This window comes from Streptomyces sp. GMY02, assembly GCF_019056675.1.
GTDB classification, from domain to species: Bacteria; Actinomycetota; Actinomycetes; order Streptomycetales; family Streptomycetaceae; genus Streptomyces; species Streptomyces odonnellii.
Map to the genome: position 1 here is coordinate 459767 of NZ_CP077658.1, position 57671 is coordinate 517437.

At 70.9% G+C, this 57671-nt stretch carries 47 protein-coding genes and 3 pseudogenes (2 of these 50 running past the window's edge); 31 read left to right on the forward strand and 19 right to left on the reverse strand.

The annotated features are described in order from the left end of the window. From KQY30_RS01950 to KQY30_RS01975, 6 genes are all read left to right on the forward strand, one after another. Positions 1–1195, forward strand: the 3' portion of a protein-coding gene (locus KQY30_RS01950; protein WP_217305257.1) for a thioesterase domain-containing protein. 128 nt of this gene lie to the left of the window's left edge; only the last 1195 of its 1323 coding nucleotides appear in the window; its start codon lies off the left edge, out of view; it ends in the stop codon at positions 1193–1195. A gap of 397 nt (positions 1196–1592) precedes the next feature. Then, positions 1593–4523, forward strand: coding sequence for a LuxR family transcriptional regulator (locus KQY30_RS01955; RefSeq protein WP_217305258.1), 2931 nt, complete (start codon positions 1593–1595; stop codon positions 4521–4523). Next, the gene (locus KQY30_RS01960) at positions 4520–5698 is read left to right on the forward strand and encodes a 3-deoxy-7-phosphoheptulonate synthase (protein ID WP_217305259.1); all 1179 of its coding nucleotides are present in this window, start codon (positions 4520–4522) and stop codon (positions 5696–5698) included. Before KQY30_RS01955 ends, KQY30_RS01960 begins: the two co-directional genes overlap by 4 nt. A 21-nt stretch (positions 5699–5719) precedes the next feature. Next, positions 5720–6568, forward strand: coding sequence for an NAD(P)H-binding protein (locus KQY30_RS01965; RefSeq protein WP_217305260.1), 849 nt, complete (start codon positions 5720–5722; stop codon positions 6566–6568). After that, the gene (locus tag KQY30_RS01970; RefSeq protein ID WP_254406879.1) at positions 6565–8151 is read left to right on the forward strand and encodes a bifunctional 3-(3-hydroxy-phenyl)propionate/3-hydroxycinnamic acid hydroxylase; all 1587 of its coding nucleotides are present in this window, start codon (positions 6565–6567) and stop codon (positions 8149–8151) included. The genes KQY30_RS01965 and KQY30_RS01970 overlap by 4 nt, the downstream gene beginning before the upstream one ends. Further along, positions 8148–8549, forward strand: coding sequence for a hypothetical protein (locus KQY30_RS01975; protein WP_217305262.1), 402 nt, complete (start codon positions 8148–8150; stop codon positions 8547–8549). Before KQY30_RS01970 ends, KQY30_RS01975 begins: the two co-directional genes overlap by 4 nt. Positions 8550–8731: 182 nt before the next feature. Here KQY30_RS01975 and KQY30_RS01980 read toward each other — a convergent pair whose 3' ends face one another. The 3 genes and pseudogenes from KQY30_RS01980 to car all read right to left on the reverse strand — a co-directional run bounded on the left by KQY30_RS01980 (position 8732) and on the right by car (position 15154). After that, positions 8732–11329: a BTAD domain-containing putative transcriptional regulator gene (locus KQY30_RS01980; protein WP_217305263.1), complete on the reverse strand. Its 2598-nt coding sequence runs from the start codon at positions 11327–11329 to the stop codon at positions 8732–8734. Positions 11330–11418: 89 nt separating this feature from the next. After that, positions 11419–11523, reverse strand: a pseudogene (locus KQY30_RS36110) (MbtH family NRPS accessory protein); the annotation flags it as partial. Between the two features lie 232 nt (positions 11524–11755). Further along, positions 11756–15154 carry a carboxylic acid reductase gene (gene car, locus KQY30_RS01990; protein WP_302185293.1) on the reverse strand — a complete coding sequence of 1133 codons (3399 nt, stop codon included), beginning with the start codon at positions 15152–15154 and terminating at the stop codon, positions 11756–11758. A 304-nt stretch (positions 15155–15458) separates the two neighbouring features. Here car and KQY30_RS36115 point away from each other — a divergent pair. After that, positions 15459–15678: pseudogene (locus tag KQY30_RS36115) on the forward strand (ISAs1 family transposase); the annotation flags it as partial. Between the two features lie 532 nt (positions 15679–16210). Here the strand turns inward: KQY30_RS36115 and KQY30_RS01995 are convergent. Then, the gene (locus tag KQY30_RS01995) at positions 16211–16786 is read right to left on the reverse strand and encodes a YdeI family protein (protein ID WP_217305266.1); all 576 of its coding nucleotides are present in this window, start codon (positions 16784–16786) and stop codon (positions 16211–16213) included. Positions 16787–16880: 94 nt separating this feature from the next. After that, on the reverse strand, positions 16881–17720 hold the full coding sequence (locus tag KQY30_RS02000; RefSeq protein ID WP_217305267.1) for a helix-turn-helix domain-containing protein: 840 nt from the start codon (positions 17718–17720) through the stop codon (positions 16881–16883). Between the two features lie 121 nt (positions 17721–17841). Here KQY30_RS02000 and KQY30_RS02005 point away from each other — a divergent pair, with 121 nt between their 5' ends. The 3 genes from KQY30_RS02005 to KQY30_RS02015 all read left to right on the forward strand — a co-directional run bounded on the left by KQY30_RS02005 (position 17842) and on the right by KQY30_RS02015 (position 20080). Then, positions 17842–18324, forward strand: a complete 483-nt coding sequence (locus KQY30_RS02005; protein ID WP_254406881.1) for a hypothetical protein — start codon at positions 17842–17844, stop codon at positions 18322–18324. Between the two features lie 13 nt (positions 18325–18337). After that, positions 18338–19369 carry an NAD(P)-dependent alcohol dehydrogenase gene (locus KQY30_RS02010; RefSeq protein ID WP_254406882.1) on the forward strand — a complete coding sequence of 344 codons (1032 nt, stop codon included), beginning with the start codon at positions 18338–18340 and terminating at the stop codon, positions 19367–19369. 237 nt (positions 19370–19606) lie between these two features. Next, complete coding sequence (locus KQY30_RS02015) at positions 19607–20080, forward strand: hypothetical protein (protein ID WP_217305268.1); 474 nt, start codon at positions 19607–19609, stop codon at positions 20078–20080. 99 nt (positions 20081–20179) lie between these two features. On the opposite strand, the gene KQY30_RS02020 is transcribed toward KQY30_RS02015, so the two are convergent. From KQY30_RS02020 to KQY30_RS02040, 5 genes are all read right to left on the reverse strand, one after another. After that, entirely contained in the window at positions 20180–24490 is a 4311-nt protein-coding gene (locus tag KQY30_RS02020) for a trypsin-like peptidase domain-containing protein (RefSeq protein WP_367997378.1), read from the reverse strand. Then, positions 24487–24822 carry a CU044_2847 family protein gene (locus tag KQY30_RS02025; RefSeq protein WP_217305270.1) on the reverse strand — a complete coding sequence of 112 codons (336 nt, stop codon included), beginning with the start codon at positions 24820–24822 and terminating at the stop codon, positions 24487–24489. Before KQY30_RS02025 ends, KQY30_RS02020 begins: the two co-directional genes overlap by 4 nt. A gap of 534 nt (positions 24823–25356) precedes the next feature. Continuing rightward, positions 25357–26151, reverse strand: coding sequence for a hypothetical protein (locus tag KQY30_RS02030; RefSeq protein ID WP_254406884.1), 795 nt, complete (start codon positions 26149–26151; stop codon positions 25357–25359). Positions 26152–27128: 977 nt separating this feature from the next. Next, positions 27129–27563 carry a VOC family protein gene (locus KQY30_RS02035; protein ID WP_217305272.1) on the reverse strand — a complete coding sequence of 145 codons (435 nt, stop codon included), beginning with the start codon at positions 27561–27563 and terminating at the stop codon, positions 27129–27131. Between the two features lie 416 nt (positions 27564–27979). After that, complete coding sequence (locus KQY30_RS02040; protein ID WP_217305273.1) at positions 27980–28669, reverse strand: hypothetical protein; 690 nt, start codon at positions 28667–28669, stop codon at positions 27980–27982. A 477-nt stretch (positions 28670–29146) separates the two neighbouring features. On the opposite strand from KQY30_RS02040, the gene KQY30_RS02045 reads away from it, so the two are divergent. Together KQY30_RS02045 and KQY30_RS02050 are read left to right on the forward strand one after the other, a co-directional pair. Then, a complete protein-coding gene (locus tag KQY30_RS02045) occupies positions 29147–30352 on the forward strand; it encodes a glycosyltransferase (RefSeq protein WP_217310678.1) in 1206 nt (401 codons plus the stop codon). Between the two features lie 179 nt (positions 30353–30531). Next, on the forward strand, positions 30532–32163 hold the full coding sequence (locus KQY30_RS02050; protein ID WP_217305274.1) for a carboxylesterase/lipase family protein: 1632 nt from the start codon (positions 30532–30534) through the stop codon (positions 32161–32163). A gap of 68 nt (positions 32164–32231) precedes the next feature. Here KQY30_RS02050 and KQY30_RS02055 read toward each other — a convergent pair whose 3' ends face one another. Continuing rightward, a complete protein-coding gene (locus tag KQY30_RS02055; RefSeq protein ID WP_217305275.1) occupies positions 32232–33755 on the reverse strand; it encodes an FAD-dependent monooxygenase in 1524 nt (507 codons plus the stop codon). Between the two features lie 247 nt (positions 33756–34002). Here KQY30_RS02055 and KQY30_RS02060 point away from each other — a divergent pair, with 247 nt between their 5' ends. From KQY30_RS02060 to KQY30_RS02095, 8 genes are all read left to right on the forward strand, one after another. Beyond that, on the forward strand, positions 34003–35469 hold the full coding sequence (locus KQY30_RS02060) for a carboxylesterase/lipase family protein (protein WP_217305276.1): 1467 nt from the start codon (positions 34003–34005) through the stop codon (positions 35467–35469). 73 nt (positions 35470–35542) lie between these two features. After that, a complete protein-coding gene (locus KQY30_RS02065) occupies positions 35543–35983 on the forward strand; it encodes a VOC family protein (protein ID WP_217305277.1) in 441 nt (146 codons plus the stop codon). Further along, on the forward strand, positions 35980–36468 hold the full coding sequence (locus KQY30_RS02070) for a heme-binding protein (RefSeq protein ID WP_217305278.1): 489 nt from the start codon (positions 35980–35982) through the stop codon (positions 36466–36468). The genes KQY30_RS02065 and KQY30_RS02070 overlap by 4 nt, the downstream gene beginning before the upstream one ends. Next, positions 36465–37307, forward strand: a complete 843-nt coding sequence (locus KQY30_RS02075) for an HpcH/HpaI aldolase/citrate lyase family protein (protein ID WP_217305279.1) — start codon at positions 36465–36467, stop codon at positions 37305–37307. The genes KQY30_RS02070 and KQY30_RS02075 overlap by 4 nt, the downstream gene beginning before the upstream one ends. Positions 37308–37356: 49 nt before the next feature. Further along, on the forward strand, positions 37357–37884 hold the full coding sequence (locus tag KQY30_RS02080; RefSeq protein WP_217305280.1) for a cupin domain-containing protein: 528 nt from the start codon (positions 37357–37359) through the stop codon (positions 37882–37884). Between the two features lie 38 nt (positions 37885–37922). After that, entirely contained in the window at positions 37923–38228 is a 306-nt protein-coding gene (locus tag KQY30_RS37065; RefSeq protein WP_302185294.1) for an ADP-ribosylglycohydrolase family protein, read from the forward strand. Positions 38229–38559: 331 nt separating this feature from the next. Continuing rightward, positions 38560–39279, forward strand: coding sequence for a hypothetical protein (locus KQY30_RS02090; protein ID WP_217305281.1), 720 nt, complete (start codon positions 38560–38562; stop codon positions 39277–39279). 214 nt (positions 39280–39493) lie between these two features. Beyond that, positions 39494–40144 carry a TetR/AcrR family transcriptional regulator gene (locus tag KQY30_RS02095; RefSeq protein ID WP_217305282.1) on the forward strand — a complete coding sequence of 217 codons (651 nt, stop codon included), beginning with the start codon at positions 39494–39496 and terminating at the stop codon, positions 40142–40144. A 146-nt stretch (positions 40145–40290) separates the two neighbouring features. Here the strand turns inward: KQY30_RS02095 and KQY30_RS02100 are convergent. Further along, positions 40291–40803, reverse strand: a pseudogene (locus KQY30_RS02100) (pectate lyase); the annotation flags it as partial. A 490-nt stretch (positions 40804–41293) separates the two neighbouring features. On the opposite strand from KQY30_RS02100, the gene KQY30_RS02105 reads away from it, so the two are divergent. The 11 genes from KQY30_RS02105 to KQY30_RS02155 all read left to right on the forward strand — a co-directional run bounded on the left by KQY30_RS02105 (position 41294) and on the right by KQY30_RS02155 (position 49142). Next, on the forward strand, positions 41294–41659 hold the full coding sequence (locus KQY30_RS02105; RefSeq protein WP_217305284.1) for a 6-carboxytetrahydropterin synthase: 366 nt from the start codon (positions 41294–41296) through the stop codon (positions 41657–41659). 133 nt (positions 41660–41792) lie between these two features. Further along, entirely contained in the window at positions 41793–42422 is a 630-nt protein-coding gene (locus KQY30_RS02110; protein WP_254406885.1) for a 7-carboxy-7-deazaguanine synthase QueE, read from the forward strand. A 1-nt stretch (position 42423) separates the two neighbouring features. Beyond that, positions 42424–43017: a GTP cyclohydrolase I gene (folE, locus tag KQY30_RS02115; protein ID WP_254406886.1), complete on the forward strand. Its 594-nt coding sequence runs from the start codon at positions 42424–42426 to the stop codon at positions 43015–43017. A gap of 60 nt (positions 43018–43077) precedes the next feature. Then, complete coding sequence (locus KQY30_RS02120) at positions 43078–44229, forward strand: IMP dehydrogenase (protein WP_217305286.1); 1152 nt, start codon at positions 43078–43080, stop codon at positions 44227–44229. Next, positions 44226–45602, forward strand: coding sequence for an adenylosuccinate lyase (purB, locus tag KQY30_RS02125; RefSeq protein ID WP_217305287.1), 1377 nt, complete (start codon positions 44226–44228; stop codon positions 45600–45602). Before KQY30_RS02120 ends, purB begins: the two co-directional genes overlap by 4 nt. Further along, positions 45599–46645, forward strand: coding sequence for an adenylosuccinate synthetase (locus tag KQY30_RS02130; RefSeq protein ID WP_217305288.1), 1047 nt, complete (start codon positions 45599–45601; stop codon positions 46643–46645). Before purB ends, KQY30_RS02130 begins: the two co-directional genes overlap by 4 nt. Further along, complete coding sequence (locus KQY30_RS02135) at positions 46642–47169, forward strand: phosphoribosyltransferase (protein WP_217305289.1); 528 nt, start codon at positions 46642–46644, stop codon at positions 47167–47169. Before KQY30_RS02130 ends, KQY30_RS02135 begins: the two co-directional genes overlap by 4 nt. Beyond that, positions 47166–47846 carry an HAD family hydrolase gene (locus KQY30_RS02140; protein ID WP_217305290.1) on the forward strand — a complete coding sequence of 227 codons (681 nt, stop codon included), beginning with the start codon at positions 47166–47168 and terminating at the stop codon, positions 47844–47846. The genes KQY30_RS02135 and KQY30_RS02140 overlap by 4 nt, the downstream gene beginning before the upstream one ends. Then, positions 47843–48226, forward strand: coding sequence for an SH3-like domain-containing protein (locus KQY30_RS02145; RefSeq protein WP_217305291.1), 384 nt, complete (start codon positions 47843–47845; stop codon positions 48224–48226). Before KQY30_RS02140 ends, KQY30_RS02145 begins: the two co-directional genes overlap by 4 nt. Continuing rightward, positions 48223–48558 carry an SH3-like domain-containing protein gene (locus KQY30_RS02150; RefSeq protein WP_217305292.1) on the forward strand — a complete coding sequence of 112 codons (336 nt, stop codon included), beginning with the start codon at positions 48223–48225 and terminating at the stop codon, positions 48556–48558. The genes KQY30_RS02145 and KQY30_RS02150 overlap by 4 nt, the downstream gene beginning before the upstream one ends. Continuing rightward, the gene (locus KQY30_RS02155; RefSeq protein ID WP_217305293.1) at positions 48555–49142 is read left to right on the forward strand and encodes a nitrile hydratase subunit alpha; all 588 of its coding nucleotides are present in this window, start codon (positions 48555–48557) and stop codon (positions 49140–49142) included. Before KQY30_RS02150 ends, KQY30_RS02155 begins: the two co-directional genes overlap by 4 nt. A gap of 91 nt (positions 49143–49233) precedes the next feature. Here KQY30_RS02155 and queC read toward each other — a convergent pair whose 3' ends face one another. The 7 genes from queC to dgoD all read right to left on the reverse strand — a co-directional run. Next, positions 49234–49950, reverse strand: coding sequence for a 7-cyano-7-deazaguanine synthase QueC (gene queC / locus KQY30_RS02160; protein ID WP_046499218.1), 717 nt, complete (start codon positions 49948–49950; stop codon positions 49234–49236). Then, the gene (locus KQY30_RS02165; protein ID WP_217305294.1) at positions 49950–53057 is read right to left on the reverse strand and encodes a LuxR family transcriptional regulator; all 3108 of its coding nucleotides are present in this window, start codon (positions 53055–53057) and stop codon (positions 49950–49952) included. The genes queC and KQY30_RS02165 overlap by 1 nt, the downstream gene beginning before the upstream one ends. A 386-nt stretch (positions 53058–53443) precedes the next feature. Continuing rightward, entirely contained in the window at positions 53444–54466 is a 1023-nt protein-coding gene (locus KQY30_RS02170; protein WP_217305295.1) for a sugar kinase, read from the reverse strand. Further along, positions 54463–55332, reverse strand: a complete 870-nt coding sequence (locus KQY30_RS02175) for an SMP-30/gluconolactonase/LRE family protein (protein WP_217305296.1) — start codon at positions 55330–55332, stop codon at positions 54463–54465. The genes KQY30_RS02170 and KQY30_RS02175 overlap by 4 nt, the downstream gene beginning before the upstream one ends. Then, positions 55329–55982, reverse strand: a complete 654-nt coding sequence (locus tag KQY30_RS02180) for a bifunctional 4-hydroxy-2-oxoglutarate aldolase/2-dehydro-3-deoxy-phosphogluconate aldolase (RefSeq protein WP_217305297.1) — start codon at positions 55980–55982, stop codon at positions 55329–55331. Before KQY30_RS02180 ends, KQY30_RS02175 begins: the two co-directional genes overlap by 4 nt. Positions 55983–56031: 49 nt before the next feature. Further along, positions 56032–56862, reverse strand: a complete 831-nt coding sequence (locus tag KQY30_RS02185) for a hypothetical protein (RefSeq protein ID WP_217305298.1) — start codon at positions 56860–56862, stop codon at positions 56032–56034. Positions 56863–56867: 5 nt separating this feature from the next. Further along, on the reverse strand, positions 56868–57671 hold the 3' portion of the coding sequence (gene dgoD / locus KQY30_RS02190) for a galactonate dehydratase (protein ID WP_217305299.1). It continues 342 nt past the right edge of the window; the window shows 804 of its 1146 coding nt (coding positions 343–1146); the start codon falls outside the window, past its right edge — the gene reads right to left on this strand; its stop codon occupies positions 56868–56870.

Consider the following 57671-nt stretch of genomic DNA (forward strand, 5'->3'; position numbering starts at 1 on the left):
GGCGAAGCTGGATGTCCAGACGCTCGGGCGGCTGGACACGATGCCGGAGGTGCTACGGGGGCTGGTCCGACGGGCTCGGCCGACCGCTCTCGGCGCCACGAGCCCCGTACCGCCCGCAGTCAGCGGCGAGTCGGCGTTGGAGCTGGTGTGCACGTACGTCGCCGAAGTGCTCGGGCACGCCGACCGAAGCGCGGTGGACCGCGACCGGGACTTCCGGGAACTCGGCTTCGACTCGCTGACCGCGGTCGAGCTGCGGAACCGCCTGGCGTCCGCCACCGGGCTGCGGCTGTCCGCGACCGTGGTTTTCGACCATCCAACGGCCACGGCGCTCGCCGGCCATCTGCGGGAGCAGCTCTCCGCCGGACGTTCGCCGGAGTCATCGGCGTACACGGTGGCCGCGCTGTACGAGAGGCTGTACCAGGACGGTCGGATCGAGGCGGCGACACAGATGCTGGTCGGGGCGTCGTGGTCGGTACCCACGTTCTCGGCCGAGGACAGCGCTGAGCACGCCATGCCGCCGGTGGCGGTGGCGGCCGGTCCGCGGTTGCCCAAACTGGTGTGTGTTCCGGCGGTGACCCCGGTGGCCGTTCCGCACGAGTACGACGCCCTGGGCCGTCGGCTGGACGGCGTCCTGGACGGCGTGGTGCTGCCGTACCCCGGTTTCGGTGCCGGGCAGGCCGTCCCGTACGACCGGGAGGCGCTGATCGCGATGCACGCGCGGTCGGTGCTGGCACACGTCGGTGACGAGCCGTACATCCTGTTGGGCCGGTCCATGGGCGGCTCTGTCGCTCACGCCGTCACCAGCGAGCTGGAGCGGCTGGGCCGCGGGCCGCAGGGGCTGGTGCTGATCGACACCTACCCGTTGGACAGCGACGGGCGCCCCCAGGAGTGGCTGCTCGGGCTGCCGGCACAGGCGGCGGTGGAGGCGGGCGCGCCGGACGATGCCGCGCTGCTCGCGATGGGCGCCTACCTGCGGATGTTCGCCGGCTGGGCCCCGTGCGCGGTCACCGCGCCGACGCTGTTCCTGCGGGCCGGCCGGCCCACGCCGGAGATGGCCGGGCGGGACAGGTGGCAGGCGGAGTGGCCGATGCCGCACGATCTGGTCGAGGTGACGGGCGATCACTTCACGGTGCTGACCGATGAGGTGGCCGACACCGCGGACGCGTTGCTGGGCTGGCTGGAGAAACTGGGCTGACCGGGAGGCCGGCCGTCAGGCCGGTGTGGCCGCCACCGCGACGGACGTCCCGGCGACTGCCGTCCGTGGCGGCCGGGAGCGGGCGCCCCAGACCGGTCTCGACCGGGTGCAGCAGCTCGTGGAGGCGACGGTACGGGCCGGGTGCCGGCCGAAAGGTCGCTGCCGGCGGAGCTGGGGCCCGTACCGCGTGACGGCCGGGTCGTGCGGCGTGCCGGATTTCCCGCCTGACCTGCTGTGACAGGTGGTCGACCGGCCGGGCGACTGACGGGCGGTGACCGGTCCGTGGAACGGACGGTGGAATTCCGTCACTGGGCGCGGGTGCGGCGCACACCTAGCATCAGCGACGCCGGAACGACCCGGTCGGCACAGGGGGATCGGCCTCATCGCAGGAGGTACCTTGACAAGGTTGGTGGAGAGGGACGAGCAGCTATCCCGTCTTGCCGCGTTGCTGGGCCAGGCCCGGTCGGGGACGGGGGGCATCGCCCTCGTGGAGGGGAAGGCGGCGACCGGCAAGACCGACTTGCTGCACTCGTTCGCCCGGTCCGCCGACGACGCGTTTTCGGACGGGGCGTCCGAGGCCGTCGGATCCGCGGCGGGCAGGCCCGCCGACGGCGCGTCAGCGGGCCGCGGGCCGGCGGGCGACCGGTCGGTGGACGGTGTGGTCACGGTCCGCGTGACGGCGGACAGCCTGGTCGTGGGCGGTGAGTCCGCGGTCGGCGGCGCGCTGCTCCAGTTGCACGCGATCTGCTCACCGGCGGAGCAGGCGCTTCCGTTGGGCGTGGTGAGCCAGCTCTTCCTGGCGCCTGCTCTGCCGGCGGCATTCCGGGCCCGCGCCGCGGAGCTGATCGACCGTCTGGCGTCGGCCCCCGGCACCGGGGCGACGGAGCGGCTCACCGCCCAGGTGCTGCACGGGCTGTGCGTGGAACTGCTCGCCCTGGTGGACCGTTCGCCTGCGCTGATCACGGTGGACGACGTACAGCACGCCGACCCGGAGTCGGTGCTGTGGCTGCTGTACCTGGCGCGGCGCATCGCCCCGGCCCCGGTGCTGGTCGTGCTGGCCAGCGACGTCGGGCCGCACCCCGGCTTCCAGGCGGCCAGGACGGAGCTGTTGCGGTATCCGCACAGCGACGTGATCACGGTCGGCCGGCTGTCGCAAGAGGGCACCGCGGAGCTGATCGGCCACCATCTCGGGCCGTCGGCCGCGCAGCGGCTGACCCCGGCGTTCTTCGGCGCCAGCGGAGGCAACCCGCTGCTGCTGAACGCGCTGCTGGAGGACTGGCGGACCGGCCGCACCATGGCCGGCCACGCCTACCGGCGCGCGCTGCTGACCAGTGTGCGGCGGGGCGGGCCCACCGGGCTCGCCGTGGTCCGGGGGCTGGCGGTGCTGGGTGAGCACGCGTCGGAGGCGCTGTTGAGCCGGCTGGTCGGGATGAACGTGGACGTGGTCGCCGAAACGGTCCGGACCTTCGAGGCCGCGGGGCTGCTCAGCGACGGAGGGTTCGCACATCCCAACGGTCGGGCCGGGGTGCTCGACGACATGCCGCCGCAGCAGCGCGCCGGGCTGCACCGCACCGTGGCCCGGCTGTTGCAGGAGCGGGGCGAACCGGCCACGGCCGTCGCGGCGCACATCATCGCGGGCGAGGGCGCCGACGGGATCGCGACCACCCGGGTGTTACGGGACGCGGCCGAGAGCCACCTTCTGGAACAGCGGTTCTCGGTCGCCGTCGACTGCCTGGAACAGGCGCTGCGGAGCAGCCGGGACGGCCGGGAGCGCGCGGCGATCCGGGCGAGGCTCGCGCAGGTGGAGTGGCGTTCCGATCCCCGGGCGGCGGCCCGTCACCTGGAACCGCTGGTCGGGGACGCCCGCGCCGGTGTGCTCGCGCCCGGTGACGTCATCGAGGTGTGTCTGCAGTTGCTGTGGCAGGGCCGCGGCGAGGAGGCCGCCGCGCTCACCGAGAAACTGCGGGCGGCGCCCGACGACGCCCCGGCCGACACCGGGGCGCGCCTGCGGGCGTTCGAGCTGTGGCTGATGTGTACCCATCCGCGGCCGGTGCGGCGGCGCCGACCGGTGCTGCGGGGCCAGTCGGCAGCCGACGGCCCGGCGGAGCGGACCGCTCCGTGGCAGCAGTTCTCGGAGGTGCTGGCGGATGTGCTCATCCACAGGCGGTACGAGGAGGCCACCGAGCGGGCCGAGCAGTTGCTCCACAAGGCTGGCCTCCAGCGGGGTCCGGTGTGGACCGGCGAGTCGGCGCTGCTGTGCCTGATGCCGGAGGTGTACGCCGACCGGATGGCGCAGGCGACCCGGTGGTGCGAGGTGTGGCGCCACGATCCGTGGATAGCGCGGGTCCCGATGTCGCGGGCCGAACTGGCGGCGGTGTCGGCGGAGATCGCCGTCCGGCGCGGGGACCTGGCCGCGGCGGTCGAACGGGCGCGGGCCGCGCTGGAGGAGGTGTCCGTGCCGGCCTGGGGCACAGCCGTCGGCCTGCCGCTGAGTTCGCTGATCCTGGCCGCGACCCGGACCGGCCAGGTGCGGACGGCCGCCGAGTACCTGCGGGTGCCGGTGCCCGCGTCGATGTTCGAGAGCCGGTACGGGCTGCACTATCTGTACGCGCGCGGCCACTACCACCTGGCATGCGACAACCACACCGCCGCGCTGGCGGACTTCTTCGCCTGCGGCGAGCTGATGCGCTCCTGGTCGTTGGACACTCCCGGACTGGTGCCGTGGCGCACCGGAGCGGCGGAGGCCTGGCTGCGGCAGGGCAACCGGGAGCAGGCGAGACGGCTGCTGAACGAGCAACTGGCCGGGGTGGGCACGGACTTCGGCCGGGTTCGGGGGCAGGCCCTGCGGCTGCTGGCGGCGTGCGGGAGCGAGCGTCGGCGCACCGACCTGCTGGGGGACGCGGTGGAGGTCCTGGAGGGCACCGGGGACCGTTACGAGCTGGCGTGGGCGCTGGCCGACCTGAGCCGCGCGCACCACGCCTCCGGCGAGCATCGGCGGGCGCGGCAGACGGCCCGCAGGGCCTGGTACGTGGCGCGCGGCTGCCAGGCCGAGCCGCTGTGCGGGGAGCTTTTCCCAGGCATGACCGACAACGAGGTGGGCGGGCCCGGCTCGTTGGCAGACACCGCGCTGGGCTTCCTCAGCCGGGCCGAGCGGCGGGTCGCGACGCTGGCGTCGGCCGGCTACACCAACCACGCCATCGCGAGGAAACTGTTCATCACCGAGAGCACGGTCGAGCAGCACCTCACGAAGGTGTACCGCAAGCTCAACGTCAAGCATCGCGAGGAACTGCCCGCGCTGCTCCACCACGACACAGCGACGTCGGCATGAGGCGCGATCCGCTGCCGTCGGCGTGGGAGTCGCTGCCGGCCCAGCAGCAGCCGGAGTGGGACGCGCACCCCTTGCACGCCGCTGTACTCGGGCGGCTGCGGAACGCCGCGCCGCTGGTGACCCATGCCGAGGCGGCGACCCTGGGACAAGGGCTGGCGGAGGTCGCGCTGGGCAGGGCGCGGGTGGTGCAGGCGGGTGACTGCGCGGAGAGCTTCTACGAGTCCGGGGCCGCGCACACCGCGGCGAAGGTGGCGGCGATCGATGCGCTGGCCGACCGGATGGCGGCGCTGGCCGGGCAGTCGGTGCTGCGCATCGGACGGATCGCCGGGCAGTACGCCAAGCCGCGGTCGGCACCGGTCGAGGTGGTCGACGGGGTGAAGCTGCCGGTCTTCCGCGGCCACATGGTCAACCAGGAGACCGTTTCGGAGCTCGCCCGGCGGCCCGATCCGCGCCGGATGGTGTGGGCGTACCACGCGAGCGCGGAGATCCTGTCGGACCTGCGCGCCCGGCGCCGGGCGGCCGCGGACGGCGGGCGGCTGGGGCCGTGGTCGAGCCACGAGGCGCTGGTGCTGGACTACGAGGCGGGCCTGGTGCGGCACGATCCGGTGAGCGGCAGGTCTCTGCTGGGATCCACGCACTTCCCGTGGATCGGTGAGCGGACCCGCCAGCTCGACCACGCGCACGTGGCGCTGCTGGCCGCGGTGGGCAACCCGGTGGGCTGCAAGATCGGCCCGTCGACGGACCCGGACACACTGCTGGGGCTGTGCGCCGCGCTCGATCCGGACCGGGTGCCCGGGCGGCTGACATTGATTTTCCGGATGGGCCGCGACATGGTCGCGGGCGCTCTTCCACCGCTGGTGCGTGCGGTGGTGTCGGCAGGGCATCCGGTGGTGTGGATGAGCGATCCGATGCACGGCAACACGCGACGGGCGGCGGGCGGGGTCAAAACCCGGTACCTGGCCGACCTGGTCGCGGAGAGCCGGGAGTTCCGGCGGGTTGTCGAGGGGGCGGGCCGGCACGTCGGCGGGCTGCACCTGGAGGTGGCCGCGGAACACGTCACCGAGTGCGTCGGCCGCCACGGGGACGAAAGCGCGCTGACCGAGCGTTACCGGACGCTGTGCGACCCGAGGTTGACCGTAGAGCAGGCGTCCGAGCTGATCGACGCCACCTTCTGATCTGACTGGAGGCTGTATCCCGTGATCTTGGTAACCGGAGCTACCGGGTCCGTAGGCGGTGAGGTCGTCGACCGGCTGCTGGAGCAGGGCGAGAAGGTCCGTGTGCTCACCCGCAACCCCGAGGGGGCCCGGCGCTGGGCCGGGGCGGTGGACGTCGTGACCGGTGATCTGTCGGACCCCGGTGCGCTGGGGCCGGCGCTGGACCGGGTGGACCGGGCGTTCCTGCTGCTGGTGCTGCCCGGTGTCCGGCAGGCCGGGCCGATCATGGACGCGGTGCGCGACGCGGGCGTGGAGCACGCGGTGCTGCTGTCCTCGATCCGGGCGGGCAGCGCGCAGGACAGCGCTCTCAAGCAGGTCAACCTCGCGGCCGAGGCGGCGGTCCGGGAATCCGGCCTGGGCTGGACCGTGTTGCGCGGCGGCACGTTCATGTCCAACACGCTGCCGTGGGCGGCGTCGGTGCGCACCGAGCGGGTGGTGCGGGCCTTCGGCGGGGGCTTCCGCAGTTCGGCGGTGGACCCGCGGGACGTCGGCGCGGTGGCGGCGCGGGTGCTGGCGGATCCGATCCCGCACCGGTCCCGTACTCACACGCTGACGGGCGGGGAGGTGGTCACGATCACTGAGCAGGTGGCCGTGCTGGGTGACCTGCTCGGCGAGCCGGTCACGTTCGAGGAGCTGCCGGAAGCGGTGACGAGAGCGGCGATGGTGGAGCAGCTCCACTACCCGCCGGCCCTCGCCGACTCGATGGTGACCATGCTGCGGAACGGCGACGAGAGCCTGCCGCGGGTCGACGGGGCAGTGGCGGAGATCCTGGGCCGGCCACCGCGGTCGTTCCGGGAGTGGGCCGCGGACCACATCGAGGTGTTCCGGTGACGAACGACTGCGACGTGCTCGTGGTCGGCTGGGGCCCGGTCGGCCAGTTGACCGCGATGCTCCTGGCCCAGCAGGGCTGGCGGGTGACCGTGCTGGAGCGCCACGAGCGGCCGTACCCGTTCCCGCGGGCGGTGCACTTCGACGGGGAGACCGCGCGGTATCTGGCGGCTGCCGGGATCGGGGACCGGCTGCACGAGGTCGGGAACCCGGCGGTCGACTACGAGTTCCACACCGCGGACGCGGAAGTGCTGATGCGGCTGGAACTGGGCGACGACCCGCCGGGGTCGTCCGGCTGGCCGCGGTCGGTGGTCTTCCACCAGCCGGCGCTGGAGCGGGTGTTGCAGGAACGGGCCGAGAAGTTGCCGAACCTCCGGCTGCTGCGCGGCGTCGAGGTGACCGACTGTGTCGAACGGGACGACCACGTGGAGGTCCACGCGGGCCGACAACGGTTCACCGCGTCCTGGGTGGTCGGCTGCGATGGCGCGAACAGCGCGGTACGTCGCGCCATCGGGTCGACAGTGACCGACCTGGGGTTCTTCTACGACTGGCTGCTGTGCGACCTGGTGCTGCACGAGCAGCGCGAATTCCGGCCGAACAACCTGCAGATATGCGATCCGGCGCGCCCGACCACGGTGGTCTCGGGCGGCCTGGACCACCGGCGCTGGGAGTTCATGCGGCTCCCGGGCGAGAGCATCGAGGAGCTGAACCGGCCGGAGACCGCGTGGCGGCTGCTGGAACCGCACGGGATCACCCCGGACACCGCCACGATGCACCGGCACGCCGTCTACACCTTCAGGGCGCAGTGGGTGGACCAGTGGCGGCACGGCCGCGTACTGCTGGCCGGGGATGCCGCGCACCTGATGCCGCCGTTCGCCGGCCAGGGGATGTGCGCGGGCATCCGGGACGCGGCCAATCTGGTCTGGAAGCTGGACCTGGTGCTGCGCGGCCGCTGCGACGACGCTGTGCTGGACAGTTACGCGGCCGAACGCGCCGGGCACCTGCGGCACTTCATCGACTTCGCGATCGAGCTGGGCAAGATGGTGTGCGAGCTGGACCCGGCGGCGGCCGCGCTGCGGGACACCATGCTGCTGGCCCGCGCGGCCGACCCCGACGCGGGGGACCCGCCGCAGCTCAGCGGGGTTCCGCTGACCGAGGGGCTGCTGTCCGGGGCGAGCCCCGGTGCCGGCGCCTACATGCCGCAGGGCCGAGTGACCGGTACGGCCGGCACCGGACGGTTCGACGACGTGGCCGGGCGCGGATTCGTGTTCCTGAGCTCCGAGGACCCGGCGGCTCTGCTCGACGACGCCGACCGGGAGTTCCTGGCCGGCGTCGGGGCCCGCCTGGTACGGGTGGTGCCGGCCGGCTCGCCGGTGCGCGAGGACCACGTGGCCGACGACGACGGGGTGTATCTGCCGCTCCTTGCCGAGTTCTCGGCGGTCGCGCTGCTGGTGCGGCCGGACTTCTACGTCTTCGGTTCCGCCGCGGACCGTCCCTCGGTGGCGGACCTGGTGGGCGACCTGCGTCGGGGGCTGCGATCCGCGACGCCGCAACGATCACTCACACTCATGGAAGGACCAGCATGACGACCACGAACGAGTCGCTGTGGCAGAAGTGGAGGGACCTCTGGTACGACCAGTTGGACCTCGCCGACGAGATCATCGCGCCCGGATTCAAGGTGTGCCTGGAGTCCGACAACGACCTCAGCGCGATCAACGACGCGCAGGCGGTGCGCCGGTGGGTGGTGGCGGTGAACGCGATCTTCCAGGAGGCGAAGTTCACCGCTCTGGTCGGGCCGATCATCACGGACGAGTACATCACCACGCACTGGGGCGTCATCGGCAAGCTGGGTCCGGGCGTCCCTGAGATCGGGCCCGAGGGCGCGACGTTCACCCGGGTCCTGACCGAGATCCTGAAGGTGGAGAACGGCCTGCTCACCGAGTGCTGGGCGTCCTTCGACCCGGTCAAGGTGTCCACCGGCTGAAACCGTCGCCGGGCTCACCGGGCGGCTGCCCGGTGAGCCCGGCGGCCGGAACGGAACGTAAGCCCGGGACGGGGCCGGAGCGGACCGCCGGACAGGTCGGCGATCGCTCGGCGGCGGCCGGTCCCGGCGGGCCGGGCGGCCCACGGTGCCAGGACCGACACCGACACCGGCACTTGCACCGGTCAGCCGAGGCGGAGTACCCCGGCTCGGCGGTCGGCGCCGGAGCGGTTGGCCTTGGGCAACTGGGCGTGCGCGATGTCTCGGATCACCGGGTGGGCGAAGGCGTAGCCGGTTCCGTTGTGGTCGCGGACGAGCAGGTGCCGCCGGGCCAGGTCGTCCAGGCAGCCGCGCACGAACTCCACGTTTCGGTAGCCCAGGGCGGCCAACGTGTCGGGCACTATGGGGCCGGAGACCAGGGTGGCCCCCTTGAGTACCTCCTTCTCGTCGGGCGCGAGGCTGTCGAGCATCGCGGCGACCACCCGGTAGATCCGGGCCGGCAGCCGCGTCTCCGGCGGGCCGTCCGGTTCGTGCAGCCGCTGGCGGGCGAACTCGATGGCGAACATGGGGTTGCCGTCGATGCGGTCCAGCAGCTCCGGGGTGAGGCCGACGACATCGTCCGCGTCTCGCAGCACCGCACACCACAGTTCCCGGACCGCGTCGTCGGCCAGGCGGTCCAGCGTCATGGTGGTGAACGCTCTGGAACGCAGATGGCGGCGGCCGACGAGCTGCGGCCGAGTGGTGGCGATCACCAGCAGCGGCATCGTGGCGACGCGTCCGGCGAGCAGTTCGAGAAATCTCAACAGGTCGTCGCCGGCTGCGTGCAGATCCTCGACGATCAGCACGACCGGGCGGTCGGCGGCGAGGCCGGTGAGCAGTTCGGCCACAGCGGCGTGCACCGCGGCGGCGTCGGATCCGGTACGAGCACGGTCGCGCGGGGCGAACAACGGGAGCAGGCTTCGGGTCAGCGACCGGGCCGCGGTGCCGTCCCCGAGCAGACCGGTCACAGCGGCGGCCAGGCGGGCCTCGGCCTCGGTCGGCGGGCAGCCGTGGGCCAGTCCCGCCCAATGGGCGACCATTCCGGCGACCGGGTCGGCGGCGGTCCGCATACCGTGGACCGCGCCGGTCCGCATCACCCGGGCCTCGCCGGGGTTCCGCCGGATCTGCCGGGCGAACTCCATCACCAGGCGGCTCTTGCCCATGCCCGCCTCACCGACCAGGGTCAGGATCCGGCCGCGGCCGCGCCGCACCACCTGGTTGAGGTGCTCTCGCAGAATCGTCAGTTCGTGACCGCGGTCGACCAGTGGCGGACGTGGGAAGTCCAGAGCGTGCAGCCGGTCCCCGCGCAGGGCCGTCGCGTCCCACATCAGCAGGCCGGTCGGTCCGGAGTACGGGTGGTGGCCGTGGATGACGTCGGCGCCGCCGCTGCGCCGGGTCGCCTCACAGATCCACACCGTGTCCGGCGGCAGCGACCGGACCTGGCGCATGGAGGTGTCGATCGCCGGACTCACCACCTCGGGCACTGTGCCGTGCGTCTTGACCAGGATCTCGTCGGTGTTGACCGAGAGCCGCACGGTGACCGGTGACGGGCCGGCGTCCGCCAGTGCGGCGAACCGGTCGCGGACGACCAGCGCGGTGCGGACGGCAGCCAGCATGTCGTGTTCGCCGGTGCGCGGGACGCCGAAAACCGCCTGGACCGTGGAGCCGGTGCAGCACACGACGGTGCCTCCGACGCTCTCCACATCGGCGCGGACCGCGTCGGCCAGGTCCGCGAGCAGGTCGTCGACGTCTTCGGGGGCGACGCCTGCGCCGAGGTCGAACGACGTGGTGAGGATGGAAACGAGTTTGCGCTCCGCGGATAAGGTGGGCGCACGCGGTGCCGGCGCGACCGGACCGGCGGCGGGCTGAGGAGCGGTCGGCATCTGTTGCGGCACCGGCCTTCCGTCCGGCGCCGCCCCTGGGTCCGGTGCCGGACTGGCGGGCGCGGGGGCGGACGGGACAAGCCGCAGTCCGGGTTCCGGAGCCCACCGCAGCGGCACGTCGTGGGCGAGGATGCACGTCTCCAGCTCGCGCAGTCCCCGGCTGGGCTCCAGCCCGAGGCCGTCCATCAGCGCCTTGCAGGTCCGCTGATAGGCGCGCAGCGCGTCGCCCTGTCGGCCGCAGTGGTACAGCGCGATCATCAGCAGTCGGCAGGCGCGTTCCCTGTGCGGCTCGGCCGTGACCAATTGGTCGAGTTCCACGACGTGTTCGTGGTGCCGGCCGACGGCGATCTCGGCCTCCAGATAGTCCTCCAGCGCGGTCAGCCGCTCTTCCTCAAGGGCGGCCAGCCGGGGCCAGGTGATGCCGGCGTCGGTCAGGTCCGCCAGCACCGGGCCGCGCCACAGGTTGAGGGCCGTCCGCAGGGGCCGGGTCGCCTCGGCACATCGACCGTCGGCGAGCGCCTCTCGGCCGGCCCGGGCCAGCCGTTCGAAGCGGAGCAGATCGACCATGTCCTCGTCGACCCGAAGGAGGTACCCGGGCGAGTGGGTGAGCAGAGCGCAGTTGGGGGCGAGGTTGCGCTCGGCGAACAGGTTCCGGATCCACGAGACGGTGTTCTGGAGCATCTTGCGCGCGGTCGAGGGGGCGCCCTCGGGCCAGATCACCTTGATCATCTGGCTGGTGGCGACCACCTCGTTCGCATGCATCAGCAGATATCCCAGGACCGCGCGCTTCTTGGGACCACCCATCGGCAGTGAGACGCCATCGCTGACCACCTGAAGTGGGCCGAGAACGTTGAATCGCACATCAAGTCCTAAACCTTGGCATGGCTGGGGCGACGCGGGAGGCAGGGATTCGCCCCGCCACTTCCACTACAGGCGGCGAGTCCACTCGTACCGTCGGGAACATCGTCGAACGCGGGCCACAACGAGTGCTGCCCGCCGTCGACCGGTACCAGTAAGGCGGCCTCGGGATCGTCGACCGGATTCACCCCGCTCATCGCCTCTCAGCGCGCTCACGCAGTGGTCGTCCCACTGTGGTCCTTTCCAGGCTCTCACCATCGGCTCCACGGGACCTCGGTACACCCCGCGGTTCAGTACAAACCCTAGAAACTGGATTGCGCGCACTCGCTCCGGCTCCGCTGCTGAGGGCAGACGGCCGGGCGCCGGCAGCCCCGGAGGGCTTCAGCACCTTGCTGGACCGCGGGACGCGAGGGGTCAAGTCGATCCGGGTCAGCCGGTCATCAGGCGCCGCAGATCCGTCGCGTACTTGCGGATGAGGGAGGGGGACAGGTGCGGGATGTCCGGCGCCGGTCCGATGCCGGTCTGTTGGACAGCCGCCCGGAAGCGGGCCGAGGGGACAACCGAACCGGGCACCGCCTCCGCCGGTTCCCGGAGGGCATGCAGCAGGGGAAGGACCGAGTACTGCCGCTGTGCCTCGGGCAGGGCGCGCAGGGCGGCATCGACGCGGACGAGCCAGTCACCGTAGTCCGCGATCCGCTCGACGCCGTGGCCGTCCTCGATGAGCCACTCCACGAACGTGTCGAGCGAGATACCGTCGTCGTGCGGGTTCACCAGGCTGAAGGTCCGGTAACCGGAGGTGCCCCGCCCCAGTGTGACGACCGACGCCGCGGTGAAGTCGACGGGCAGACCGTCGTAGTGGGGCTCCCGCGGCAGCCCGCCGCCGTCGGTCCGGTAGAAGGAGCGCGGTGCCACGCCCGTCGCGAGAACGCTGAACAGCAGCCGGCTGAACATGTCGGCCACGTTCAACTGCCCGGCGTACCGGCTGTGCGCGAGGATCATGTTGGAGCGGAACACCGTCACCGGCAGGCCGCACAGGCCGTGCGCCTCTCGCAGCAGCACCTCTCCGGCCCACTTGCTGGCCGTGTACCCGCTGGCGTATCCGTCGTCGACCGGCTGGACCGGCAGCGCGGTGCGCACGTCGGAGTCCTCGTCGAGGGGCTGCCCCGCCCGGGGGGCGGACACGGCCACGCTGGAGATGTACGTGAACGGCTTGAGCCGACTGGTCAGGGCCAGCCGGATGAGTTCGGCGGTCCCGACAACGTTGGCCTCGAACAGGTGCTGGTAGGGCAGGACATGGTTCACCAGGGCGCCCGCATGGACGATCAGGTTCACCTCACCGGCCAGCCGATCCCATGTCGTCTCGTCCAGGCCCAGTCCGGGCTGGGCGATGTCGCCTGCCAGGACCTCCAGGTGCTCGGCGGCCAACTCCTCGAAGACGCGGGTCAGTTCGGGGTCGTCGCTGCCGAAGGCGTCGGCCAGGCGCTGCCGGGCCGCAGCCGGGTCCTTGCCTCGGACCACAACGATCAGCTTGCCGCCGGCCGGGGCCAGCCGCTGGAGCCACTCCAGGGTGAGGAAGCGCCCCAGATATCCGCTGGCGCCGGTCAGCAGGACGCGGCGCGGTTCTCCGGCGGAGCGCGGCAGGTCGCGGGCGCCGTCGAGGGTGTCCGCGTCGATGAACCGGTTCAGGGTGAGGTCCTTGGCGTACACCTCGGTGGCGTCCTCGCCGTGCACCGACGCGTATGTGGGCCGCGTCGCCGCGGCCGTGCGCTTGGCCTCGATGTAGGCGGTCACCTGCCGCAGGTCGTGCGCGGGGCTGATGATGACGTCGACCGGCACCCGGATGCCGAAGGTGTCGTACAGCAGGTTCGACAGGGACACCGCCGACAGCGAGTCACCGCCGAGGTCACGGAAGTGCGCGGAGGGGCTCACCTCGGCCATCGAGCCCGCCAGCAGCGCCCGAGCGGCCCGCTGGACCGTCTCCAGCACCGGCCGGTCGCCGCCTGTGCGGCGCAGGTCGTGCAGCTCCTGGGTCTCGCGGGCCGAGATATCGGCGTACAGCTCCTCCAGGCGCTCGCCGTAGCGCTCGACGAGCCTGGGCGACAGCAGCTTGCGATTGTCCGAGAGCAGGCCGTTGGCCTGGCTGAACGGCTCGGTCTCAAGCAGCAGACCCCGGGGAATCTCATGGGGGTTCAGGCCGTTGTCCTTCGCGATCCGCTGGAACGATTCACTCAGAAGCTGTTCGAGGCGCTCCCGGTCGTCCCCGTACCGGGCCAGGGCGTCCGGGGTGGGCACTACGACGGCGAGCAGGTAGGAGCGCTCGCTGTTGCCGTAGACGAAGATCTGCCGCGCCAGCGGGCTGGTGGCGAAGACGGCCTCCAACTGCGCGATCGCCACGAACTCGCCCTGGGACAGCTTCAGGGCGTTCTTGCGGCGGTCCACGATGGCGATGCGGTTCGGCCCGAGCTCCGTGACGATGTCCCCGGTCCGGTAGTAGCCGTCCTCGTCGAAAAGCTCCGCCGTGAGTTCGGGCCGCTGGTAGTAACCGGGGATGATGGCGTCGGTCTTGAGCAGGAGCTCGCCGCGCGGATGCGGGATGTCGGTACCGAAGTAGCCGAGTTCGGGCACGTCGGCCAGCTTGTAGTCGGTCACGGGCGGACGCAGCAGCTCGCCGTCGATGGAGATGCTCCCGGTCTCCGTGGAGGCGTAGATGTTGTGCAGGTGGATACCGAAGAGGGTCTCGGTGAACTCGGCCAGCTCGGCGGAGAGCGGCGCGGAGGTGGAGTTGGCCCAGGTGATACGGCCACCGAGGAGGTCCTCGCGCAGATGCTTGCGCACCTCGGCAGCGGCCACGTCCGGGTCGGCGCCTTCGGCGGTCCGCCGGCCCAGCTCGCTCTGGTAGCGCTGGTGGAGCATCTCGCACACGCGCGGTACCAACGTCAGCTCGGTGGGTCGTACGAGCGCGATGTCCTCGAATAACGTCGACAGGTCGCTGCTGGCGGTGAAGTAGCTGGTGCCGCCGCGCATCAGCGTGTTCTTCAACGCGTAGTGGCCGGCTATGTGGCTCATCGGCATGTAGTTGATGGTGTCCACGTTCGTGCCGGCGAACAGCTCCGACCAGGCGCCCCAGGGCGCCCGGGCCAGCCGCTCGGTGTACATGGCACCCTTCGGCGTTCCGGTACTGCCCGAGGTGTAGATGAGCATCGCGAGGGGGTCCTCGTCGTCGCCGGGGGTGTACAACGGCGCCTCGGGCAGGGCCGCGCCACGGTCGAGGATCTCCGACAGGGCGATGACGTCCACATCTCGTCCGGCCCGGGCCAGACCGTCGCGGGCCTTGGCGAAGCGTTCCGACTGATCTTCGTCGCGCGGGTGGTAGTCGAAGACCACCAGTCGCTGTACCGAGGGTGTACGCAGGGCCAGTTCGGTCGCCGTGTCCAAGCGCTCGATGCTGGCGGCGACGAGGAACAACTCGGTCTCCGCCGCGATGGACGCGAGCTGCCCGGTCGGTGCGCTTGTCTGCAACGGGACACTGACGGCGCCGAGGTGCGCGCAGGCCATGTCCAGGGTCGCGTAGTCCCGGCTGGCGAAGCCGAGGAGGGCCACCCGGTCGCCCGCGTTCAGTGGGCGCTGCGGGTGGTGGTGCCATTCGCTCGCCACGGCGCGGATACGGTTCCACAGTTCGCGGTAGGTGGTCGTTTCGTAGCGGGGCAGCAGACGAGCCGAAACGCGCCCGTTCCGGGCGTTCCGCACGAACTCCCTCGCACGTTCACCGACGGCGGGCCGGTCCCCGTGGCGCTCCAAGGCACCTGCCATTACTTGCGCGAGTCGCAATCTAGTCTCCGCGTCGCATTGGTGTCATTGGCGGGAAGGAGGTGATGCGCGTCAATATGCCGGGCGATCGATATGGCAGGCCAACGTCGCGGCGGCGGCCCGGAAACCACACCGACCGGCCGGATTCCTTGCTTGAGGCTATCAGAGCGGAACGAGCGCCACCGTAAGAATTGAGACTGTGAAGCCACCCTTTTCAGCGCGCCCAAGTGCTGTTCACCGCGACGCCGAGCGGTGATGGAAGTCCACGGATCGCTTTTCCCGTGCGGGGTCCGGTCAGGGGTCGACGATGGCACCACGCCCGGGCGGTCAGGCCCATCGGCGCCCCCGGCTGCCCTGGAAGAAGGTGCCCGTGATCCACCGTGACGACTCCTGCGGCCATGGCCGAAACGAGCAGCGCCTGATGCGGAACGTCACCGTCCACGCCCTCACTGACCTGCCGCCGAACAGTCCGACGCGGCAGAGATCGCCACTTGGGCCCGTGGGCACCGGCCGTGGAGAACACCGTCCACCGGGTGCGTGATGTCGCCCTCGACAACGGGAAGTGCGGAGGACGCCTCCACGACGCTCGGGTTCGCGGGGCTGAGACTGTGCCCTACATGGAGATGCCTCGCGCCTCGCCCGATCAAGTAATAAATCGCCATGGGAGGAGTTCGGCGTAAAACTCATTCAGGTCGCGGCTTACGTCGCGGATCTGGCCAACAACCAGACCATAATGAGAGCTCTTGGGTGCAGTTCTGGGAGTTTGCTCCCGAGAACTGGTATGCGCCGACCAATGCCTCTGGCGCCGATCCCAACTCCCTTGTTCAACTCAACGTAATTGCGCCGTAAAAAATGCCCTCTACGCCCGAAGACACCCGTGCCGCGCTGATTAAGTCCGCAGAAGCCGTGTGCTCGGCGTTCGGTTCTGATCCGGTGCCGGCGCACGGACCGTGGGTGCACGTCTAAACCATTCCGAACGATCGGTTGGGACAGGACGGCCGCATTCCCGACAGGGAGGGCCTCCGGGCCCTCCTACGTGTCGACGCCTCGGACTCGGACTCGGCCTCGGACTCGGCCTCAGGGATGGAGCTTCTTCTTCTCCGCCAGCATCGCCACGAACTTCTCGATCCGCCGGGCCCTGGTGTCCGCCTTTTTGGCGTCCTGGATCCGGTAGAGGATCGCGTACCGGTTCCGACGGTCGAGCGTCTCGAAGAACTCGGCAGCCGCCGGGGTCTCCGCCAGAGCCGCAGTCAGATCGTCGGGAACGCCGGCGGCCTTCATCCCGTCGTACGCCGCCTCCCAGCGGCCGTCCGCCTTGGCGCGCTCCACCTCGGCCAAGCCCGCCGGACGCATCCTGCCCCGCTCGGTCAAGGCCGCGACCTTGTCCCTGTTGACCTTGGACCACTTGCTCCCGGCCCGCCGCGGGGTGAACCGCTGCAGCCAGAACCTGTCATCGAACTTGGCCTTCTGCCCGTCGATCCAGCCATAGCAGAGGGCCACGTCCAGGGCCTGGGCGTAGTCGAACACCACCACCCCGGGGGCCTTCTTCCTCAGCTTCAACCAGATCCCAGGGCAGGAGTCGTGGTGTCGGGCGAGCCAGGTCTCGAAGGCATCAGCGGATTCGAATGACAGTGTTTCCCGTTCTTCAGGCACCACGACAGTGAAACACACGGTGTCCGTCGCAGACCGCCCCCATGCGAACAAACCTTCGATTCCTTGCACGCCGACATCGCCTGGATCACCCGCATCACTCACATCCCCCGGGACGTGCTCCCGGGCCGTTTTCCGCAACGAGTTCGGCCAGCATCGCGCTCGTCGCTTCGTCGGCCGGCAGGAACGCCTCAAGTCGAAGTTCTGCGACGGTGACGTCGATGGCAGTGCCGAAGTGGGTGAGCGTGGTGATGAGCGTCAACTCCCTGTCGTCGTCCGGATCCTCTGTCCGAAGGCGCAGCGGTACGGCGAAGCCAAGGTGGTGCGGTGACTCGCCGCGCGGCCGTGGTGGTGCCAGGCCGGTGAGTTCGCCGACCAGGTGCTGGAGCTGTTCGTCGGGGTTCCGTACGCTCTCGACCTGGACACGGTCGATGATGTGCCACGCCCACTCGTCGAGGTTGACGATGCGTGACGCAAGACCCTGCGGATGCAGCAACACCCGGGGAACGCTCACCGGCGGTGCGAGCAGATGCGGGGCCACGCCGGCGGTGAGCGCGTGGAAGGCGGCGTTGGCCGAGACGAGGTCACCGTAACGGTTGACGACCACCGCCGGGTACGGCAGATGACCGCGCAGGATCCGTTCGAGGGCGGTGCGAATCGGTTCGAGCTGGGGGTCGTCCAGGCGGGTCTGCGGGTAGGCCGGTGCGAATCCGGCCGCAAGCAGCAGTTCGTTGCGCTCGCGGATCGGCACCTCCAGGGATTCGGCCAGCCGGATGATCATTGACCGGCCGGGCGTCGACCGTCCGCTCTCGATGAAGCTGACATGCCGCTGTGTGGATCCCGCGCGCACGGCCAGTTCCAGTTGGCTCACGCGTCGCCGGGTGCGCCACTCGCGCAACGCGCTGCCGAGCCCGCCGCCTGTGGTCGATTCGCTCATCACCTCTCTTGTGTAACCCGCTCGCTTGCTGATCGGCGATTCCCCGCGGGGAATTGCCGCGTGGCGGCCGACCCAGCACGGTCGTTGCCGTACGCCGACCATCTCCAACCGAGGATCGATCATGGCCGACACCGACACCGACACCGTGACTGACACCGACACCGACACCGACACCGACACGAATACCGCCACTGACGCACGCAATCTCACCGACCGCTACGTTGCCTTGTGGAACGAGCCCGACGCAGGGCGCCGCCGCGCCGCGATTCAGGAGCTGTGGTGCGCCGACGCGGTCCATGTGCTCCAGCCTCCCGAGGAGATTCTGCGGACCGCTCAAGGGCTGGGCTTCGACCGACTTGTTCTGGAGGCGCGCGGGCACCGGGCGCTGGAGTTCCGGGTGACGCGTGCGTACGAGGAGTTCGTCGCGCCGGGCACCTTCGTCTTCCGGTCACGCGGCAACACCGACCGGCTCCACGACATCGTCAAGTTCAACTGGGAGATGGTGCCCCGGGACGGTGGTGAGGCCGTCGGCGTGGGACTGGAGATCCTCGTTCTCGACGCCGAGGGCCGCATCGTCAGCGACTACCAGTTCATCGAAGGATGAAAGGATGAGAGCGATGACGACCGGGCTCCCGTCCACGGTGCGCAGCTACCACGTCAGCACGGGCGGCGGCATCGATGGCCTGTCGCTGCGTACGCACGGACCACGTACACCCGGGGCGGGAGAGGTCGCGGTCGCGGTCCACGCCACTTCGCTCAGTTTCCGTGAACTTCTTGTGGTGCGCGGCCAGTACGTACTGCCCGTCAAACCGGACGTCGTACCGGTCTCCGACGGTGCCGGCGAGGTCGTCGCCGTCGGGCCGGATGTCCGGCGGGTACGACCGGGCGACCGCGTCGCCGCCACACTGTTCCCGCGGTGGCTGGACGGTCCTCTGGAACCGGCGTTCCTGCCGCAGCTCGGTGGCTCGCTCAACGGAATGCTGACGGAGCTGGCCATCCTGCCCGAGGACGCTCTGGTGTCCATCCCCGACCACCTCTCCTACGCCGAGGCGGCAACCCTTCCCTGCGCCGCGGTCACGGCGTGGAACGCCCTGACCGGCGACGGCCGCGGAGTCCAGCGCGGACAGACCGTACTGGCCACCGGCTCCGGCGGTGTGTCACTGTTCACGGCGCAGTTCGCCAAACTGCTGGGCGCGAGAGTAATCGCCACGACGAGGAGTACGGACAAGGAGCAGCGCCTCCGTAGTCTGGGTGCCGACGAGGTCATCAACTACCGCGACAGACCGGACTGGCACACCGCCGCCCGCGAACTCACCACTGGGCGAGGGGTCGACCGAATCGTCGACACCGCTGGAACGCTGGAGCAGTCGCTGAAGGCGCTCGCCGTCGACGGCCACATCTCCTTCGTCGGCTCCGTCTCCGGCAACTGGCCACCGGTCGATCCCCGTCTCCTGTTCGGCGCCGCCGCCACGGTCCGGGCCTTGGCGGTCGGCAGTCGCGCCCAGTTCATCTCAATGAACGACGTCATCACCGCGCATCGGCTGCGGCCAGTCATCGACCGGGTGTTCCCGTTCGAAGAAGCCGCAGCGGCGTACCGCTACTACGAGTCGGCCAACCCGTTCGGAAAGGTGATCATCAAGATCGGATAACCAGGCAGCCAGCCCGGACGGGGGCAGGCCCAGGTGCTTCGCTGGCTCAGGCGCAAACACCGCCGGATCGTCGACCAGCGGACTGAGATGTGTCATCTGGAGCTCCTCCAGCCAGTGCGACAGCACCAGTTCCTCGTCGCGCGTGAGCTTGATCGTCATCTGCTCTTGACCCAACACATAGGGGCACCTGTCTCATGGAGGGGTACACCGATCTCCCGCAACCACTGAGAGGCGCCCGTGACGACACTCGCGCTGTTCCTTGTTGTCCTGACCGGCGCCACGGCCGGTCTCGTCCTCGTCGTCCGCGGGCTCCTGACGGCCGTCCGGGGGTCCGAGCGCACCCCGGGGAGCCTGTTACGCGCCGCCGCGCTCCTCGCCGGAGGAGGTGCCCTCGCCCTCTACGCCTGGGGCACAGCCCACGCGCTTCTCGCGGTGCTGAGCGTTGAGGACGGGGGCACCGGGTCGTGGCCGCCCCGGCCCTGCCTCGCTGCGGGTCCCGACATGGCGTCGCATGTGGACGGATACCGGATTTCCTATCTGCCGCTTCGTTTCGAATGCCACCTCAGTACCGGCGGAACGTACGCCACCGCGTCCGTTCCCGCGTACGTCAATCCGGCGTTTCTAGGCCTGACCGGTGTCGCCTGCGTCATCCTGGGCACCGCCGCGGCGAGACGCGTAGAGGCCGTGCCGGCCCGCAAACAGGAAGCATGAGGCGTAGATCTGAAGAAGACTCGTGATCGTCGGCCCCGGCGAAACGCCGGATCTGGAGTGGCCGGCCGCCCGCCACGCCGCGCTCCGCCGGGTTCCCGATCAGGTGTCACCGATGCAGGGCGCCTCCGGCGGGGTGCCGGGTGGGAGGGCTTCGCGTTCCGCCTTGGTGAAGTCCCGGCCGATGTTCTCGCAGAGGTGGTCGAACCAGGCGTCGGGACGAACGTCGAAGGTGGTGCGTCGGCCTTCGCGGTCCACAACGATCAGTTCGGTGCCCCGGAGTAAGGCCGTGGAATCGAGGCTGCCCGGGATCGTGCCGATGGTACTGCCATCGTCGATGCTCGACAGTTTGTAGGCGCTGTCGGCCGCCACCGCTATGACCACCGGTCCGCTGTCTGCCATGCCTGTGACAACGTCGCCGTACCCCATGGTGATGGGCGCTCCGGTGATCGTGCCCTTGGCGATGTCCCAGCGGTGCAGCCTGCCGTCGTCGTGTTGCACCATCAGGTACCGGCCGTCCGCGGAGAAGGTCATCACACTGGGGTCGCCCTCGCCGAAGCGCGTGCTGATCTCGTCCCCTTTCAGCACCTCGACCCGCTCACGGGTACGGATGTCCCAGATCTGGATCCTGCCCTTGACCGTGTCGCCACGCGTCACCACGGCAACCTGATACGGGTTGCCCGGGCGCCCCCGGAGTTGGCCGAAGACCGGGGGAAAGGCCCGGACGGCCGGTGCGCGGTCAACGTACAGCGGCTTTCCCGTCTGTACACCTCGCTCGGGATCCACTCGGAGCAGCGCGCCGCCCGCGGTCAGGACGGTGACGTCGCCACTCGGCAGGGGTTCGACCATGTCGATCTCGCTCTCCGGCTCGCCGGTCTCCGCGCCCGTGTCCAGCGGCACTTCCACGGGGCTGGACGATGCGTCGGCCTCGTACGAGAACAGGTCAGGACCGCTCCCCCAGAGCACCAAGTGCTTCGCGTCCGACGTCCAGGCGAGGCCCGACGCACGGCCACCACCGACCGGCTGCGGCAGGTCGGCGGTGGTGCTGCCGCCGCGTACGAGGTCCACCACCTTGAGCTGGCTGTCTGTCAGCCGTGCGACGCGTCTGCCGTCCGGCGACAAGAGGGACCGATCGGTTTCCCGTGCGTCGACGGGGCGAGCAGCGGGCCCCGCGTAAGCCGTCACCAGGGCGTTTCCGCTGGCGGACAGCAATGTCAGTCCGCCATCCCGATGCCCCGCGACAGCGAACACCGTGCCCACGCTGTCCGATTCCCCGTCCATGGGCAGCCGCGTCACATACGTGTCGTCCGTACCATGCCTGCCGAGTACAACATCGACGTAGCTCCCGTCGTCATCGACATAGCTCCCGTCGGACTCCCATTCCTGGTAGCCGTACATACCCGTGGCATCAGAGTCCGGCCAGTCTTCGGCGACCGGCGGAATCTCACGCAGAACACGGCCGGAGCGCAGGTCGCGCAGCACGGACTCGGCGGGTGTCTCCGGGTTCCCGGATCCGGGGGTCGTGACCACCACGGTGTCGGGAGTCTCCCCGAAGCGCACGCTCTGGTCCCCCTCCGTCGACACCACCGAGTCCGCCACCGGCAGTGGCTCGCGGCTCGCCAGCTCCCACACGTCGAAGAAGATCTGAGGTTTCACACCTTTCGCGTGCGGAGTGTGCATGTCGAGCAGCCGCAGAAGACGGCTGCCGTCCGCACTGAAGTCCAGCCCGCCGCTGACAGTCGCTCCCGAGCCCGTCAGCCTCTGTCCCAGCCGGGCCGGAGTACTGCCTTTCCCGTCCAGCCGCCAGAGCCATACCGTACCGTCCGGCATCGCCACCGCGTAGTGCCGCCCGTCGGGACTGATCTCCCCGCGCTGGTCGGTCTCGGGTACGTCGGGAAGGACGTAGTGGCGCGGCTCGCCCTCCAGCGCGCCGGTCACGACCGACACCTCGTACGTGTCGGCCCCTTCGGGCTTGGACCGCACCACAAGTGTGCGGCCGTCCGGGGTCGCGTCCAGGTCCTGTACCCGACCGCGCCACAGGCCGGTGTGGGTGTCACGTACGTACTGGGCCCGGACGTACTGCCTGAGCAGCGCCTCCCGGGCCTGTGGCGTCCGATCGGCGTGCCAGGCGGCGAGCGCCAACTGCACCGCTGTCCCAGGCGCCTTGGCCTGTTGGTTGCCGGACTCTTCAGCGAGCGCGCCGGAGGCGAGGGTACGGAGCTGAGCCCTGACGTCCTGGCTGGTGTCAAAGGCGATCGCGCCCAGTGTTCCGGCGACGAGCAGCAGTGCGACGAGCACCGCGCCGAGCGCCAGCAGTCCGCGGACCGTGCGCTGCGCGTACCGTCGGCCGGCGTCGATGTAGGCGCGCTCGTCCGCCGTCACGTCCTCGGGGCGCCGCTCCAGCCACTCCACGCCCTCGGCGAGGGTCCTGCCGCGTTGCAGGGCCTCTGTTTCCCTGCCCTTCTCCTGCCAGCGCGTCATGTCCGTACGGAGCTGCTCCTGCCATGTGCGGAACTTCCTGCTGTCGTCCAGCCAGCCGCGCAGTCTGGGCCAGAGCCGGGTGAGGGCCTCGTGCGTGAGGTCGACGATCTCCGTACCGGTGGCAGTACGGTCGATGATGACCAGCTTCCCCCGAGCGAGGCGGCGGGCGAGTGCCAGTGCGGCGGGGTCGAGCTGGGAGACCGGAGTGGCGCGGCGGGTGTAGCCGCCCCGGTTGTCGGGCCGGGCCAGTTGGACGAACAGCCTGCGCGCGACTGGTTCTTCGGACTTCGGTACGTGCGCGCGGTACGTGTCGTCCGCGTAGCCGACCAGGGCTCCGGCCACTCCGCCGAGTTCGTCGTACACGGCGTGGCTGAGCATGGAACGGTCGCGCCCCTCCCAGAGCCGGGTGAGTGTGAATTCCACCAGGGGCATCCGCCCGGGTTGATCCGCCGCGTCCTCGACGAGGCGCCTGGCCAGACCGGGTTCCAGCCACAGCCCTGGTACGGCCGCGACAGGCCCGGTAATCGCTCGGTACAGGTCGTCGGCGTTGAGCGGGGCGAGGAAGAGGACGGCGTCGCTGAGGGCGCCGGATGTCCGGGACGTCAGCAGGACGTCCAGCGATTCCTGGCGCGCGGTGGCCACGATGCGCAGACCGCGTCCGTTCGCCGGACGCGGCGATTCCGCCAGCGCGACGAGCAGGCTGAGCAGCCTGCGCGCCGCGGCCGGTTCGGCGCCGGCGTACTCCTCCAGTTGATCGACGAAGAGCAGATGGCCGCCGGGGCCGGCCTGGTTTTCGAGGGATTCCCGCAGACCGACCAGGCCGACCAGGCCGACGGGATCTCGGTCGGGGTCCGATGGGACGTGCTCGTCCCGTGGGGCAGGCTCACGCAGGGCGTCGGGCAACTCCCGCTCGCCCGGCGGGTGTTCGTGGTCGGCCTCGCGCCGCGGGCCGCCCCCGAGCAGCCGTATCAGTTCCTCGGTCCTGCTCAGGCGGCCGATCACTCCGGCTTCCGGCTCCAGCACGGGGACGAGCGCGTGTGCCAGAACCGCCTCCGGCCTGTCCCCGGGCACGGGACGCATGACGGAAACGCCTGTACCCTCCGCCCGGAGCCGGGGCAGCAGACCGGCACGGATCAGCGAGGACTTGCCGCATCCGGAGGGGCCGACCACCACCGTGAGCGGTCGCCGGGCAACCGATTCGGCCAGCCGCCCGGTGTCTTCCTCGCGCCCGTGAAAGAACTCGGCGTCCTCTTCCTCGAATGCCTCAAGGCTGCGGAACGGGCAGGTCGGGCGCAGCACCTCCTCGTCCACGAGCGACTCGGACGGTACGAGGAACGCGGTACCCGCCAGATCGCCGTGCCCGGCCGCGACGGCCAGTCCGACGACGCCGCCCTGCACGTCGTCCCACACGGCAGCCCCGCTGTAGCCCCCGGTGATCTGTCGGCTGTCGGTGTCCGCGTCCATCTGTACCCAACCGGCGCCCTGGACGCTCCGAAGTGTGCCGGTCGCCCACACCCCGTGGTCGCTGCCGCCAGGGAAGCCGTACGCCCGGAAGGAGTGCCCCCACACGGACGTACCGTCCACGAGCGCCACCGGGCGCGCCTCCGGTACGAGCCGGTCCAGGCGCAAGAGGGCCACATCCCCACTGTCGTCCTCCAGGACAGGCTTCCAGGAGACGACCCGGGCGCGCACCGCGGGAACCGCTCCGTCCGCGTCACGCAGCAGCGGGAACTCGACCCCTACGGTCCCGGTGGGAGCTATGGCGGTGTCCCGCCGGAGCCCCAGCGCATCCGCGATCACATGAGCGCAGGTACACACAACGCCGGGGGCGACGAGAAAACCCGCCCCCGCTATCCCGTCGGCACCCCGAACGCGTATGAGCCCCGACTCCAGCGCCCTCTCACCCCGTAACGCCGTCACATACGGCATCATTGCTGATCACGGGCATCCCACTCCAGACGTACGACGAAATTGGCCTCACTGGCCGCCTTCGCCACGACCACGCCCGCTTCCGCGGACAACTTGATCCCGAACTCCAGGCTCACGGTGTCGGGCCGACTCGCAAGGCCCTGAATGCTGTCGGCCACTGCCTCGACCGCGGGCCGGATGTGCGCGAGCGCCTCCTGGAGGGTCTGGGCCGAACCGCGGACGATGTCGGACGCCGCCCCTCGCCCCACTCGGTCGATTCCGCTGTCGGGCTGTCCTTCGACCTCGACCCGTACCGCGGTTCCATCGTTGAGCAGCATCTCCTGGATCCGCGTCATGCCGTCCACCCCTCGCGCCGTACATCCTGCAACGTGCTTTCCCCTCACCGATCCGCGCCCGAGTCACGGAAGCTTTGAGCATCGCCGAGCAGCGTACCCACGCGGTCGCGAATGGCGGAGGCCCTGGACCTTCGCGGTGTGTGTCCGTCAACCACTCCGCAGGGTCGGCTCCGGAGGCCGGCCAGAACGAGATGTGTGCGTAACGCAGATCGCAGGGGTGTGTCGCCGACTCCGGGGCGTGCTCGTCAGGGGTGAGAACAGCCTTACACGCTCGTCCCCAAGTGATCCCGCACACCGAAGCGTCGATGCAACTCTCAGCCGTAGAAGACATACAGGTGGGGGCCGCGGCCGGGCGGCGGGGGCTTGACTACGGCGGGCAGTCGACGTTCCCCGTACGAAAACGCCCACAAGGAGAACGTCGGATCCCAACAGCACAACCTGGCCATGGGATCCGACGTCACGCGCGGGCCGGATTGGCCGACAGCGTCATTCCGACGGCCGGGCCCCCTTGGTGCGCGTCAGTACCTCGCTACCTCACTGGTTCAGCGACTGATCGCGCTGCTTTTTGACCTCGTCGGTGAGGTCGGCCGTGTCGGCAGCCGGCGGGGCGGTAATCGGCTTGAGGCCACCGAACTTCAGGTAGTCCATGGTGACCGTCATTCCGCCGCCGCTCTGCTTCACGCGTACGGGCAGGTCCTTTCCGTCGACCCAGATGTCGAGGGACACTTTCCCGCCGCTCGCCTCCAGGGACTTGACGGCGGCCTTCTTCTCCTGGGCTGTGAGGCCGGACGCGTTGACCTGCTGAGTGCCGATGCTCCCCCGGTAGTGGGTGGCCTTCTTACCGCGGACCGTCTCCTCGCCGAGGTTCGTCACGTCCTTGGACGCGCCGATGTAGCGCAGGCCGGCCGTCGGGTCAGCGTTGTCCGCGATGCTGTTCGCACCCGACTCCCCCACGACGGCGGATACGTCGATCCGCATCCAGTGCTTGCCCTTGAGCGGGCCGCTGGGCTGCGGGTCCACCTCGTAGTAGTACGCCCCGTCGACCATCTTCATCGTCAGCGTGGGGTCGTCCTGGAGAGACTGCATCTGCGCACTCGCGGTGTCCATCTCGACATCAAGCGCGGCGCCGCCGCCCCAGGAGTACGTGCCGTCCATGGACACCGGCTTGCCACCGTTCGCGGCGATCTCGGTCGTCGTCTCGACCTCAGCCGAACCGAAGTCGGACGCCTTGTCCGACGCACGGGTCAGCGCCGCCATGATCGCGTCGGCGTGGCCGACAGCGTCGGCGGTCTTCCTCGCGGCTTCCGCGCCGCACCCGGTGGTTGTCACGGCCAGCACGGCAAAGGTGACCCCCGCCCACGCCCCAGCCCGAATGTGCTTCATATGTCCCGCCCCCTGGTATGTGATGATCAGTTGAACTCTAACCCGCCGACTGGCCCGGCCCTGGCGCGGTCCGCCCCCGCCAGCCAGCAGGCCAGGCGGGCGAGGTACCGGCCACGCTCGGGGTGATCGGGGTGGTCTCGGCGAACGGCCGCCGTTGAGGAGCCGATACGGACGGTCAGGTGTGGCGTGTTCGGCGTATTCGGCCGGCCGCCAGCCGTTTTACGGTCCACCGGGGGCCGTTGTCCCGCACAAGTGACAACTATCGTGCTCAATCACACCGGACCGGCGGTATCCGGGGCGGGCGGGCGTTACGTTGGCCTCTACAGCCCTGATGAGCCGGGAGCAGCATGATCAGGTTTTGGACACTCCTCAGCGTCCTCTTTGCCGCTCTCAGTGTCGGTGCCTTCGCAACGGCGAACCGGAGCGGCGGTATCGACGACTTTGCGATCGCCGCGCTACTTGCCTGCCTGGCCTGGGCAAGCTGGAAAGCCCGGCGGTAGCCGAGGTCCCCCTGAACCTGGACGTCCGCGCTGTGCCGTTACGCGTCGCGGGCCGCCCGCCTCTCCAGGTTTGCCTTGACCGTCTGTGCGAGCAGGGGGACCCCGACACTCTGGCCGAGGTCCCTGACGTCCGGCGTCTGGTGGGTCGGCCGCGAGGTTCTTGGCGCGATGATTGGCCGGAGTGGGAGGGGCTGGACTACGTAGCAGCCGAAGCCTACGGGCAAGTGACCCCGGTTTCTGACGAGTTCACCGCCTTCTATGAGGCCGTGGACGCCCGGCAGGGCGACGACGAGGTGGTTCGAGATCCTCTCGGGGAGCGTTGGGACGTACGAGATGAGGTCGAAGCAACGCGCAGGTTGCCGCGGCTGAGTTCCGCGTTCCCGATCACGGTGCAGCCCTGAGCCGCGGCACGTTCGCGGACCCTCAGTCGAGACAGAACTCGTTGCCCTCGACGTCCTGCATCACGAGGCACGACTCGTTGTAGCCATCGGCACGCAGTAGTCGCAGGCGTACCGCGCCGAGCGCGACCAGTCGTGCGCATTCGGCCTCAAGCACGGCGACGCGCTCTTCGCCCACGAGCCCGGTGCCGACCCGCACGTCGAGATGCAGCCGATTCTTGACGACCTTGCCTTCGGGAACGCGCTGGAAGAACAGTCGCGGGCCCACACCTGAGGGGTCGAGGCATGCGAACGCCGCCCCCTGGCGCTCAGGCGGCAGCGAGCGATCGTAATCGTCCCACGTAGCAAAGCCCTTCGGGGGCGGCGGTACGACGTACCCCAACACCTCGCACCAGAACCGAGCGACACGCTCAGGCTCTGCGCAGTCGAAGGTGACTTGGACCTGCTTGATCGACGCCATTGGTCCATCGTAGAGGCGGGCTCTTTCGCCGTCTCCGCGGGCCCGCCCCTGGCTCATCGGGGGGGCATGCTGCGCGGCTGCGGCTTCAGCGCTGCTCGGGCGACCTCCACATTCTCGATGAGCGCGCCGCGCGTCTGGAAGCCGGGGCCCGTCCCGAACAGCGTGCGCTGCGCCTCGGCCCGTTCCGACGTCGGCTTCAGCGGCGCAGGTTTCCGGCTCAGATTCATCGGGAGCCCGGAGGTCGAGCACGCATGTCGGTCCAGGGCCTGTTCGGCGGATCAGGCTTCGGGGTCCAGTGGCTGGAGGTCGTAGAGGTAGGGCCCCTTCGGTCGGTGTGGTCCAACTCCTGCCGATAGTCTGGTCCTTGCCGCCTCGTGCCGCGACCGGCAAGGCTCGCCACGTCGGCGTCCGGCCAATCAGCCCGCCACCGTGTTGTAGTTGACGATTCGCTCCACCATGAGAGCGACCGCACCCGCCAGCGGGCTGTCCGCCCCCTTGCTCACCACGTCGGGCAACCGGTGTGCCTCCTTCTCAGTGACCGCCACCATGCCCCAGAACGCGTTGAAGCCCGAAGGATCCGCCGGCTTGTCGGTGGCCGCCCCGACTGTCATGACGCCGCCCTCCTCGGCCACGGCCAGCGCGCCCATCTGCCGTAGCGTGTCGGGATCCCGCTCTTCGGCGGCCACTACGCTCCAACCCGCCACCTCCACGTGCCGCACTGCGGCGAGAAGACCGCCAGCGCTACCCACACCGCTGACAACGATGTCAGGCAGCACAAGGGCCACCGGTCCCCGCGTCATCGGCAGCGCGGACCGGATCGCCCCGTCGAGCCCCGGTTCGAACGACTCGTCCTGGTAGACGAAGACCATTTGAAAGGTCTCGGCGTAGCGCGCGAGATAGCTCACCGTGTCCAGCTTGTGGGTCCTGAATACGACGACCAGGCGCACGTTGAGTCCGCTTTTGGCCAGTTCGACGACGCCCTCCAGGCTGCGGTCCAGCACAGTGACCCCAGGAGCCAGACAGTGCAGCTCCTTCGAGTAGGGCGCCCCGAAGCGCGTTCCGAATCCGGCGCAGGGCAGGATGACCGAAACATCGGGGATGGGCACGGACGGACTATGCATTGAGTGGCCCTCAGGTTGTGTGGACGATCGGGAACCATGCGTTGTGCTGACGATCGGGGACCTTGCGCGCCTCGCCGGGTACGGGCGGCCCAGGGCCGACGCCGTACCGTCGGCCTTGAAGGCACGCTGGCGCTCACCGTAGCCACCAAGGACGGCTCACGCGAGAGGGAGCGTTGGGAGCATTGATCGGCGAGATCGTCAGTGGGACCCGGCACCTGTCCTGCCTCGACCGTTTCCAACTCCCGTACGACGGCGTTCACTTGCGCATCCCCTGGCGCGGGCAAGGCGTGCACGGGCCCGGCACCTTGGTGTTCCGGGAGCACCGCCGCGTTCAGTACCACGCGACGTACACTGCTGCCGCACTCCGCCACGGCCGTCACATCGCCGTCGACGAGGACCGCTCGAAGCCTGGGCGGGCACGGGATGAAACGTATGCAGAGCCAGAACGAAAGAGGACGCGGAATGCGGGTGCTGCTCTCCACATACGGGACGCGTGGCGATGTCGAACCGCTGGTGGCACTCGCGGTGCGGCTCCAGGCGCTCGGCGTGGAGGTACGGATGTGCGCCCCGCCGGACGAGGAGTTCGCGGAGCGGCTGGCAGGTCTCGGGATACAACTGGTGCCGGTCGGGCCACCGGTGCGTGCGTTGATGCGCGGGACGAGTCTGCCGTCGGCGGCGGAGCTGTCCCGGTACCGGACCGAGATGGTCGGCACACAGTTCGACGTCTTCCCCGCGGCGGCTGACGGATGTGACGCGCTGGTGGCGGCCGGCCTGGCGCAGATCGCCGCGCGGTCCGTGGCCGAGGCCGCGGGCATCCGCTATGTGTACGTGAGCTATTCGGCCGTCAACCTGCCGTCGCCGCACCATGCGCCGCCACCGCGACCGGGGTGGCCGGAGCCGGAGGTGAACGACAACCGGACGCTGTGGGAGCTGGACGCCCACAACGTGAACGCGCAATTCAGCGAGGCGCTCAACGGCCACCGGGCATCGATCGGTCTGCCACCGGTGGAGAATGTCCGCGACCATGTCTTCACCGACCGGCCATGGCTGGCAGCGGACCCGGTCCTGGGACCGTGGCGGGAGACCCCGGGCATCGACGTGATACAGACGGGTGCATGGACCCTGCCGGACGAACGCCCGCTCCCGGCCGACTTGGTGACGTTCCTGGACGCGGGCTCGCCGCCGGTCTACGTGGGCTTCGGCAGTATGCGCCCGTCGCCGGACATCGCCCGCAAGGCCATCGAGGCGATCCGCACGCAAGGTCGCCGTGTGCTCGTCTCCCGCGGCTGGGCGGACCTGGATCTGGTCGACGACCGGGACGACTGCTTCGCCATCGGTGAGGTCAACCAACAGCGCCTGTTCGGCAGGGTGGCCGCCGTGGTGCACCACGGCGGCGCGGGTACAACGATGACGGCCGCCCGGGCGGGCGTGCCGCAAGTGGTGGTGGCTCTCCGGCTGGCGGACAACCCGTACTGGGCCGGCCGGGTGGCAGATCTGGACATCGGCGCGGCACTCGATGTCCCGGATCCGACCGTCGAGTCCCTGAGCGTCGCGTTCAAGAGGGCCCTGGCGCCCGAAACCCGGGCGCGGGCAGAGGCTCTGGGCACCAGGATCCGCACCGACGGAGCAGCGGTGGCCGCGAGCATGCTGCTCGACACCCTCCGGTGAGCTGAGGGCTGTGCCGGGCAGAACGGGATCCGGACCGGCCCCCGGCCAATAACTCCGACGAGCCGGGACAATCCCCGGCGCATTTCGCGATTCTCAGCCTCGGCACAGGGCGCGTTTAGGCGTTTATAAGAAACGGTTCATACGTTTCATTATCCCAGTGTCTTTCCGGAGGAGTTTCTGTGGAGTTTTCTGGTGAAGCAGCGAACCGTTTCCCATCCCGTCGCCGCGCGTTGTCGGTGATGGCCTCGGGGGCTGCGGGAGTCACGGCTTCCGTCGCTTTTGCCGGCTCTGCCCGAGCGGTCGGCGGCTCGGGTTCGGTAAATTCGGACACGGCCCCGGTCGTGCGTACGAGGCAGGGGCAGCTTGAGGGGTTCACGGCGGACGGCGTGAACAAGTTCCTGGGTGTTCCTTTTGCTCAGCCGCCGGTCGGTGAGCTGAGGTGGAGGGCGCCCAAGGCGCCTGTGCCGTGGAGCGGGGTGCGCACGGCGCAGGAGTTCGGTCCGGCCGCCTATCAGGGGCCGATCAATGCGTCATTCCGGACCGATCGTGTCTCGGAAGACTGCCTTTATCTGAACGTCTGGACAACGAATCTGTCGAAAAGGGCGCGGCAGCCTGTCGTCGTCTGGTTCCACGGCGGAGGCAATCTCCGTGGTGCGGCGTCGGAGATGTTCACCGACGGGTCCAGTCTCGCGAAGCTGGGGGTGACGGTCGTCGCCCCGAACTACCGGCTCGGTCCGTTCGGCTTCCTCAATGACGAGGAGATGGGCGCCAACTTCGCGGTCCTGGACCATGTGGCCGCGCTGCGCTGGGTGCGGGAGAACATCGAGGCGTTCGGCGGCGACCCCTCCCGGGTCCTGATCTTCGGCTACTCGGCCGGTGCCATCGAGGTGCGCGCCCTGCTGCAGTCTCCGCAGGCCAAGGGCCTGTTCCAGCGCTGCGCTCTGCTGAGCCAGGGCGGCGAGCTGCCGGTGAGCACCGAGGCGTGGAACTTCGAACGGTCGCGTGAGGCGACCGAGAGGATCTTCTCGGAGCTGGGGGCGACGAACCGGTCGAAGCTGCGGGAGGTCTCCGCCGAAGCGGTGTACGCGGCTGGTTTTGCGGCGTCGCGGGTTCCCACTCCCGCGGGCGGTGTTTTCACACCGCTGGATCTGGTCTGGAATCCGGTGCCCGACGGAGAAGTCGTGACGGAGCAATTTCCCGCCTGGAGCAGTGGTGTCCCGGCCATGTTCGCGTGCTGCCAGCACGAAGGACGTTCCTTCCTGAACCCGGGCGTTCCCTACACGTCCGAAACGCTGCGTGTCATGGCCGAAAGTCTCGCCGGTCCGAAGGCGGACGAGGTGCTCCGTATCTTGAATTTGGAAGGCGGTACCACTTTCGAGAGCCTTGACCGCCTCTTCACCACGGTCATTTTCTCGGAGCAGGAGTATGCGAGCCTGCGTCGTTTCTCCGGCGGCGACCGAAAGCTCTACTCGTACCGTTTCCAGCGTGCCTCGCCGGGGCGCGTGCAGAACAATCGCCTTGCCCACCATGGCGCTGACATCTTCTACATCTTCGGCAATCTGCTCGACAGCGAGTTCTATCCCGGAGGGCCCTACGACGCGATCGACGTACAGATCCGGGACGAAATGCAGCACGCGTTCGTTGAATTCGCCCGGACGGGGGTTCCCGAGCGGCTCGACGGGGCACGCTGGCCCGAATTCGGCCGGTCGCGTTCCTTGCACACGGTCGTGAACGACCAGGTGTCCTTCGCGCCCTATGACGTCGATCCGGTGCTGGAATCCCTTTACCGACTGCGTCCACGAGTGCGCTGAGGAACTGCCCCGCAGGTGACCGCCTCGACGGCCCGCCGGTCGGTACGCCACCGACCGGCGGGTCCGCGTCAGTTGCCGCGCGGGGATCCTGTGCCGAACCAGGTGCTGAGGGCCTCGACGAGTGCGCCGTTGTCGGGCGAGGCGTTCGGCGTGGCGGCCCAGGCGAGGACGCCGTCGGGGCGGATCAGGGCCGCGGTGAGGTCGCGGCGGCCGAGGACGATGGCGTCGACGAGGTGCAGCCGGTCCGCCCAGGGCTGGGCGGCGACGGCGGCGGAGCCGGCGACGGGTGTGTGCAGGAGGACGGGCCGGCCGTCGTGCATCAGGGAGTAGAGGGTGACGTCGTCGACGACGAGGTCAGGGATGTGACCGCCGATCAGTTCGTGGTCGGTGCCCGGCGCGTAGGGCAGTTGGTAGCGGACGTCGATGCCGGAGAGCAGGCCGCCGATGTGCCGGTTCACCTGGGGCAGGTCCAAGAGGTCGGTGACGATGTCGCGCAGGGCCTCGACGTACGGGGTCGCGGGCAGCAGCGCGGTCTGCGCGCGGGTGTTGTGGACGACGCCCCAGCCGACGGGGTGGCGCTCGGCGGTGTACGTGTCGAGGAGCCGGGCGTCGACGGTGCCCTGGACGACGGTGGCGAGCTTCCAGCCGAGGTTGACTGCGTCCATGATGCCGAGGTTGAGGCCCTGGCCGCCCATGGGCGAGTGCACGTGGGCGGCGTCGCCGGCAAGGAAGACGCGGCCCATGCGATAGCTGGCCGCGTGCCGTGAGTTGTCCCGCGTGCGGCGGCCTTCGCGCATCTCCAGGATCACGGGGTGGACGCCGGAGGTGCGGTGGACAGCGTCGCGTACCTCGGTCTCGGTCAGTGGCGAGTGGTCGCGGTCCTCGCTCTCGTCGACGGGCTCGGTCACCCGTACCCGGACCCATCCGTCGTGCACACCGCCGTGCTGCAGGCGTCCCCGCGCGCTGTTGACCGGCGCGGGAAATGTCTCGGGGTCGGCGACCTTGAGCCGGGCGATCCGGGTGACGAGGCCGCCGTCCACACCTGGGAAGTCGAAGTCGGCGAGTTTGCGGACTGCGGACCGGCCGCCGTCGCATCCCACGACGTAGGACGTCCGGAACCGGCGGTCGCCGTCCGGGGTCGCCACGGTCAGTTCCACGCCCGATTCGTCCTGGGTGAGGGCAGTGACGCGGTGGCTGCGCAGCAGTGTGGCGCCCAGCTTGGTGGCGTGGTCGGCGAGCACCTTCTCCAGTTCGGGCTGCCACATGGCGGCCGGCACCCGGTTGTCGGTCTCGTGGACCAGGTGGTCGATGGTCAGCTTGTGGATCCAGGCGAAGTGGCCGAGCGGACTGCCCATGTCCTGCTGGTAGTTGACCTTGCCAGCCTGGTGCTGGCTGAACAGACGGCGGCCGAGCCCGCGACGGCGCAGCGCCTCGCTCCCGAGGACGCCGACCCCGCGCCCCTTCTGCAGCGGGTCGGGCTCCGCCAACTGCTCGACGATCACGGCATGGACGCCGGCGGTCTCCAGCTCTGCCGCGAGCACCAGTCCGACCGGACCTGCACCGACGATGACAACCGCGCTGTCGCTGCTCATGAACGCGCCTCCATTTAAGAAACTCTGGTACCTTGAAGTTAGGGAACCACGGTTTCCTGGGCGTGGCAAACACGGAACCCTTGAGGCCGGACCCCCGCGGACCGGATGCGGGAACTGCCCACCCCGTCGGGGCGGGCCCGCGCGGGGGCAGGTCCCCGATCGGCCGAAAGCCGTCCTCATACGCGGCGCCCGGCCTTTTCGGGCCGCGCTGAACACAGATCACACGGAAGAGAAGAGGTGGAGCGCCATGCGTCCACGGGTCGGCCTTTCACAGGGGTATGCCGAGGGAACGCGCGAGAACGGGATCTCCCGCTTCCTGGGCCTGCCCTACGCCGCGCCGCCGGTCGGCGACCGGCGCTGGCAGCCGCCCGGGCGCCCCGAGCCGTGGGAGGGGGTGCGCGACGCGAGCCGGTTCGGCCCGGTGTGTCCTCAGACGCGGGGCGCCAGCTTCGATCTGCGCGTGAGCGCACAGAGCGAGGACTGCCTGCACCTCAATGTCTGGACCCAGACCCTTGAGCGCGAGGCGCGGCAGCCGGTGATGGTGTGGATCCACGGCGGCGGGTTCCTCGGAGGAGCGGGGTCGGAGGACGCGTTCGACGGCGCCCGGCTGGCCGCCCGCGGTGTCACCGTGGTGACGGTCAACTACCGGCTCGGCGCGTTCGGTTTCGCGGCGGACCCGGCCGTCGGGTCGAACTTCGGGGTGCTCGACCAGATCGCCGCGCTGGAGTGGGTCGCGCAGAACATCGACGCCTTCGGCGGCGACCCGGGCAACGTCACGGTGTTCGGCCAGTCGGCCGGGGCCGCCTCGGTACGCGCCCTGCTGTCGGCCCGCCGCGCCAGGGATCTGTTCCACCGGGCGATCATGCAGAGCGCCGGGTTCGAACCGGCCGCGGGCCTGCCGACACCACCCGGACCCGAACGCACCATGGACGCCACCCGTGACCTGTTCGCCCGGCTCGGCGGCGATGCCGGCACCGCGCGCAAGGCATCCACGGAGGACGTCCTGGCCCTGTCGGTGGACCTGGCGGGCGTCCGGCCCAAACCGGGCCAGGTCCACACCCCCGCCAACCTCGTGTGGACACCGGTCTACGACGACCGTGATGTCGCGAGCGGGGACGACTTCGCCGGCTGGCCGTCCCAGGTGCCGGTGATACTCGGCTGCGTGGAGAACGAGGCACGCTACTTCCTCCCGCCGTCCGCACCGTTCCCGCCCGCGATGGTGGAGAACATGGCGGCGGTCCTGGGAGGCGCCCACCGGGAAGGCGTACTCGACCTGCTCAACACCTCCGGCGCCACCACCTACGAGGCGCTGGACGAACTGTTCACCACGGCCATCTTCACCGAGCCCGCCCTGGCCACACTGAAGCGCTTCGCCGCCCTGGACAGGCCGCTGTACTACTACCGGTTCGGCCGTGTCTCGCCGGGCCTCAAGGCTTCAGGGCATCTGGCCCAGCACACCGCGGAGATCCGGTACGTGTTCGGCAACCTGGAGCCCGCGGACGCCTACGACGACACCGACGCCGCGCTGTCCGCCGACATGCAGAACGCCTGGGTCTCCTTCGCCCGCACCGGGGTTCCCGCCCTCCCCGACGGCTCGCCGTGGCCGCGTCACCACGGCGGCGACCCTGCGATGACCGTCATCACCCACACCCTGCGTGCCGAGCCTTTCACCACCACGAAACTGACCGACCTCATCCACAGCCTCCGACCATGACTCCCGCGCAGGCCGGAGGCTGTTCATCCCCGGCTCCCGTCAGCCGTTCCACCATTTCTCTTTGGAGTTGTCAATGACGTCACCTCCTGTACTGTCCGGCCTTCACCATGTGACCCTGCCGGTCAGCGATCTGGACACCAGCACAGCCTGGTACGCGTCCGTCCTCGGGGCCGAGCGCATTCCCGCGCTGGACCACCACGACCCTCACGGTGCCCGCTACTCCGTGGTGGTGGCTCTGCCCGGTCTCGGCGTACCGGTCCAGTTGCGGCTGGCGCCGGAGGCCGCCGGGACCGCCACCGCATACGACCCGGTGACGCTGGCCGTCGCCGACCGGGCCGCCCTGGAGAACTGGGTCGAGCACCTGGACGCGTGCGACGTACCGCACGGCCCCGTCGCCGAAGCCCGTATCGGCCACGCGCTGAGCTTCCATGATCCGGACGGTACGCTGCTGCGGCTGTACACCGAACCGGTCGGCGGGTTCGACGCCGCCGTGCAGGAAGGGCAGCGTCTGTGATCACCTACGCGCAGGCGCGCACGATCGTCGAGCACGCCCTGGACCACGCCCGCTCCAGCCAGTTCCCGCCCATGACGGTCGCCGTCCTGGACGCCGGCGGTCACCTCGTGGCCTTCGGCCGCGAGGACCACTCCTCCCTGCTGCGCGAGCGGATCGCGGTGGGCAAGGCCCGCGGCGCCCTGAACATGGGTGTCGGCAGCCGCAGCCTCGCCGTACGGGCCGCCTCCCACCCCCACTTCGTCAACGCCCTCGTCGGGCTCGCGGACGGTGACCTCGTGCCCGTACCCGGCGGGGTCCTGGTTCGAGACGGCGACGGGCAGGTCGTCGGGGCCGTCGGCGTCAGCGGCCATCTGCCCGGGCTGGACGAGGAGGCGGCTCTCAAGGGCATCGAAGCGACCGGTCTCACCGCCGACCCCGGCAGCGACACCCCCGCCCACGGAGACGGTCAGCACACGGCCGGCGGGAAGGAGAACGGCACGCCATGAACTCCAATCCCCTGCTGCGCATGCTCGACTACAACATCGTCCCCGTGGGCATGCAGTGCTTCACCGGAGACCACACCCTGATCGAAGTCATGGGACGCACCGGCTTCGACTACGTGTGGCTGGACAGCGAGCACAGCCCGACCGACCCCCGCGCGCTGGAGGACACCGTCCGCACGGCCGAGGCCGCCGGACTGCTCTCCCTGGTGCGTATCCCAGAACCCGACGACACCACGGCCGCCCGCCGCGCCCTGGAGGCAGGCGCCCACGGACTGATCGTCCCCATGGTCCGCACCGCCGACGACATCCGCGCCGTCGTGGACGCCACGCTCTACCCGCCCCATGGACGGCGCGGCATCTGCCCCGCCTACCGCGCGGCCGGGTACTCCCTGCGCTCCTTCGCCCGGCACGCCGAGGAGAGCAATGCCGGCCTGCTGATCATCCCGCTCATCGAGACCCTCGACGCGCTGGAGAACATCGACGAGATCTGCGCCGTGGAGCAGGTCCGTGTGCTGTGCTTCGCCGCCGGTGAACTCGCCTTCGCGATGGGCGAGGCCGCCGCCATGCACAGCAGCCCCAAGGTCAGGGCCGCCTACGACGAGGTCAAGGCCGCCGCCGCGCGGCACGGCGTGATGCTCATGGGCGGCCCCATCCTCGATCCCACGCACGACAGTTGCGCACGGGCCCTGGAGGACGGCATCCGGGTGTTCTGCCTCGGCATCGACGTGATGGCCTTCCGCGGCGTGTGTGAAGCCACCGTCGCCGCCCTCGACTCGGCTGTCGCCGGCACCGGGTTCTCCCGCCCCGCCACACCCGAGAGCGGTTTCCCCGACCGGTACTGACCCGCCCCGGCGAGGCGCCCGTCCTCGCAACGGAACTTGGAAGGCATCGATGGCCGACATCAAGAGGTACGTCCTCGGGCCCGACGACGAGGGACGTTCCGTCCTTCTGGAATCGGAGCCCGCCAACATCCAGTCCAAGAAGGGCTTCTTCTGGCGCTCCACTCTGTGGGCGACCCACGAGATCCCCGTCGACAACACCATCGAGGGCGACCGCTCGCTGATAGGCGCCCAGCGCGAGCCCCATCCCGGCGGCATGCTGGTCCGCGCGCTGGAGCTGTGGCCCGACATGGACCCGGACGAGCACCGGAAGGAGTTCTCCACGCTCAACTCCGAGGTCGGCCAGACGCATCTGCCCACCGAGGCCGACTCCCGGCGGCACCCGACCATGCACCGCACCGACACCCTCGACTGCATCACCGTGGTCCGCGGTGAGATCCACCTGATCACCGACACCGAGGAGGTCCTGATGAAACCGGGCGACTCGGTCGTCATCCGGGGCGTCAACCACGGCTGGAGCAACCGCTCCGACAGCCCCTGTCTGCTCATCGGCACCATGATCGACGCGCGCACGGACTGAGCAGTGGCCGTACGCCGGTGCACGCCGCATCGGCGAGCGTGCGCCCCCTAGCGGCAGGCGGTTCCCCCGGATCCGCCTGCCGCTATTGCCGCGCGGCCGTCGAGGCGGCGCGGATAGCCTGCGCGGATGAAGCGAGTTCAGCGGGCAGCCGGTGCGGTCGTCGGCTCGGCGGTGACACGGACACCGTCGCCGCAGTGACCGGAGGCCTGGCGGGGGCGTACTACGGGCTGGACGCGATCCCCGCCCGCTGGACCGAGCCGCTCCATGTCCCCCTCCCAGGGTTCGACGGACGGGTGCTGCGCTCGGCGGATCTGCTCCGCCTCGCGCACCGCCTCGGCGGCTAACGGCCCGTTGCGGGCGCGGTCTCCGTCGTACCGCCGGCGACCCGACACGACTTCTCTTCATCGCCGCTTTCGGTGCGCCCGACCCCTTGCCACTAAGACACCGCAGGGTCTTAATAAGATACCGAGGATTCTTAACCGCTCGGGACGGCTCCGTGGCATGCCGTACGGCCGCCTGGCCGCTCCGCGTCCCCGTTGCCGACAGCAGCGGCCGGCCGGTCAGCACACAGATCAGGAGTGGATGCATGAGCGAACCCATCACCGAAGCCCGCCTCGTTCCCGATGCCGGGGCCGAAGCGGCAAGGCCGGTCCGCCTCGGAACAGGGGGCCTTCAGTGAGCGCGAACGTCAAACAGAGCCCCGGCGTCGACGAGAGCCCCGGTCCAGGGCGGCATCCGGGACTGCTGTGGGACGTGGTTCCGCCGATCGTGGCCTACGTCCTGCTCCTGATGCTCGGTGCGCCGACCTGGGCCCAGCTCGCCTCCGGCATCGTCATCTCCCTCGCGCGCCTCGCGTGGGTCAGCGCCCGGCAGCGGCGAGTCACCCTGCGCCCCGTGCTGATGGTGCTGTACTTCATCGCGATCGCCGTTCTGGTGGCGGCGACCGGCAATGCCTGGCTCTTTCTCCTCAAGCCGTCCATCGGCCAGGTCTTCCTGGGCAGTCTGATCGTGTCGGTGGCCAGAAGCAGCCACCGCCCCTACACGCTGGCCATCATGGGCCGACTGCGGCGCCGGGTCGGACGTGAGGAGATCCTGCGCCGTTACGAAGCCTCCGCCGAGGTGCGCCGTCGCCACCGGGTCATGTCGATCGCCTGGGGCGTGCTGGTGATCAGCCAGGGCGTGCTGCGCGGTGTGCTCCTGATGGTCCTGCCGGGCGCCTGGGTAGCCGCCGTCAGCGTCCCGACCGACGTCACGAGCATCCTCGTACTGGCCGTCGTCACCGTCGTCTACCTCGGCCGCGCGGAATCACGGGTCGCGGAACCTGATCGCGCCGACAGCGACGGGCACAACGAAGCCGCGCCGGCACCGGAGTCCGGCACCCCCGCGCCCACCTGACAACAGGGCCCGGGTGCATCGACCCGCGGCTCGCCGCCCCTCGGTCCCGGCGTCCGGCACACCCGGCGACGACGTACCGAGGGGCACGAGTGCCTGCGGCAGCGACAAGGAACCAAGGGCAAGAAACCGGCGACAAGAAAGCGGCGACAAGAAACCGTGGTACCTTGATCGTGTGCCTGCCAAACCAGACAGGCCCGTGTGATTCGGGGAAGACGTGACCGGCCAGACCGCGCAGGAAAACACCGCCAAACCGGCCGTCCGCACACGGCGCCGGGGGGCCGCACTCGAAGCGGCGATCCTCAGCGCCACCTGGGACGTCCTCGTCGAAGACGGCTACGAACACCTCACCATGGACGCCGTGGCCGCCCGTGCGGGAACCAGCAAACCGGTGCTGTACCGGCGCTGGTCCAGCCGCGCCGAACTGCTGCTCGCCGCCGTCCTCGACAAGTTCCCCACCCCGGCCATCCCGGACCAGGACCACGGCGATCTGCGCGCCGACCTGATCGCCCTGCTCCAGCCCCTCGCGGACCGCTTCGCGGCCGTCCCCCCGGAGAGCGTCGGCCAGTTGAACGCGGCGATGGCGAACGACGCCGAACTGACGCAGCTCATCTACACCAGGGTCGGCCAGGTCGACCTCCGCTCGCCCCTGGAACGCATCCTCCAACGCGCCACCCTGCGCGGTGACTACGGCGGAGCCCCCGTCACCGCGCGGGTCGTCGCACTCCCCCTGGCCCTGCTGCGCGCGGAGTCCCTCCGAGGACTCCCCGTGCCCGGCGAAGCGATCGTCCGTATTGTCGAGGACATTCTGCTGCCCCTCTTCAACGGACTGTCGTCGCCGGCGAACACACGTCACACCGCACCCTGAACGACGCCCGCCTCGGCGATCACACCCGCGTCACCACCGGCGGGACGAGCGGCCGTTCACACATGGGCAAACTCATGGGCCAACACGTGGACTGACACATGGACCGGCCGTGTACGCATGGGGGTCGTCACGGCCGGTCCATGTGTCAGCTTTCCGGCGCCGTTGAACTGGAACACCTTGTCCGAGGCGCTCTTCGCGCCGCCGCCGGTGACCGTGTACGTGGCGGATGACGAGGTGCCCTTGAAGCTGGCCGCGTCCTCGCCGACGTCCTCCCACCACACGTTCTGCAGTGTGCAACTGCCCGAGCAGTGGACACCGTCCGCCGCGGGGGAGCCGAGGACGACGTTCTTGAGTACCGCGCCGTCCGCGAGCTTGAAGATCGGGTCCTGGCCCTCGGACTGACCGCCGTCGCCGAGGTCGCCCGTGCCGTAGAAACGCTGGAGCTTGCCGTCGTACGTACCGGACACCGCGATCGTCTCGCCGACCGCCACGGTGCCTGTCGGCGACGGCCAGGCGGCGGCCGCCTCGGCGGTGCCGACGGTGCCGCCCGTCAGAACGGCGGCGCCGGTGAGGCCGAGCGCGGCCAGTGCCCCGGCCAGCGGGCTCCGGCCGGCGGGCCGGCGCCCGCTACGGCGGTGTGGATGTGCTGATGAAGTCATGTCGGATTCCCTCTTCTCCTGTGGGTGGTCGGACTCCGAGTGGTCAGGTGCGGGGTGGTCAGAGCTTGCGGAGGCTGGGGCACGTGGGGGGTTGATGCGCATATGGGTATGCCCCTTCACGAGTACGCAAGTTCATGAACATGAACGATCTACGTGATGTGGAACGCCGAACCATGGAGCGCCGTTTCTACAGTGCCGCGTGACTCACTCCCAGGAGTGCGTGTTCCCAGCTCAGATCGCACACGAGGGCCGTCAACTCATATATGAGATCTGACAGTTGGGTCACACCCCTGAACGGAAAATAGAAGAGTGAGCGCCTTTGGTCAACGCCCCGCGAGCCACATTCGGTCCGTCCGGGCGAAGTCCGGGGCACGGTGTCTCTCGGCAGGCGCGGGCCCCGTGTCTCGGTGGTCCCGGCGGGTGTCTCACGGTGGGGGCCGTGATGTGGCCCGGGCGGCTGCGTCGGCACCATCGGGGCGGGAGGTCTGACATGGGTTTTCGGATCAGCAAGGAGTTCCACTTCTCCGCGAGCCACCGGCTCGACGGACTGCCCGAGGAGCATCCCTGCGGGCGGCTGCACGGGCACAACTATGTGGTGGAGCTGGAGCTTTCGGCGGCCGGGGACGGGCTGGACGAGACCGGTTTCGTACGGGACTACGGCGACCTCGGCGACTTCAAGAAGTGGCTGGACAGCGATGTCGACCACCGGCATCTCAATGAGGTGCTGGAGGGGGTCAATCCGACCGCGGAGCATCTCTCGCGGTGGCTGTACGAGCGGTGGGTGTCCCGGTATCCGGAGCTGAGCGGGGTACGGATCAGCGAGACGGCCAAGACCTGGGCGGAGTACCGCCCGTGACCGCCGCCGGGAAAGGCGCGGCGAACGGGGGTGATGCCGTCGTGGAGTCGAAGCTCGTGGTCAACGAGATCTTCGGCCCCACCTGAGGACCGTCCAGGGAGAGGGCCCCTCCACGGGTGAGCGCTGCGCGTTCGTGCGTCTGGGCGGCTGCAATCTGTCGTGCCGGTGGTGCGACACCCCGTACACCTGGGACTGGACCGGTGTCGGCGACACGGGCCGGGCGTATGTGCCGCACGAGGAGCTGCACCCCATGCCCTGGCAGGAGGTGTACGAACGGCTGCGGGCGTACGAGGTGCCGCTGGTGGTGGTCTCCGGCGGGGAGCCGCTGAGCCAGCAGACGCGGCTGCTCCCGCTGCTGCGCGCACTGACCGCCGCCGGCCACCGGATCGAGATCGAGAGCAATGGAACGGTCGTGCCCCGGCCCGAACTCGCCGCCACCGGGGTGCGGTTCAATGTGTCGCCCAAGCTGTCCCACTCGGGCGACCGGGAGGAGCGCAGGCTCGTTCCCGAAGCGCTGGCGGCGCTGGCCGCTCTGCCGGGCACCGCGTTCAAATTCGTCTGCCGCACCACCGCCGACCTCGACGAGGTGGCCGCCATCGTCGCGCGCCACGGCACCACCCCGGTCTGGATCATGCCCGAGGGCCGGACGCCCGACGAGGTGTCGCGGCATCTCGCGGCGCTCGGCGACGACGTCATCGCCCGGGGCTGGAACCTGACGACCCGAATGCATGTCGCCCTCTGGGGCGACAGGAGAGGCGTATGAGGTGACATTTACGGCAGTCGATGTGCTCCAGGAGGAGCCCGCGGACGGTCACGATCCGCTGGAGGACGTGGCCCGGCGTCTGCTCATCGAGATCGGGGAGGACCCGGACAGGGACGGGCTGAAGGACACTCCGGCCCGGTTCGCGCGCTGGTGGCGGGAGTTCAGCGGCTACGACCCGGGGAAGGTCGGCACGCTCTTCCCGCTGCACACCGACGGCCAGACCGTCCTGGTCTCGGACATCCAGCTCTGGTCGCTCTGCGAACACCACCTGCTGCCGTTCTCGTGCTCGGTGACCATCGCCTACCGGCCGCGCGGCGAGGTCCTGGGCCTGTCGAAGTTCGCGAGGATCGCGCACCGGCACGCGCACCGGCTCCAGGTGCAGGAGCGCCTGGTACGGGACATCGCGGACGAGATCACCGAGGTGACCGGCTCGGAGGACGTGGCCGTGGTGGCGCGGGGCGAGCACCTGTGCATGAGCATGCGCGGGATCCGTACCCCGGCCCTGATGACGTCCTCGGTGTTCAACGGCGTCTTCGAGGAGCACGGCCCGGCCCGCCAGGAGGTCGTGGCCATGGTCCTCCCGAGGAGCCAGTGAACCGGGCAGCCCCCACCGGTCCGCCCGGTCCCATCACCCGCCACGACCAAGGAGTTCGGCATGGCCGTACCTGAGATCCGTACGGGACTCAGCCTGGACGACGTCCTGCTGGTGCCGCAGCGCACCTCGGTGGTGAGCCGCTCGGCGACCCGCCTGGACACCACGCTCGGCGGTGACGTCTCGCTGGGCATTCCCGTACTGTCCGCCAACACCCCCTGGTGCACGGGGGCCCGCATGGCCGAGGCGATGGCGCGTCTCGGCGGCCTCGGGGTCGTGCACCGTATGCAGACCGCCGAGGACCAGGCCGCGGAGGTCGCGGCGGTGAAGGCCGCACCCGTGGCCACCGGCACCCTCGGGCGGAGTCCGGCGCTCGACGCGGAGGGACGGCTGCGTGTGGCCGCCGCGGTCGGGGTCGTCGACGACTACAGGGAACGCGCCGAACTGCTGGTCGCGGCAGGCGCGGACGTCCTTGTCACCGATGTGGCGCACGGCCACGCGGACTATGTGATCAAGGTCGTGGAGGAGCTGCGCGCCCGCTTCCCGCGTACCACCCTGATCGCCGGCAATGTGGCGACCGCCGCCGGAACCCGGGATCTGATCGACGCGGGCGCCGACGTGGTCAAGGTGGGCATCGGCCCCGGCGGCATCTGCACCACCCGGCTGGTGGCGGGGAGCGGCGTGCCGCAGCTCACCGCTGTGCTCGACTGCGCCGAGGAGGCAGTACGGAGCGGGATCCCGGTGATCGCCGACGGCGGCATCAAGGCCCCCGGCGACCTGGTCAAGGCGCTGGCTGCCGGGGCCCATGCCGTCATGCTGGGCAGCGCCCTGGCCGGTGCCGACGAGAGCGAGGCGAAGCTGGTCGAGCACGAGGGGCGCAAGGCCAAGGTCAGTACGGGCTTTGTCACCTTCGGCATGCGGCTGACCCTGAAGCAGGCCCGCGGCGAGGAGGTCAGCCGCGAGGAGCTGGACGAGTACACCCCGGAGGGCGTCGAGGCGACGTTCGCGTACAGCGGGAGCCTCGCGGCCACCCTGCGTCCGTTCCTCGGGGGCCTGCGCTCGGGCATGAGCTACTCGGGCGCGCACGATCTGGCCGCGCTGCGGGAGCGCGCGGAGTTCGTCCGGGTCACCCCGGCCGGGCTGGCCGAGAGCCGGCCGCATGCCCTGGGGCGTGCCGAGCAGGTGCCGCTCGACTACGCGGCGGCGGTCAAATGACCACACCGGTGGACACCGGCCGGTACGGCAGTGAGCGGATGCGGGCGCTGTTCACCGATCCGGCGCGCTACGGCCTGTTCGTACGGGTCGAGGGGGCGCTGGCGGAGGTCCAGGGCCGGCACGGGGTGATTCCCGAGGAGGCGGCCCGGCATATCGCGCTCCGGGCCCGGGAGTATGTGCCCGATCTGGCCGCCGTCGCGCGTTCGGAGCGTACGAGCGGTCATGAACTCTTCTCCGTGGTGCAGGTGTTCGCCGAGTCCTGCGGACCGTACGGCAGATACGTGCACTTCGGCGCCACCAGCAGCGACATCCTGGACACCGCGCTGGCCCTTCAGACGGACGGCGCGATCGGGCTGCTGCGGGAGCGGCTGACCGGGCTGCTGGCCGCCCTGCGGGACCGGATCGGCGCGGACGGCGAACGGTTGATGATCGGCCGTACGCACGGCCAGCACGCCCAGCCGATCACGTTCGGCTTCAAACTGGCGGTGTTCCTCGACCAGTTGACACGCTGTGTGGTCCGGCTGGACGAGCTGCGGGCCCGGGCCGTGATGGGCAAGGTCGCCGGCGCGGTGGGCACCCTCGCCGGGCTCGGCCCGCTCGGGCCGCGGGTGCAGCGCGAGGTGCTGGAGCTGCTCGGGCTGCCCGGGCCGGAGATCAGCGCGCAGGCGGTGGCCAGGGACCGGATCGCGGAGTTCGTCTGCTGGGCCGCGCTCACCGCCGCCTGTCTGGAGAATCTGGCCACCGAGATCCGCAACCTCCAGCGCACCGAGATCGGCGAGGTCGCGGAGTCGTTCGCCGAGGGCGGCCAAATCGGCAGCTCGGCCATGCCCCACAAGCGCAACCCGGTCCGCTGCGAACGGGTCTGCAGTCTGGCCCGGCTGCTGCGGTCCCTGGTGGGGCCCGCCCTGGAGAATGTGGTGACCTGGCACGAGCGCGATCTCGTCAACTCCGCGAACGAGCGTTTCACCCTGCCACAGACGGGGGTGCTGCTCGACGAGATGCTGACGGTGGCGACGGGGGTGGTCGGCGATCTGCGGGTGCGGCCCGACCGGATGGACGCCAACCTCGCCCTGTCCCGCAACGCGTACTTCAGCGAGGCGGTGCTGCTGACCCTGATCGAGCGCGGTACGGAACGGCTGGCCGGCTACCGGACGTTGCAGCGCGCCAGCGCCGACGCCGCGGCCGGCGGCCGGGACCTGCTGGAGGTGCTGGCGGACGACCCGGCGGTCACCGCCCTGATACCGGCCGCCGAACTGGCGGAACTGGCCAAGACCGCGCCGGACGCCGGTGCGAGCGAATCCCTCGCCCGGGAGACAGTGCGCCGGGCGGAACGGGTGCTGGCCGCCGTCCCGGCGGCGGAAGGAGCACGATGACGGACACCACAGGCAAGAGAGACGCGCGGGCCACGATCGTGGTCGGCGGGCAGTGGGGCGACGAGGCCAAGGGCAAGATCTCCAGTTATCTCGCCCTGCGGGACGATCCCGCCGTGGCGGTACGGGCCGGTCTCGGCCCGGGCGCGGGGCACACCGTGGTGCACGAGGGGCGGACCCTGCGGCTGCGCCAGGTGCCGAGCGCGATCGTCAATCCGCGCACCCGGCTGCTGCTCGGCGCCGGTGTGCTGATCCGCCCGGAGGTGCTGCTGCGGGAGATCGAGGAGAACGGCGTGGCCGGCCGGATCGGGGTCGACTACCGCGCCACCGTGATCGACCCCGCCCACCTCGCCGCCGAACAGGCCGACGCCGGGCTGCGCGACAAGGTCCGCAGCACCGGCAGCGGGCACGGCCCCGCGCTGGCCGGCCGGGCCATGCGCGCGGCCCGCCGGGCCGAGGACGTTCCCGAGCTGGCCCCGTATCTCACCGACGCGGCGGAGGAGGCGAACCGGGCCGTCGACGCGGGCGACGGGGTCGTGGTCGAGGGGACCAACGGCTTCGGCCTGTCCGTGCTGTTCGGCACGTACCCGTACACCGTCGGCAAGGACTCGACCGCCAGTACGGCCGCCGCCGACGCCGGTCTCGGGCCGCTCGCCGTCGACGAGGTCGTCCTGGTCCTGCGGGCCCATCCGACCCGGGTCGGTGCCGGGCCGTTCCCCACCGAGATCGACGAGCGGGAGGCGGAACGGCTCGGGGTGGTGGAGTACGGGACGGTGACCGGGCGGCGCCGCCGGGTGGGCGGCTTCGACATGGCGCAGGCACGGGAGGCGGTACGGATCAACCGGCCGTCCAGGATCGCGCTGACCTTTCTGGACCAGGTGGACCCGGCGGTCCTCGGCCAGGACGGCGGCGAACTCCCGGAGGCCGCGAGGGAGTTCGTCAAACACATCGAGGAAGGGCTGGAACGTCCGGTGGATCTCATCGGCACCGGCCCCGGCAGCGGCCATGTCATCGACCGCTGGGTCCGTACGGGAGGTGCCAGGTGAACGCGGTTCCGGTATGGCGGCGCGAGAAGCTGCTCACCATCGGATGGGCCGAGGCCGGCCGGATGCTCGACGGCCTCGCCCGGGACATACGGGCCGACGGCTTCGCGCCGACGGTCATCGCGGGCATCGCCCGGGGCGGGCTGCCACCCGCCGTCGCGCTGTCGAACCTGCTGGGGGTGACCGACTTCCGGATCCTCGGCATTCCTCGCAACAGCTCCAACTCCCGTTACAGCGAGCGCGGTGAGGCGGTGCTCGACTATGTGGTGCCGGAGCGTCCGCTGACCGGCGAGCGGGTGCTGATCGTCGACGACATCATGGGCGACGGCGGGACCATGGCCCTGGCCGAGAAGACCGTACGCGGGCTGGGCGCGGCCGAGGTGCGCTCGGCGGTCGTGGTCCGCAACATCGGCTCGCGCGGCCGTCCGGACTTCCTGGCCGTGGAGGTGGACGACTGGACGGTCTTCCCCTGGGAGCTGCCTCCGGGCGCCGAGGAAACGGCCGACGTCCTCGAAGGACCCCGGTGACGGCCCCCGCCACCGTCGTCCTGGACCGCGACGGCACCCTGCTGGACTTCTACGAGATGTTCCACCGCTTCATCCTCGATCTGCACGACGAGGCCCGGGCGCTGCCGCCGCCCCGCGAGGAGATCCTGGGCTACCCGTACTGGACCTCGATCACCAGCGGCTCCCTGAGCATCGGGAAGGTACGGGTGCTGGACCGCGTGGACGACGTCGTACGGCGGTACATGCCGCACGGGTCGCTGTACGAGGGGGCGGTGCCGGCCCTGGGCGCGCTGCGGGCGGCCGGGGTGCGACTGGCGCTGGTCAGCTCGTGGGTCGGTACGGAGCAGACGCGCGAGCTGCTGCGGGCGCACGGCGTGGAGGACTGTTTCGGGCAGGTCATGACCCGGGACGACCTGCCCGCCTCGGACACCGGTCTGTCGGACGCGGAGGCCAAGGTGGTGCTGGCCCGCCGGGCTCTCGACCGTCTCGGGCACCGGTCGGCGGAGCGGCTGTTCGTGGTCGGGGACACCCCGGCCGACATCACGCTCGGCCGCCGGCTGGGCGCGGTCGTGGTCGGTGTCCGTACGGGAAACGGCGGCATGCTGCCGCCGGCTCCCCCGGACGGACCGGATGTGCTGCTACCGTCGGTCGCCCGCCTCGCCGAACTGGTCCTCACCGCAGCGGAGGAGATCCCATGAGCCGGCCCAACGATGTCGGCGGCGCCCAGGGGTTCGGTGCGCTCGCCGGCACGCTCCCGCCCGACCAGCCGATCGTGGCGGCGTACGGTCCCGACGGGCGCTCCGTGTGGGGCGCGGACTGGCAGGCCCGGGTGTGGGCGCTGATCGCGGTGCTCGGCACCAACGGTGTCTGCTCGGCCAGCGAGCTGCGTGACGCCGAGGAGCGTGCGGACCCGGGCGAGTTCCTCGCGTCGTCGTACTATGAGCGGGTCGTCGCCGGGATGGAGCGGCTGTTCGAAGAGCGCGGACTTCTGAGCGACACGGGCGACATGGCCGACGCGGGCGACACGGCCGACGCCGATCGTGCGGGCGACGCGGCTGACGGTACGGGCGACACGTGACCGGCGTCCCGTCCCCCGCCTTCCGGGTCGGCCAGCCGGTCCGGGTGCGGGCCGCCGACCCGCCGTACCACACCCGGGCGCCGCGCTATGTCCGCGGCCACACCGGTCTGGTCCGTGCCGTACTGCCCGTCTGTGAACTGCCCGACGACGTGGCCCGCCGCCGCTCGCCCGTGCGGAGCCTGCCCGTCTACAGCGTCGCCTTCACCGCGAGCGGCCTGTGGGACGGGACGCCTTCGGGGACGGACGACGAGGTGGTGTGCGATCTGTGGGAGTGCTATCTGGACGCGGCCGGGCCCGGCGGCGCCCCCGATCAGGAGGAACGACCCCGATGAGCGGAGAACACACCGATCTGCCGGTCGCCGCCAGGGTGCGGCGGCTGGAGGCCCGGCTCGTCGCGGCGGGGCTCGTGACGGACGAGCAGCTCGACGCCGTACTGGAGCAGCGTCTGTACCGGGCCACCCCGTTCAACGGCGCCAGGCTGGTGGCCCGCGCCTGGACGGATCCGGACTTCCGCGCCCTGCTGCTGGACAACGCCGAAGAGGCACTGGAACGGACGGGGCTGGGCGGGCTGCTCGCGCCCGACGAGCATCTGCGCGTGGTGGAGAACACCGCCGGAACACACAACGTCGTGGTGTGCACACTGTGTTCGTGCTATCCGCTGCTACTGCTCGGGCCGTCGCCGAGCTGGTACCGCAGTGATGCCTACCGGGCCCGGGTGGTCCGCGAACCGCGCGCCGTACTGGCCGAGTTCGGGTACCGGGTGCCGGACGAGGTGGCGGTACGGGTGTGGGACGCGACGGCGGAGGCCCGCTACATGGTGCTGCCGCGCCGCCCGGCCGGCACCGGGCATCTGGACGAGGAGGCCCTGCGCGGCCTGGTCACCCGCTCGGGGCTGATCGGCACGGCTCCGGTGTAGGTGTGCCGGCCCTGTCCGGGCACTTCCGTACCCCACGGGCGGGGTCCGGGGAGACTGTCCCCGGACCCCGCCGTGCTGTGTCCACGGCCCGTCAGGGGGCGGCGAAGCGCGTCACCGCGTCGAGGTAGTCGGTCGGGTCGGACAGCCCGGCCTCACGGAACGCCTCGCGCCGCTCGTAGCAGGTGCCGCAGGTCCCGCAGTGCCGCTCGCCGCCCTTGTAGCAGGACCAGCTCCGCTCCAGCGGGGCCCCCAGCCGCGTCCCGTGTGCGGCGATGTCCGACTTGGACCAGGTGATGAACGGCGCCTCCACGGAGGGCGTCGGGAAGCCCTCGTTCGCGACCTTCACCAGCTCGCCGAGCGCGTCGAGGAACGCGGGGCGGCAGTCGGGGTAGATGAAGTGGTCGCCCGCGTGCATGCCCAGCGCCACCGTCCCGGCGCGGTGCGCGACACCCACCGACACCGCGACATTGGCGAGGACCGCGTTGCGGTTCGGCACGACGGTGGCCCGCATGGACTCCTCCGCGTAGTGCCCGTCCGGAACGCTGACGCTGTCGTCCGTCAGGGCCGAGCCCGCCAGCACCGAACCGAAGCCGCTGAGGTCCACCACATGGTGCCGCGCCTCGTAGTGGGCGGCGATCCCGCGCGCCGACTCGATCTCCTTGCGGTGCCGCTGACCGTAGTCGACCGTCACGGCGATCAGGCCGTAGCCCAGCGCGGCGTAGTGCGCCATGAGGGTGGTGGAGTCCATACCTCCCGAGAGCACCACCACGGCGGTGAACGGGTCGGTACTACGGCTGTTCTGCTCCATCAGGAACCTCCGGTCAGGGGAAGGACACCGAGGGGAGCGGCACGGTCGGCCGCCTGCTCGCCCTCAGCGTGGCCCAGGGAGCGGTCCGTCCACATCTCGGTGCGGAACCGAAGGACGGCGGGCAGCGGGCCGAAAGGCCGGTCCGCGCGGTCCGAGACAGCCCCGGGGACAGCTCCCGGGACGGTTCCCGGTGCGGCCGAGGACGCGAAGGCCGGGGCGCGCTGCCCGGTGCCGCCGGGAGCGCCGTCGGCGAGCAGCGACCAGACGCCCGGCGGGCGGAAGATCTCCTGGAAGTCGCGGCGGCCCGTGATGCCCAGCTTCCGGTACGCGCTCGACAGGTGCAGCTCGACCGTACGGCGGGTGATGCCCAGGACGGTCGAGATGCGCCGGTTCGACAGACCCTGTGTGGCCTGGAGGAGGATCTGCCGCTCCCGGGTGGTCAGGGCGAGGATCCCGCGCAGCGAGGCGTGCTGGGGCGTGCGCTCGTCGGCCGCCGCGAGATGTGTCCTGACCTGCTCGGCCAGCGGCCGGGCGCCGCACCGGCGGGCCAGCCGCACCGCCTCCGTCAGCGCGGCCACCCCGTACTGCTGGCGGCCCAGCCGGAGCAGCAGCGCGCCCAGGTCGGCCTGAGCGAGCGCCAGATCAAGCTCACTGCCCGCGCTCTCCAGCAACTGGACCGCCTCGCGCAGCATGCGCTCGCCCCGCAGCCCGCCCGCCACATCGGCCAGTGCCCGCAGTGCCCGGCCGTGCTCCAGCGGGGTGTCGGCGGTGTCGGCGGCACGCATCTGCTCGGCCGCCGCTTCCTGTGCCTCGTCCAGCAGCCCGGCCTGCCGCAGCAGGACGACGGCATGGATCCGCCAGGGCACGGCCGCGGTGGACCGTACCCCCGACGCGCCGTTGCGCAGGAGCAGTTCGGTCAGATCGCGCGCGGCACCGGGCAGATCTCCGCAGGCGGCGCGCAGCCGTGCCCTGGCCAGCAGGACATGGCGGTGGTACCAGCCGGGCGCCAGCTCCTCCGCGTAGTGGTGCCTGCGCAGCAGCGCCCAGGCCTGTTCGTTCCTGCCCAGGCTGGTCAGTACGTCGGCGAGCAGCCCGACGGCCTCGGCCCGGTGGGGCTCGCCGGCTTCCGCCCCGCCGCACGACAAGCCGCTCACGGACTGCGTCAGTTGGTGCTGCGCCTCGTTCAACCTGCCCTGCCCGAGGGCGATCTGACCGGCGACCAGGAGCAGCAGCGGGCAGCCTGGCGGGAAGAGGGCGTCATCGCGTCGGTCACCGCGGCGCACATGCCCGGCGGACGCGGCGGCGGCTTCCTCATACCGCCCGTTCTGTACGAGAACCGTCAGCGCCGCCGGTACGGTCAGCGGGTGCGCCGACGACTCCTCGCCGCATTCGGCGAGGACCCCGCGCGCCTCCTCCACCGCCGACCGGCTGTCCCCGCCGCCCAAGTCGCGGCAGAGCGCCCCGACCGCGGCCGCCGCCGTGCGCAGTCCGGGCGAGGGAGCCGGGCTGTCGGACACGGACCGGGCGTCGGGCAGCGGGAGTTCGTCGAGGAGCCGGGCGGTACGGGCCGGGGGTCCGGCGAACAGACCCGCGGCGGTACGGTGCAGCCGGGGCCAGCGGGACAGTCCCGTGCCGGCGACGGCCGCGGCGGTCGCGGTCAGCACCCGCTCGGTGTCCTCCGGGGCGCGGGCCTCGTACAGCGCGCGGCCCACCCGGTGCAGCAGCCGTTCCCGTACGCTCTCGTCGCCCGTCGCGGCCAGCATCGCCACCGTCGCGTCGACCCCGTCGGCCCAGTCGGCGCGCAGCCGTACGTCCGAGAGCAGCAGGACGGCCCGGTGGTGATCCTCGCCGGTCGCCACCCGCAGCGCCCGCTCCAGGAAGCGCAGCGCGCCGTCGTTGTCATCGGCGGCCGCGGCGGCGCGGGCGGCCTGGAGCAGCACCTCGGTGGACCAGGAGTCGTCCAGCGGGACGGTGGACGCGAGAAGATGGCCGGCTACTCGGCCGGCCGCCGCGCCGTGCCGGTGCAGATGGCCCGCGGCGCTCAGGTGCGCGGCGCTCCGCGCCATGCGGGTCATCCCGCCCGCCAGGGCCGTGCGCAGCACCGGATGCCTCAGTGTGACGGTGCCGTCGTCCGCGATCAGCCGCATCCTGACCAGCAGGTCGGCCGCGACCAGGGTCTGTTCGAGCGTCATCCCGCTGAGGTGGGCGGCCAGTGGGGCGGCGTCGGCGGTGTCGTCGTCCGCGAGGGCGATCACCGCGGCGAGCCGCCCGAGAGCGGGGTCGATCGGGTCCAGCCGTCCGGTCACCGCCTCGGCGACGGCCGGGAGTACTGCCGTACCGAGCGCCGCGGTGTCGGTGGCCCTCGGGCCCTTCTCACGGGCCCAGCGCAGCAACTCCCCCAGCATGAAGGGGTTTCCGGCGCTGAGGCGGTGGCAGGCCGCGGCGAATTCGGGCGGTACGCCACGCCGCAGGACGGCGCGTACGGCGGCGGCGGTGTCCCGCTCGGACAGTCCGTCCAGTACGAGTTGCTCGGTGTCCTGTAATAACGCGGCCAACTCCCTCGGCGCCGTGGCGGGTTCGCCCTGCCGTATGGAGATGGCCATGACGACGGGCAGCCGGGCACAGGCCTGCCTCATCCGGTGCAGCTCGTCCAGTGTGGCGGCGTCGGCCCGGCACACGTCGTCGACGGTGACGACCAGCGGGGCGTGTCCGGCGGCCTCCCGTACGGCGTTGCGCAGCACGGCGGGCGGCACCGGTGCCGGAGCGGCCGGATCGAGTCCCTGGGTGCCGGCGGTCCGTTCGCCCGCCGCGCGCAGTGCGGCACCGGGGGCGCTTCCGGCGGGCAGCACCGCCAGCAGTTCGTCGAAGAGACCCTGCTCGATCCGGTGGCCGGGCCGGGCGCAGTCCAGCCGGATGACGGCGCATCCCCGCTCGCGCGCGGAGACCCGGAACTCGTGCAACAACGCGCTGCGCCCCACACCCAGTTCGCCGGTGAATGAGTAGACGGTCATGCCGGTCCGCACGCTGTCGCGCACGGCGTCGCCGAACAGCCGCAGTTCTCTGCGTCGGCCCGTGAAATGAGGTGAGTGCTTCTCGCCGGTGGCCATGACACCTCTCCGTTCATAGATCCGCTCGCCCCGGAACTGATCTCTCCGGTCCGTGGGCGCTACGAAGACATAACCCGTGAAGGATGGCGTGGAAAACAGCACGAATTCGCCACAGTCGCCCACCAGAAGCGGACACAACCGCACACCCGGCCTCCGCATGGCCGAAGTCCACCCACCCTGGCCAGGGCGGACCACGGCCCGGCCGCCCCGGGAGACCTGTCCGGGTTCGCCCCGCCTCGGGTCCGGCTCGTACCGCGAGAACGGCCAGGACTCCCCGTTCATGTGCGGACGGCACATGCCGGGTGGTCGCCGGCCGCCCGCAGGGCTGCTCGTACAGGGCCCGCAGGAACGCTCGCGACACTCCCCGCAAACAGGGAATCCGCTGGTCAGCGGCTCTCCGAAAGGATCAGGGACCATTGCCCGGGCGGTATGCTGAGAAGCTCGGCGATACGGGCGGGCTCCGGCAGGGGGCCGTGGTCACCGCTCACCCGGAGGGCGGCGCCCGCGGTGAGATGGCCGAGGCGGAGGGCGCGGACCATGTCCTCGCCGCGCAGCAGCCCCGCGAGGAATCCGGCGGCGAAGGCGTCGCCCGCCCCGACCGGTTCGACAACCTCCACCTTCGGCGCGGGTACGGCGTGCACCTGGGCACCGTCGAAAGCGGTCGCCTCATGAGCGCCGTCCTTGACGACAAGGATCCGGGGCCCGGGCAGCAACGCCCTTACGTCGGCCGCCTCCAGTTCCGCTCCCCACAGGGCGCGCGCCTCGTCGAGCCCGACGAAGGTGAGGTCCGCGCGGTTCGCGAGACCGTGGAGTACGGAACCGGCGGTGGCGGCCGTGCCGTCGGTCCAGAGCGCGGGCCGGTGGTTGACGTCGAAGCTGATGGAGTACGGGCGTTCGCCGGGCGGGGTCCGCAGGGCCTCGGTGACCAGGGCCAGGCAGTCCGGCGAGAGGGCCGGGGTGATTCCGCTGAGATGGACGACACTCGCGGTGCGTACGGTCTCGTCGTCGAGGAGGTCCGGGCCCAGGGCGGAGGCGGCCGAGCCGCGGCGGTAGTAGCGCACCCCGGTTCCTTCGGGGGCGGGGTCCTTCACCAGCAGCCCGGTGGGCCGCCGGGGATCCGTCCGCACCCCGCGGACATCGACCCCGGCCGCCGCGACCTCGGCGAGGATCCGCCGCCCGAACGGATCGTCCCCCACCGCGGAGACCCACCGCGCGGGCACCCCGTGATCGGCCAGATACACCGCCGCGTTCGACTCGGCCCCGGCGATCCGGACCCGCAGCAGATCGGCTCCGTCCAGCGGGGCCACGGGCTCGGGAACGAAGGCGGCCATGGTCTCGCCGATACAGGTCACGGGCCCGGGAGCGGGCCGCCACCCGACCGCCGGTGCCTGTGCCTGTGGGGTGCTCATACGGCCGTCCCCGGTCGGTACGCGGCAGCCGGCAGGCCCGGGACGCCGACCCGCACCCCGAAGACCGCTCCGTCCAGTGGGCCCGGCTCGGACAGGCCATGGCGGGCACTGGTGATCAGGAGCGTGTCACCGTGCAGGCATACGCCCGCCGGCTGGACGGCGGGAAGCCGCAGTTGGTGGTCCAGGGTGCCGTCCGGGCCGTAGTGGTGGACCGTGCCGGTACCCCAGACCGCGGTCCACAGGCCGCCCTCCGCGTCGACCGTCATACCGTCCGGGCTGCCTTCGCCGAGTACGGCGAAGGTGTCGGCCGGGCCGAGTGTGCCGGTGGCGGGGGCGACTTCGTAGCGGCGGATGATGCCGCGCGCGCTGTCGGCGAGATACATCAGGGTGCCGTCGGCGCTGAACGCGGGGCCGTTGGGGACGGTGAGGCCGTCCAGCGCGCGGACGACCGTACCGTCGCGGTCGACGCGGTACAGCGAACCCGCGCCCTCACTCGCGTCGTACGCCATGCTGCCCGCCCAGAACCTGCCCTGCGGGTCCGCACTCGCGTCGTTCATCCGCGTCGCGCGGCCGGCGCCGTCCTCCGGGCGCGCCAGCCAGTCGGTCCTCCCGTCCGGACCGATCAGGCAGATGCCCGTACCGGCCGCGGCGATCCACTCGCCCGGACGCCCTTCGACCGGGGCGACCGCGCCCAGCGGTACCGGCAGCCGGGCCAGCGTCCGCAGGGGCCCGGTGCGGTCGTCCGGTCCGGCGAGCAGCCGCCCGGAGAGGATGTCGACGAGGACGACACCGCCGTCCACCGACCGTATGCCCTCGCCGAGTTCGAGCCGGTCCGTCCAGTACGGGACGGGAGCGTCCCCCGTCATCGGCCGGCCTCCGCGCGGCCGGCGGTGTCGACGGCCACCGCATCCAGGAAGACCCGTGCGCGGGCGCGCAGTCCGCCGATGTCGCCCCCGTCCGCGGCGTCGCCGATCAGCGGGGACCCCACGCCCACGGCGACCGCGCCCTGCGCCAGATGGAGACGGGCCGCCTCCGCGTCCACTCCCCCGACCGGTACGAACGGCTCCCCCGGAAACGGGCCGCGCAGTGCCCGCAGATACTCCGGGCCGCCCGCCTGCGCCGCCGGGAAGATCTTGAGCGCGTCGGCGCCGAGCCGCCGGGCCTCCACGATGTCCGTGGGGGTCATCACCCCGGCGAGTACGGGGAGCCGGAGTTCCCTGGCGGCCGTGATCCCCTCGCAGACGGCCGGGGTGACGATGAAGTCGGCGCCCGCGTCATGTGCCGCCCGCGCGTCCTGGGCGGTCAGCACGGTGCCCGCGCCGAGGGGCGCGGCAGGGCCCAGTTCGGCACGGGCCCGGCGGATGACATCGAGGGCGTCCCGGCCGCTGAGGGAGACCTCGATGAGCGGGATGTGCTCCTCGGCCAGGGTCAGTACGGTCCTGAGGGCGCCGTCCGCGTCGTCGCCACGCACGATGGCGACGATCCGGTGGGCGCGCAGCGCGGTCAGCAGATTCACGTGCGGAAGTCCTTCCGGGGTTCGGTTGCTGTGTCGGTTGCCGTGCCGGTCACTGATTCGCGCCCGCTTCCGTCTCCGCCCGTGCCTCCGCCGCCACGGTGAGCCGCCAGCGCACCTCGCCACCGCGCGGGACGCACGCCGCGTCGCCGTCCCCGGCGGCCGCCAGGTCGAAGACGCGGCCCAGCATCGGTTCCACCCCGACGGAGCGGTACGGCCGGTCCTCGGGGAAGCCGCGGAGATTGCGCCAGAGGGCGATGGACACCGGCTGCCCCTCGGCCTCGACGGCGAAGCGGAGGGCGGCCGGACCGTCATGGACGTACGCCACCGAGGCGGAGACGACGGCACCCACGGCCGTACCGTCGTCCGGCCCCAGCCGGTCGAGGCCGCCGGTGGTCTCGACCGCCGGCCACACCGCCGGGGTCCAGCCGTCGCCCCCGTCGGGATAGACCCGTACCGGCGCGCCGTCCGCGATCCCGATCCATGCCGCCTCCGAGAGGTCGAGCAGCGCGTGCGCCGCCCACAGGAACCGGTAGCCGGGCTCCGCCGTCAGCCGGTAGTCGGCGACGGCCCGCCCCTCCCCGGCGCGGATCCGGCGTTCGAGACGGAAGTCCGGGCAGTCGACGGACTCGGTGTCGCCGTCCCGCCGCCAGGCGCGCGACCAGGCGTCCCCGTGGTCGGGGACACCCCGGACCGTCGGCACGCACTCTTCGAGACCACCCGCGTCGGCGAAGGCGTCGCCGGGCACCACCGAGGGCCGCCGCGGTTCGTCCCGGTGCCAGAGCCATTCGCGGCCCCCGGCCCGCAGCGAGGTCCAGCGTCCGCCGTGGGCCGGGTCGGTGGTGATGTCGGGGGTGCCGCGGACCGGCGGGGCGGGCGGCATGCCGCTCACCATTCCGCGAAGGAGCCGTCGGGGTGCCGCCACACCGGGTTGCGCCAGGCGTGCCCGGTACGGTCGGCCGCCCGTACGGCGGTCTCGTCGACGGTGATACCGAGCCCCGGGAGCCCGGTACGGAGCGCCTGCCCGTCGACGAAGCGGAACGGATCGGTGTCGACGACGTACGAGAGGAGATCGGCGTCCTTGTTGTAGTGGATGCCCCGGCTCTGCTCCTGGATGAGGAAGTTGGATGTGCAGAACGCGATCTGGAGGCTGGCGGCCAGCGCGATCGGGCCGAGCGGGCAGTGCGGTGCGAGCTGCGCTCCGTATGTCTCGGCGAGCGCCGCGATCCGGTGGACCTCGGAGATGCCGCCCGCGTGCGAGAGGTCCGGCTGCGCCACGGCGATGCCCGCCGCCAGCGCGGGCAGGAACTCGGCGCGCCCGTACAGCCGTTCACCGGTGGCGATCGGTACGGAGGTGGCGCCGACGAGGCCCGCCAGCAGATGGCCCTGCTCGGGCAGCAGGGGTTCCTCGACGAACAGCGGGTGCAGCGGCTCGATGGCGTGCAGGACCCGTCGCGCGCCCGCCGCGCCGAACCGCCCGTGCAGATCGACGGCGACGTCCCGCTCCGGGCCGAGTGCCTCCCGGGCGGCGGCCACCCGCGCCACGACGGCCGCGGTCTCGGCGGCGGTGGCGATCGGGGACGTACGGCCCGCCGCGTTCATCTTGACGGCGGTGAAGCCCGCTTCGACCTGGGCGGTGATCTCGTCGGTGAGCCGTACGGGTTCGTCGCCGCCCACCCAGGCGTACACCCG

Coding starts and splice junctions, on each gene's coding strand:
- KQY30_RS01960 (WP_217305259.1), top strand. CDS start 4,520: ATGAGGCGCGATCCGCTGCCGTCGGCGTGGGAGTCGCTGCCGGCCCAG.
- KQY30_RS01975 (WP_217305262.1), top strand. CDS start 8,148: ATGACGACCACGAACGAGTCGCTGTGGCAGAAGTGGAGGGACCTCTGG.
- KQY30_RS02000 (WP_217305267.1), bottom strand. CDS start 17,720: ATGAGCGAATCGACCACAGGCGGCGGGCTCGGCAGCGCGTTGCGCGAG.
- KQY30_RS02005 (WP_254406881.1), top strand. CDS start 17,842: ATGGCCGACACCGACACCGACACCGTGACTGACACCGACACCGACACC.
- KQY30_RS02010 (WP_254406882.1), top strand. CDS start 18,338: ATGACGACCGGGCTCCCGTCCACGGTGCGCAGCTACCACGTCAGCACG.
- KQY30_RS02020 (WP_367997378.1), bottom strand. CDS start 24,490: ATGATGCCGTATGTGACGGCGTTACGGGGTGAGAGGGCGCTGGAGTCG.
- KQY30_RS02025 (WP_217305270.1), bottom strand. CDS start 24,822: ATGACGCGGATCCAGGAGATGCTGCTCAACGATGGAACCGCGGTACGG.
- KQY30_RS02035 (WP_217305272.1), bottom strand. CDS start 27,563: ATGGCGTCGATCAAGCAGGTCCAAGTCACCTTCGACTGCGCAGAGCCT.
- KQY30_RS02045 (WP_217310678.1), top strand. CDS start 29,147: ATGCGGGTGCTGCTCTCCACATACGGGACGCGTGGCGATGTCGAACCG.
- KQY30_RS02055 (WP_217305275.1), bottom strand. CDS start 33,755: ATGAGCAGCGACAGCGCGGTTGTCATCGTCGGTGCAGGTCCGGTCGGA.
- KQY30_RS02060 (WP_217305276.1), top strand. CDS start 34,003: ATGCGTCCACGGGTCGGCCTTTCACAGGGGTATGCCGAGGGAACGCGC.
- KQY30_RS02065 (WP_217305277.1), top strand. CDS start 35,543: ATGACGTCACCTCCTGTACTGTCCGGCCTTCACCATGTGACCCTGCCG.
- KQY30_RS02075 (WP_217305279.1), top strand. CDS start 36,465: ATGAACTCCAATCCCCTGCTGCGCATGCTCGACTACAACATCGTCCCC.
- KQY30_RS02080 (WP_217305280.1), top strand. CDS start 37,357: ATGGCCGACATCAAGAGGTACGTCCTCGGGCCCGACGACGAGGGACGT.
- KQY30_RS02105 (WP_217305284.1), top strand. CDS start 41,294: ATGGGTTTTCGGATCAGCAAGGAGTTCCACTTCTCCGCGAGCCACCGG.
- KQY30_RS02120 (WP_217305286.1), top strand. CDS start 43,078: ATGGCCGTACCTGAGATCCGTACGGGACTCAGCCTGGACGACGTCCTG.
- purB (WP_217305287.1), top strand. CDS start 44,226: ATGACCACACCGGTGGACACCGGCCGGTACGGCAGTGAGCGGATGCGG.
- KQY30_RS02130 (WP_217305288.1), top strand. CDS start 45,599: ATGACGGACACCACAGGCAAGAGAGACGCGCGGGCCACGATCGTGGTC.
- KQY30_RS02145 (WP_217305291.1), top strand. CDS start 47,843: ATGAGCCGGCCCAACGATGTCGGCGGCGCCCAGGGGTTCGGTGCGCTC.
- KQY30_RS02155 (WP_217305293.1), top strand. CDS start 48,555: ATGAGCGGAGAACACACCGATCTGCCGGTCGCCGCCAGGGTGCGGCGG.
- queC (WP_046499218.1), bottom strand. CDS start 49,950: ATGGAGCAGAACAGCCGTAGTACCGACCCGTTCACCGCCGTGGTGGTG.
- KQY30_RS02165 (WP_217305294.1), bottom strand. CDS start 53,057: ATGGCCACCGGCGAGAAGCACTCACCTCATTTCACGGGCCGACGCAGA.
- KQY30_RS02170 (WP_217305295.1), bottom strand. CDS start 54,466: ATGAGCACCCCACAGGCACAGGCACCGGCGGTCGGGTGGCGGCCCGCT.
- KQY30_RS02175 (WP_217305296.1), bottom strand. CDS start 55,332: ATGACGGGGGACGCTCCCGTCCCGTACTGGACGGACCGGCTCGAACTC.
- KQY30_RS02185 (WP_217305298.1), bottom strand. CDS start 56,862: ATGCCGCCCGCCCCGCCGGTCCGCGGCACCCCCGACATCACCACCGAC.